The organism is Burkholderia sp. Ac-20365 (genome assembly GCF_017104715.1).
Lineage (GTDB): Bacteria > Pseudomonadota > Gammaproteobacteria > Burkholderiales > Burkholderiaceae > Paraburkholderia.
The window spans coordinates 57,495-112,840 of record NZ_JAAGPI010000029.1 but is presented as its reverse complement, the minus strand read 5'-3'; the positions used below and the strand labels follow the sequence as shown (position 1 = coordinate 112,840).

The 55,346-nt window shown below is 63.3% G+C and carries 60 protein-coding genes (2 of these 60 cut by a window edge); 35 read left to right on the top strand and 25 right to left on the bottom strand.

What is annotated here, in order from left to right:
- Both G3O01_RS33635 and G3O01_RS33630 read left to right on the top strand, forming a co-directional pair.
- Positions 1–1,060, top strand: partial view of a DUF2252 domain-containing protein gene (locus G3O01_RS33635; protein ID WP_205811302.1) — the 3' portion only. Its footprint begins 362 nt before the window's first position; 1,060 of the gene's 1,422 nt are visible here — the last part of the coding sequence; its start codon lies beyond the left edge, outside the window; it ends in the stop codon at positions 1,058–1,060.
- Positions 1,061–1,244: 184 nt separating this feature from the next.
- Positions 1,245–1,496, top strand: a complete 252-nt coding sequence (locus G3O01_RS33630) for a GlsB/YeaQ/YmgE family stress response membrane protein (protein ID WP_205811301.1) — start codon at positions 1,245–1,247, stop codon at positions 1,494–1,496.
- A 35-nt stretch (positions 1,497–1,531) separates the two neighbouring features.
- Here G3O01_RS33630 and G3O01_RS33625 read toward each other — a convergent pair whose 3' ends face one another.
- On the bottom strand, positions 1,532–2,392 hold the full coding sequence (locus G3O01_RS33625) for a polysaccharide deacetylase family protein (protein WP_205811300.1): 861 nt from the start codon (positions 2,390–2,392) through the stop codon (positions 1,532–1,534).
- A gap of 230 nt (positions 2,393–2,622) precedes the next feature.
- On the opposite strand from G3O01_RS33625, the gene G3O01_RS33620 reads away from it, so the two are divergent.
- The 10 genes from G3O01_RS33620 (at position 2,623) to G3O01_RS33575 (ending at position 11,413) form a co-directional block, all read left to right on the top strand.
- The gene (locus G3O01_RS33620) at positions 2,623–3,513 is read left to right on the top strand and encodes a LysR family transcriptional regulator (protein WP_205811299.1); all 891 of its coding nucleotides are present in this window, start codon (positions 2,623–2,625) and stop codon (positions 3,511–3,513) included.
- A 95-nt stretch (positions 3,514–3,608) separates the two neighbouring features.
- Entirely contained in the window at positions 3,609–4,859 is a 1,251-nt protein-coding gene (locus G3O01_RS33615) for a D-amino acid dehydrogenase (protein ID WP_205811298.1), read from the top strand.
- A 46-nt stretch (positions 4,860–4,905) separates the two neighbouring features.
- Complete coding sequence (locus G3O01_RS33610; RefSeq protein ID WP_205811317.1) at positions 4,906–5,802, top strand: glutamate/aspartate ABC transporter substrate-binding protein; 897 nt, start codon at positions 4,906–4,908, stop codon at positions 5,800–5,802.
- A gap of 49 nt (positions 5,803–5,851) precedes the next feature.
- A complete protein-coding gene (locus G3O01_RS33605; protein ID WP_205811297.1) occupies positions 5,852–6,628 on the top strand; it encodes an SDR family oxidoreductase in 777 nt (258 codons plus the stop codon).
- 71 nt (positions 6,629–6,699) lie between these two features.
- A complete protein-coding gene (locus G3O01_RS33600) occupies positions 6,700–6,909 on the top strand; it encodes an oxidoreductase-like domain-containing protein (protein WP_205811296.1) in 210 nt (69 codons plus the stop codon).
- Between the two features lie 47 nt (positions 6,910–6,956).
- A complete protein-coding gene (locus tag G3O01_RS33595; protein ID WP_205811295.1) occupies positions 6,957–7,802 on the top strand; it encodes an NAD-dependent protein deacetylase in 846 nt (281 codons plus the stop codon).
- A 28-nt stretch (positions 7,803–7,830) separates the two neighbouring features.
- A complete protein-coding gene (locus G3O01_RS33590) occupies positions 7,831–8,436 on the top strand; it encodes a pyridoxamine 5'-phosphate oxidase family protein (protein ID WP_205811294.1) in 606 nt (201 codons plus the stop codon).
- A gap of 10 nt (positions 8,437–8,446) precedes the next feature.
- Positions 8,447–9,061: a DUF938 domain-containing protein gene (locus G3O01_RS33585; RefSeq protein WP_205811293.1), complete on the top strand. Its 615-nt coding sequence runs from the start codon at positions 8,447–8,449 to the stop codon at positions 9,059–9,061.
- 309 nt (positions 9,062–9,370) lie between these two features.
- A complete protein-coding gene (gene gndA, locus G3O01_RS33580) occupies positions 9,371–10,780 on the top strand; it encodes an NADP-dependent phosphogluconate dehydrogenase (protein WP_205811292.1) in 1,410 nt (469 codons plus the stop codon).
- 312 nt (positions 10,781–11,092) lie between these two features.
- Positions 11,093–11,413, top strand: a complete 321-nt coding sequence (locus tag G3O01_RS33575; protein WP_205811291.1) for a DUF4148 domain-containing protein — start codon at positions 11,093–11,095, stop codon at positions 11,411–11,413.
- A 142-nt stretch (positions 11,414–11,555) separates the two neighbouring features.
- Here G3O01_RS33575 and G3O01_RS33570 read toward each other — a convergent pair whose 3' ends face one another.
- Together G3O01_RS33570 and G3O01_RS33565 are read right to left on the bottom strand one after the other, a co-directional pair.
- Entirely contained in the window at positions 11,556–12,305 is a 750-nt protein-coding gene (locus tag G3O01_RS33570) for a DUF2968 domain-containing protein (RefSeq protein WP_346779237.1), read from the bottom strand.
- Positions 12,306–12,360: 55 nt separating this feature from the next.
- Positions 12,361–12,681 carry a hypothetical protein gene (locus G3O01_RS33565; RefSeq protein ID WP_205811289.1) on the bottom strand — a complete coding sequence of 107 codons (321 nt, stop codon included), beginning with the start codon at positions 12,679–12,681 and terminating at the stop codon, positions 12,361–12,363.
- Positions 12,682–12,922: 241 nt separating this feature from the next.
- Between G3O01_RS33565 and G3O01_RS33560 the strand changes: the two genes are divergently transcribed.
- The 3 genes from G3O01_RS33560 (at position 12,923) to G3O01_RS33550 (ending at position 14,698) form a co-directional block, all read left to right on the top strand.
- Entirely contained in the window at positions 12,923–13,234 is a 312-nt protein-coding gene (locus G3O01_RS33560) for a cupin (RefSeq protein ID WP_205811288.1), read from the top strand.
- A gap of 251 nt (positions 13,235–13,485) precedes the next feature.
- Complete coding sequence (locus G3O01_RS33555; RefSeq protein WP_205811287.1) at positions 13,486–14,232, top strand: peptidoglycan DD-metalloendopeptidase family protein; 747 nt, start codon at positions 13,486–13,488, stop codon at positions 14,230–14,232.
- A 211-nt stretch (positions 14,233–14,443) separates the two neighbouring features.
- Positions 14,444–14,698 (top strand): hypothetical protein, encoded by a 255-nt coding sequence (locus tag G3O01_RS33550; RefSeq protein ID WP_205811286.1) that lies wholly within the window; start codon positions 14,444–14,446, stop codon positions 14,696–14,698.
- A 242-nt stretch (positions 14,699–14,940) separates the two neighbouring features.
- Here G3O01_RS33550 and G3O01_RS33545 read toward each other — a convergent pair whose 3' ends face one another.
- Positions 14,941–16,596 (bottom strand): NRAMP family divalent metal transporter, encoded by a 1,656-nt coding sequence (locus tag G3O01_RS33545; protein WP_205811285.1) that lies wholly within the window; start codon positions 16,594–16,596, stop codon positions 14,941–14,943.
- Positions 16,597–16,638: 42 nt separating this feature from the next.
- Positions 16,639–16,800, bottom strand: a complete 162-nt coding sequence (locus G3O01_RS33540; protein WP_205811284.1) for a hypothetical protein — start codon at positions 16,798–16,800, stop codon at positions 16,639–16,641.
- A 775-nt stretch (positions 16,801–17,575) separates the two neighbouring features.
- Between G3O01_RS33540 and G3O01_RS33535 the strand changes: the two genes are divergently transcribed.
- The 4 genes from G3O01_RS33535 to G3O01_RS33520 all read left to right on the top strand — a co-directional run bounded on the left by G3O01_RS33535 (position 17,576) and on the right by G3O01_RS33520 (position 21,314).
- Positions 17,576–19,498 (top strand): potassium transporter Kup, encoded by a 1,923-nt coding sequence (locus tag G3O01_RS33535; RefSeq protein WP_205811283.1) that lies wholly within the window; start codon positions 17,576–17,578, stop codon positions 19,496–19,498.
- Positions 19,499–19,591: 93 nt separating this feature from the next.
- On the top strand, positions 19,592–20,272 hold the full coding sequence (gene nthA / locus G3O01_RS33530) for a nitrile hydratase subunit alpha (protein WP_205811282.1): 681 nt from the start codon (positions 19,592–19,594) through the stop codon (positions 20,270–20,272).
- The gene (gene nthB, locus G3O01_RS33525) at positions 20,269–20,934 is read left to right on the top strand and encodes a nitrile hydratase subunit beta (protein WP_205811281.1); all 666 of its coding nucleotides are present in this window, start codon (positions 20,269–20,271) and stop codon (positions 20,932–20,934) included. Before nthA ends, nthB begins: the two co-directional genes overlap by 4 nt.
- Positions 20,931–21,314: a nitrile hydratase accessory protein gene (locus G3O01_RS33520; protein ID WP_205811280.1), complete on the top strand. Its 384-nt coding sequence runs from the start codon at positions 20,931–20,933 to the stop codon at positions 21,312–21,314. Before nthB ends, G3O01_RS33520 begins: the two co-directional genes overlap by 4 nt.
- Positions 21,315–21,337: 23 nt before the next feature.
- On the opposite strand, the gene G3O01_RS33515 is transcribed toward G3O01_RS33520, so the two are convergent.
- From G3O01_RS33515 to G3O01_RS33505, 3 genes are all read right to left on the bottom strand, one after another.
- Complete coding sequence (locus G3O01_RS33515; protein WP_205811279.1) at positions 21,338–21,487, bottom strand: hypothetical protein; 150 nt, start codon at positions 21,485–21,487, stop codon at positions 21,338–21,340.
- 172 nt (positions 21,488–21,659) lie between these two features.
- Positions 21,660–22,370, bottom strand: a complete 711-nt coding sequence (locus G3O01_RS33510) for a PIG-L family deacetylase (RefSeq protein WP_205811278.1) — start codon at positions 22,368–22,370, stop codon at positions 21,660–21,662.
- A gap of 272 nt (positions 22,371–22,642) precedes the next feature.
- Positions 22,643–23,230 carry a nucleotidyltransferase family protein gene (locus G3O01_RS33505; protein WP_205811277.1) on the bottom strand — a complete coding sequence of 196 codons (588 nt, stop codon included), beginning with the start codon at positions 23,228–23,230 and terminating at the stop codon, positions 22,643–22,645.
- On the opposite strand from G3O01_RS33505, the gene G3O01_RS33500 reads away from it, so the two are divergent.
- Complete coding sequence (locus G3O01_RS33500; protein WP_205811276.1) at positions 23,229–23,495, top strand: hypothetical protein; 267 nt, start codon at positions 23,229–23,231, stop codon at positions 23,493–23,495. The two genes, G3O01_RS33505 and G3O01_RS33500, sit on opposite strands and share 2 nt — an antisense overlap.
- A 576-nt stretch (positions 23,496–24,071) precedes the next feature.
- On the opposite strand, the gene G3O01_RS33495 is transcribed toward G3O01_RS33500, so the two are convergent.
- From G3O01_RS33495 to G3O01_RS33460, 8 genes are all read right to left on the bottom strand, one after another.
- Positions 24,072–25,310 (bottom strand): porin, encoded by a 1,239-nt coding sequence (locus G3O01_RS33495; protein WP_205811275.1) that lies wholly within the window; start codon positions 25,308–25,310, stop codon positions 24,072–24,074.
- Positions 25,311–25,414: 104 nt separating this feature from the next.
- Positions 25,415–26,920 carry an aldehyde dehydrogenase family protein gene (locus tag G3O01_RS33490; RefSeq protein ID WP_205811274.1) on the bottom strand — a complete coding sequence of 502 codons (1,506 nt, stop codon included), beginning with the start codon at positions 26,918–26,920 and terminating at the stop codon, positions 25,415–25,417.
- A gap of 23 nt (positions 26,921–26,943) precedes the next feature.
- Positions 26,944–27,507 carry a cytochrome c gene (locus G3O01_RS33485; protein ID WP_205811273.1) on the bottom strand — a complete coding sequence of 188 codons (564 nt, stop codon included), beginning with the start codon at positions 27,505–27,507 and terminating at the stop codon, positions 26,944–26,946.
- Positions 27,504–28,001 carry a cytochrome c gene (locus tag G3O01_RS33480; protein ID WP_205811272.1) on the bottom strand — a complete coding sequence of 166 codons (498 nt, stop codon included), beginning with the start codon at positions 27,999–28,001 and terminating at the stop codon, positions 27,504–27,506. The genes G3O01_RS33485 and G3O01_RS33480 overlap by 4 nt, the downstream gene beginning before the upstream one ends.
- Complete coding sequence (locus G3O01_RS33475) at positions 27,998–28,534, bottom strand: methylamine dehydrogenase light chain (protein ID WP_205811271.1); 537 nt, start codon at positions 28,532–28,534, stop codon at positions 27,998–28,000. Before G3O01_RS33475 ends, G3O01_RS33480 begins: the two co-directional genes overlap by 4 nt.
- Positions 28,535–28,573: 39 nt before the next feature.
- Positions 28,574–29,191 carry a methylamine dehydrogenase accessory protein MauD gene (gene mauD, locus G3O01_RS33470; RefSeq protein ID WP_205811270.1) on the bottom strand — a complete coding sequence of 206 codons (618 nt, stop codon included), beginning with the start codon at positions 29,189–29,191 and terminating at the stop codon, positions 28,574–28,576.
- The gene (locus G3O01_RS33465; RefSeq protein ID WP_205811269.1) at positions 29,188–29,754 is read right to left on the bottom strand and encodes a MauE/DoxX family redox-associated membrane protein; all 567 of its coding nucleotides are present in this window, start codon (positions 29,752–29,754) and stop codon (positions 29,188–29,190) included. The genes mauD and G3O01_RS33465 overlap by 4 nt, the downstream gene beginning before the upstream one ends.
- Before the next feature lie 7 nt (positions 29,755–29,761).
- Positions 29,762–30,919, bottom strand: a complete 1,158-nt coding sequence (locus tag G3O01_RS33460) for an amine dehydrogenase large subunit (protein ID WP_205811268.1) — start codon at positions 30,917–30,919, stop codon at positions 29,762–29,764.
- A 273-nt stretch (positions 30,920–31,192) separates the two neighbouring features.
- Here G3O01_RS33460 and G3O01_RS33455 point away from each other — a divergent pair, with 273 nt between their 5' ends.
- From G3O01_RS33455 to G3O01_RS33410, 10 genes are all read left to right on the top strand, one after another.
- Positions 31,193–32,038: a CPBP family intramembrane glutamic endopeptidase gene (locus G3O01_RS33455; RefSeq protein ID WP_205811267.1), complete on the top strand. Its 846-nt coding sequence runs from the start codon at positions 31,193–31,195 to the stop codon at positions 32,036–32,038.
- 133 nt (positions 32,039–32,171) lie between these two features.
- The gene (locus tag G3O01_RS33450) at positions 32,172–32,870 is read left to right on the top strand and encodes a GntR family transcriptional regulator (RefSeq protein ID WP_241024474.1); all 699 of its coding nucleotides are present in this window, start codon (positions 32,172–32,174) and stop codon (positions 32,868–32,870) included.
- Between the two features lie 28 nt (positions 32,871–32,898).
- Complete coding sequence (mtnK, locus tag G3O01_RS33445; RefSeq protein ID WP_205811265.1) at positions 32,899–34,167, top strand: S-methyl-5-thioribose kinase; 1,269 nt, start codon at positions 32,899–32,901, stop codon at positions 34,165–34,167.
- 37 nt (positions 34,168–34,204) lie between these two features.
- On the top strand, positions 34,205–35,293 hold the full coding sequence (mtnA, locus tag G3O01_RS33440; RefSeq protein WP_205811264.1) for an S-methyl-5-thioribose-1-phosphate isomerase: 1,089 nt from the start codon (positions 34,205–34,207) through the stop codon (positions 35,291–35,293).
- Positions 35,290–35,970, top strand: a complete 681-nt coding sequence (locus G3O01_RS33435) for a class II aldolase/adducin family protein (protein ID WP_346779236.1) — start codon at positions 35,290–35,292, stop codon at positions 35,968–35,970. Before mtnA ends, G3O01_RS33435 begins: the two co-directional genes overlap by 4 nt.
- A 97-nt stretch (positions 35,971–36,067) precedes the next feature.
- Complete coding sequence (locus G3O01_RS33430; protein WP_205811263.1) at positions 36,068–37,177, top strand: sugar ABC transporter substrate-binding protein; 1,110 nt, start codon at positions 36,068–36,070, stop codon at positions 37,175–37,177.
- Positions 37,178–37,232: 55 nt separating this feature from the next.
- Positions 37,233–38,795 (top strand): sugar ABC transporter ATP-binding protein, encoded by a 1,563-nt coding sequence (locus G3O01_RS33425; RefSeq protein WP_205811262.1) that lies wholly within the window; start codon positions 37,233–37,235, stop codon positions 38,793–38,795.
- Positions 38,792–39,793 (top strand): ABC transporter permease, encoded by a 1,002-nt coding sequence (locus tag G3O01_RS33420; RefSeq protein WP_205811261.1) that lies wholly within the window; start codon positions 38,792–38,794, stop codon positions 39,791–39,793. The genes G3O01_RS33425 and G3O01_RS33420 overlap by 4 nt, the downstream gene beginning before the upstream one ends.
- Positions 39,794–39,812: 19 nt before the next feature.
- Positions 39,813–40,823, top strand: coding sequence for a dihydroxyacetone kinase subunit DhaK (locus G3O01_RS33415; RefSeq protein ID WP_205811260.1), 1,011 nt, complete (start codon positions 39,813–39,815; stop codon positions 40,821–40,823).
- A 13-nt stretch (positions 40,824–40,836) separates the two neighbouring features.
- Positions 40,837–41,460 (top strand): DAK2 domain-containing protein, encoded by a 624-nt coding sequence (locus G3O01_RS33410; RefSeq protein ID WP_205811259.1) that lies wholly within the window; start codon positions 40,837–40,839, stop codon positions 41,458–41,460.
- A gap of 78 nt (positions 41,461–41,538) precedes the next feature.
- Here the strand turns inward: G3O01_RS33410 and G3O01_RS33405 are convergent, their stop codons facing one another.
- Positions 41,539–42,321 carry an SDR family oxidoreductase gene (locus tag G3O01_RS33405; RefSeq protein WP_205811258.1) on the bottom strand — a complete coding sequence of 261 codons (783 nt, stop codon included), beginning with the start codon at positions 42,319–42,321 and terminating at the stop codon, positions 41,539–41,541.
- Between the two features lie 91 nt (positions 42,322–42,412).
- Between G3O01_RS33405 and G3O01_RS33400 the strand changes: the two genes are divergently transcribed.
- The gene (locus G3O01_RS33400; protein WP_205811257.1) at positions 42,413–42,757 is read left to right on the top strand and encodes a winged helix-turn-helix transcriptional regulator; all 345 of its coding nucleotides are present in this window, start codon (positions 42,413–42,415) and stop codon (positions 42,755–42,757) included.
- A 15-nt stretch (positions 42,758–42,772) separates the two neighbouring features.
- On the opposite strand, the gene G3O01_RS33395 is transcribed toward G3O01_RS33400, so the two are convergent.
- From G3O01_RS33395 to oxlT, 8 genes are all read right to left on the bottom strand, one after another.
- Positions 42,773–43,096 carry a hypothetical protein gene (locus G3O01_RS33395; RefSeq protein ID WP_205811256.1) on the bottom strand — a complete coding sequence of 108 codons (324 nt, stop codon included), beginning with the start codon at positions 43,094–43,096 and terminating at the stop codon, positions 42,773–42,775.
- Positions 43,097–43,155: 59 nt separating this feature from the next.
- The gene (locus tag G3O01_RS33390; RefSeq protein WP_205811255.1) at positions 43,156–44,115 is read right to left on the bottom strand and encodes a VWA domain-containing protein; all 960 of its coding nucleotides are present in this window, start codon (positions 44,113–44,115) and stop codon (positions 43,156–43,158) included.
- Positions 44,112–44,672, bottom strand: coding sequence for an MxaK protein (locus G3O01_RS33385; protein ID WP_205811254.1), 561 nt, complete (start codon positions 44,670–44,672; stop codon positions 44,112–44,114). Before G3O01_RS33385 ends, G3O01_RS33390 begins: the two co-directional genes overlap by 4 nt.
- The gene (locus tag G3O01_RS33380; protein WP_205811253.1) at positions 44,669–45,667 is read right to left on the bottom strand and encodes a vWA domain-containing protein; all 999 of its coding nucleotides are present in this window, start codon (positions 45,665–45,667) and stop codon (positions 44,669–44,671) included. Before G3O01_RS33380 ends, G3O01_RS33385 begins: the two co-directional genes overlap by 4 nt.
- Positions 45,664–46,542, bottom strand: a complete 879-nt coding sequence (locus tag G3O01_RS33375) for a hypothetical protein (protein ID WP_205811252.1) — start codon at positions 46,540–46,542, stop codon at positions 45,664–45,666. Before G3O01_RS33375 ends, G3O01_RS33380 begins: the two co-directional genes overlap by 4 nt.
- Positions 46,539–47,405: a DUF58 domain-containing protein gene (locus G3O01_RS33370; RefSeq protein ID WP_205811251.1), complete on the bottom strand. Its 867-nt coding sequence runs from the start codon at positions 47,403–47,405 to the stop codon at positions 46,539–46,541. Before G3O01_RS33370 ends, G3O01_RS33375 begins: the two co-directional genes overlap by 4 nt.
- Positions 47,402–48,421, bottom strand: coding sequence for a MoxR family ATPase (locus G3O01_RS33365; RefSeq protein ID WP_205811315.1), 1,020 nt, complete (start codon positions 48,419–48,421; stop codon positions 47,402–47,404). The genes G3O01_RS33370 and G3O01_RS33365 overlap by 4 nt, the downstream gene beginning before the upstream one ends.
- Positions 48,422–48,745: 324 nt before the next feature.
- Positions 48,746–50,098 (bottom strand): oxalate/formate MFS antiporter, encoded by a 1,353-nt coding sequence (gene oxlT / locus G3O01_RS33360; RefSeq protein WP_205811250.1) that lies wholly within the window; start codon positions 50,096–50,098, stop codon positions 48,746–48,748.
- A gap of 888 nt (positions 50,099–50,986) precedes the next feature.
- Here oxlT and G3O01_RS33355 point away from each other — a divergent pair.
- From G3O01_RS33355 to G3O01_RS33340, 4 genes are all read left to right on the top strand, one after another.
- Positions 50,987–52,345 (top strand): MFS transporter, encoded by a 1,359-nt coding sequence (locus tag G3O01_RS33355; RefSeq protein WP_205811249.1) that lies wholly within the window; start codon positions 50,987–50,989, stop codon positions 52,343–52,345.
- 256 nt (positions 52,346–52,601) lie between these two features.
- Positions 52,602–53,051 (top strand): hypothetical protein, encoded by a 450-nt coding sequence (locus G3O01_RS33350; protein WP_205811248.1) that lies wholly within the window; start codon positions 52,602–52,604, stop codon positions 53,049–53,051.
- 534 nt (positions 53,052–53,585) lie between these two features.
- The gene (locus G3O01_RS33345) at positions 53,586–54,392 is read left to right on the top strand and encodes a transporter substrate-binding domain-containing protein (RefSeq protein ID WP_205811247.1); all 807 of its coding nucleotides are present in this window, start codon (positions 53,586–53,588) and stop codon (positions 54,390–54,392) included.
- Positions 54,389–55,346 carry the start of an EAL domain-containing protein gene (locus G3O01_RS33340; protein WP_205811246.1) on the top strand. It continues 1,790 nt past the right edge of the window, so the window shows 958 of its 2,748 coding nt (coding positions 1–958); the start codon lies at positions 54,389–54,391; its stop codon lies beyond the right edge, outside the window. Before G3O01_RS33345 ends, G3O01_RS33340 begins: the two co-directional genes overlap by 4 nt.

Here is a 55,346-nt window from a genome sequence, read left to right as displayed (position 1 = left end):
GCCGTTCGAATGGGACCTGAAGCGGCTGGTGGCGAGCTTCGTCGTGGCCGCGCGGCACATGCGCTTTAGCCGCGGCGCCGCCTACGATCTCGTGATGACGGCCGCCAATCAGTACCGCGACCGCATGGCGCAGTACGCCGAATGCGGCACGCTGGAACTGTGGTACGAGCGGATCACGTTCGACCGGATGGTCGACATGGCCGTGAACGCCGAGAACCGCCGCCTGATCCGGCGCGGGATGGAAAAGGCGGCGACCCGCACGCACGAAAGCATGCTCGACAAGCTGTGCGAGCGCGAGGGCGAGCATTACGTGATGCGCGACATGCCGCCCAGCCTGTTCCACGTGCACGGAGCGGGCACGCTATTCGATCCCGAAGACGACTGGTTCCGGGTTGGCGACTGGCGCAAGCTGATTCAAGGCACCTACGAAGGCTATCTGAAGACGCTCAACGAAGATCGGCGCGATCTGCTGGAACAGTTCGCATTGCACGACCTGGCGTTCAAGGTGGTAGGCGTGGGCAGCGTCGGCACGCGCTGTCTCGTGCTGCTCACGGTCGATCCGCGCGGCAAGCCGCTCTTTCTGCAGATCAAGGAAGCGCGCCGCTCGGTGATCGCGCAGCATTTCAAGGCGGGTCCGCGCAAGCTGGAGCCCAGGCACGAGGGCGAGCGCGTCGTGCAGGGTCAGCGCATGTTGCAGGCGGCCAGCGATATCTTTCTCGGCTGGTCGACGGGGCCCGCCGGCCGGCACTTTTATTTCCGTCAGTTGCGCGACATGAAACTGACACCGAGCGTCGATCTGTTCGACGTCGACCAGCTGAACGGCTATGCGCGTCTGTGCGGCTGGGCGCTGGCGCGCGCGCACGCGAAGGCGGGCGGCAAGGCGATCGAGATCAGCGCGTATATTGGACGCAGCGACCAGTTCGCGGAGGCGCTCGCCGAGTATGCGGCGGCCTACGCCGATCAGGTCGAGCGCGATTATGACGTGTTCATGAAAGCGTGCCGCAGCGGCGAGCTGGAGGCGCGCACCGACGAAGACATGGCAGCTGATTTTCGTATTTGATGTGACACCCGGCGATTGCGCCGGAACCATCAACGATGGCGCGCGTTCAATGCAGCTGTGTCCGATGGCGCACGCCACGAAGCAGTACAGTCGCGTAATGCAGTGGTGCAAGTTGCCGCGCATTGCGCCGTCTGTGGCGAGCAGTAGCAGGGCACCGTGGTGCTAACTCTCATCGGAGGTTCGCATGCTTTCCCTCATTGGCACGATAGTCGTCGGGTTGGTCGTCGGTCTGATTGCGCGCGCGCTCAAACCGGGCGACGACAGCATGGGCCTGATCATGACGATCATTCTCGGCATTGCCGGCTCGCTGATCGCGGGCTACGTCGGGCGCGCGCTGGGCTGGTATCAGCCGGGGCAGGCAGCCGGCTGGATCGCGTCGATCATCGGCGCGATCATACTGCTCGTCATTTATCACCTGATCCGGCGGCGCGTGTAGGTGTGATACGAGGCGGCGGCGCCGGGAGTCAGCCTTCAGGCGCCGTTCGCCTCGCGCAGCGTCACGAAGCGCAGGCCGCGCGCGCGCACGGTCTCGATCAGACGCGGCAGCACGTCGAGCACGACAGGCTTGCCGGATGCGTCCCTGGCCGCGCTCGCGTCGTGCAGCAGCAGGATGTCGCGCGCCGCGAGCCCGTCGACGAGCCGTTCCAGCACGCGTTGCGGGTTGCGCTCGCGGGTGTCGAAGCCGCGCCGCGTCCACGCGGCGAGCCGCAGGTCGAGCTTTTGCAGCACCGGCTCGAGAAACAGGTTGCGCAGGCCGGCCGGCGCGCGGAAAAACATCGGACGCTCGCCCGTCAGCGCTTCGAGCGTGTGCTGCGCGGCGTCGATTTCGCGCGTGAGCCCGCGTGGCAGCGTGACCGAGAACGTGTGCACGTGAACCTGCGAATGATTCTCGACGTCGTGTCCACGCGCGACGATCTCGCGCATCAGCGCCGGATACTGCTGGGCACGCGCGCCGATACAGAAGAACGTCGCGCGCACGCCGTGCGCGTCGAGCAGGTCGAGCACCTGAGGCGTGACGACCGGGTCGGGGCCGTCGTCGATGGTCAGCGCGACGGCGTCGGCGTTGCGCGGCGTATCAGGCAGGCGCGTCCAGTTCGGGCCGAGCAGCGACGAGCGCGGCCACAGTCCGATCGACACGACGATCAGATGGCTCACGACGATGCCCGCGAGCCACCACGGCCAGTGCGTCGGCGCGAACGTCCAGCCCGCGAGCATCGCGGCATGCCACGCGATGGTGGCGTTGAACATCGGCGGATTGCCCGTGCGGGGCCAGCGGCGAACGGGCGCGGCGCTATCGGCGGCGCGCGCCAGCGGCGGATTCGGTTGATTCATGATGCGTTTCGTCTGCCGGTTTTCTTCATATCAAGCCGGCAGGACCTTCGTGATGCACGTCAAACGCGAACGATACCATTGGCGCGCGTCGCGTCTCGAAAATGGCAGAGTTGGAAAGAGTTCGTCGTGCCCCGTTTGAGGCCGCGCTGGGGAAGCCGCTTTTCAGAACGCAGGCGCAAACCCGGTATTCTTGACCCCTTTCCACCCATCCGCCGATCCCAACCCGCGCCATGCGTCTGCGCCATATCGAAGTCTTCCACGCCATCATGCGCACGGGCTCGCTGTCGAAAGCGGCCGAACTGCTGTGCGTGTCGCAGCCCGCCGTCAGCAAGGTGCTCGCGCACGCCGAGCGCAGCGCCGGCCTGACGCTCTTCAACCGCGTGCATGGCCGTCTTCAGCCGACGCGCGAGGCCGAACTGCTGTTCTCCGAAACGCAGAAGCTGCAGGCGAATCTGGACAGTATCCGCGACCTTGCGCGCAATCTCGCGCTGCAACCGGAAGGGCATCTGCGCATCGGCTGCCTGCCGAGTCTGGGTCTGAGCCTGCTTCCGCCCGCCGTCGAAGCGTTTCGCGCCGCCTATCCGCGCGTGTCGCTGCGCATCCAGACACGGCATACGGAAGAACTGCTCAACGCGCTGCTCACACGCGATCTCGATCTCGCCGTCGCGCTGAATCCGCCGGCGCGGCCGGGCATCGCGTCGGTCGAACTGGGGCGCACGCCTGTCGTGTGTGTCGGGCCACGCGATGAAGCCGCGGGCGCTGCGCCGATCTCGCTGCAAACGTTCGTGGAAGGCGACTGGATCGGCATCGGCGATACGGATCCGCTGGGCGAGATGATCGGCAACGCGCTAGAAACATTGGGACTCGACGGTCACGCGCCTGCTGTGGAAGCGCATACCTGGCATGTCGCCCGCGCCCTCGCGGCGCGCGGTATCGGCTATGCGCTGCTCGACGAGCTGACGGCGAAAAGCGGCGCGGAAGCCGTGACCATACGGCCCGTCGAGCCGCCGCTGTCGGTTGGTGTGTTCGCGCTGTGGCGCGACGGCGGGCTGACTTCGCAGGCAGGCAGCGCATTCGTCGATGTGCTGCGCGCGCGTTTCTCGCAAGGCGCACGCCCTTAACCTCAGGTTATGCAGCCGCCCATTTCGTCAATTGATGCAACGTTTTCGACGCGCGACACTCGTCTGCAATGCAATCGAAAGGGTAGTGAGCATTCATGCGAGTGTGTGTCCTCGGAGCGGGCGTCGTCGGGCTGACGACGGCCTGGAGTCTGGCCCGCGATGGCCACGACGTCACCATCGTCGAAGCGCGCGGCGGCGCGGCGCTCGAAGCGAGCTTCGCGAACGGCGGCCAGCTGAGTTACAGCTATGTGGCGCCGCTCGCCGATCCCGCCGTGCTGCCCAAGCTGCCCGCGTGGCTGCTGCAGCGCGACTCGGCGCTGCGCTTCATTCCACGTTTCGATCCGCAGCAGTGGCGCTGGTGCATCGCGTTTCTGCTGGCGTGCCGCAGCCATCGCGCGCGGCAGACGGCGCTGGAATTGCTGAGCCTCGGCGCGCTCAGCAAGACGGCGCTGCATGAGATCGTCGGGCACGAATCGATTGCGTTCGATTACGTGCGCAACGGCAAGCTCGTCGTTTATCGCGATCCGCACGAGTTCGGGCACGCGCGCCGCAAGATGGACTTATTGGTCGCCGCGGGCTCGGATCAGCGCGCGCTCGACGCCAGCGCGTGCGTGGCGCTCGAACCCGCGCTCGCGCATGCGCAGCCGCTGATTGCGGGCGGCATTCACACGCCGTCGGAAGAAGCGGGCGATTGTCATCGTTTCGCTGTTGCGCTTGCGGACGCGCTGCAGCGGCGATACGGCGTGACGATCCGCTATGAAACGCCGGTGGTTGAACTCGTTCGCGAAGGCAGGCGGATCGTCGCGGCGCGCACTGCGTCGGGCGATATCGACGCCGACGCGTTCGTGGTCGCGCTAGGCCTTGGCAGTGTGCCGTTGCTCGACATGCTCGGGGTGCATTTGCCCGTCTATCCGCTGACGGGCTACAGCCTCACGATCGATAACGCCGACCCGCGTCACACGCCGCGCGTGAGCGTGACGGACCCGCATCGCAAGATCGTGTATGCGCCGCTTGGCAAGCGCTTGCGGATTGCGGGCATGGTCGAGATCGCGGGACTGAGTGACGCGCAGCGTGCGCCTCGTGTCGCGTTGCTCAAGCGCCAGGCGCAGGAAATCTTCCCAGCTTCAGGCGACTACGCGAACGCGCAGAGCTGGTGCGGCCATCGACCGGCGACGCCCGATTCGAAGCCGCTGATCGGCAAAACGCCTTACGACAACCTTTGGCTCAACACGGGCCACGGCGCGCTGGGCTTCACGCTCGCGTGCGGCAGTGCGCGCGTGCTCGCCGACGCGATCGCGGGCCGCGCGCCATCCGTCGATATCGCCGCTTATGCTTACGACCGCTGAATCCGTTGCACACACATCCATAACAGGAGAGACCATGAAAACAACGATGAAAAGGCATGCAACGCTCGCGGCGCTGATCGCCGTCACTTTCGCCGGCGGCAACGCACAGGCACAGGACCAGAGCGCAACCTTGAAGAAGATCCGCGAAACGGGCGCGATCTCGCTCGGCGTGCGCGAATCGTCGGTGCCGTTTTCGTACTATGACGAGCAGCAGCACGTGATCGGCTATTCGCAGGCAATCGCGCTGAAGATCGTCGACGAGGTGAAGAAAGAGCTGAACATGCCTGATCTCAAGATCCGCGAAATTCCTATCACGTCGCAGAACCGCATTCCGCTCGTGCAGAACGGCACGATCGATATCGAATGCGGCTCGACCACGCATACAAAGGAGCGCGACAACCAGGTCGCGTTTTCGAACAGCTTCTTCCAGTACGGCGTGCGGATGATCGCGAGAAAGGACTCGGGCGTGAAGGACTTCGGCGATCTCGCCAACAAAACGGTCGTGACGACGGCGGGCACGTCCGAAGAGCGTCTGTTGCGGCAGATGAATGCCGAGAAGTCGATGAACATGCGCCTGATCAGCGCGAAGGATCACGCCGAGTCGTTTCTAAACGTGAAGACGGGGCGCGCGGTTGCGTTCGTGATGGACGATCCGCTGCTGTACGGCGCGAAGGCAAAAGAAGCGAACGCGGACGATTACGTGATCACCGGCACGTCGGCGATGTCCGAGGTATATGGCTGCATGTTCCGCAAGGAAGACCCCGGCTTCAAGAAACTCGCCGATGGCGTGATCGCGCGCTTGCAAACTTCGGGCGAAGCGGCGAACCTTTATCAGAAGTGGTTCACGCAACCCATCCCGCCGAAGGGCATCAATCTGAACTATCCGTTGTCGGCGGAGATGAAACAGCTGTTCGCGAAGCCGAACGATCGCGCGCTCGATTGACGGGCAAGCGTCGCGCCGTATCGCGGGCAGCACGACCTGGAGAGACGGTGTGACGCAGACAGCAGAGACAGCACAGGCAAACAAGGTAGCGCTCGTGACGGGCGCGGGCAGCGGTATCGGCCGCGCGACGGCGCGCAAGCTGCTTTCCAGCGGCTATAGCGTGGTGTTGACGGGCCGCAGGCAGGAACCACTCGATGCGCTCGCAACGGAAGCCCAGGCGCAAGGTCAGGACGCGCTTGCCGTAGCAGCCGATGTGACGGATGCCACGAGCGTCGCCGCGCTGTTCGACACAATCCGGCTGCGTTATGGCCGGCTCGATGTGCTGTTCAACAACGCGGGACGCAATGCGCCGCCCGTCGAGATCGACCAGATCGAACTCGACGACTGGCGCTCCGTCGTCGATACCAACCTCACCGGCGTGTTCCTGTGCACGCGCGCGGCGTTCGGAATGATGAAGGCGCAAACCCCGCGTGGCGGACGCATCATCAATAACGGCTCGATCTCCGCGCATGCGCCGCGGCCGTTCAGCATTGCGTACACGGCCACCAAGCATGCAATCACCGGTCTCACCAAATCCGTTTCGCTCGACGGCCGGCCGTATGACATCGTGTGCGGCCAGATCGACATCGGCAACGCCGCGACCGAAATGGCCGAGCGGATGGCGCGCGGGGTGCCGCAGGCGAACGGCACGATAGCCGTCGAACCGCTGATGGACGTCGAACACGTCGCCGATGCCGTGCTGCATATGGCGAATCTGCCGCTGTCGGCGAACGTGCAGTTCATGACGATCATGGCGAGCAAGATGCCGTTCGTCGGCCGCGGATGACGTAGTTGTGACACGACGCGGCGCGGGCAGTCGACTTATACTGGGCGCTTCCCCAATTATCGGAAGTGAATGTGACTGCTGACGAGGCCACGCGCCCGGCGGCTTCGGCCGCCGTTGACGATCCGCGCCCCACGCCGCCCACCGAGCCCGAACCCGGCGATTGCTGTCAAAGCGGCTGTGATCCGTGTGTGTTCGATCTGTACACGGAAGAACTCACGCGGTATCGCGCGGCGCTCGCTGCGTGGGAAGCGCGGCAGGCTGCGAATGGCGCTGAACAGTAGCCGCATTCGCACGCCTTGTCTTTGTCTCGCCGCATCACAACGACCTCATGTCCACGCTGATCGAACCTGACTCGCTTGCCGCGCTGCATGACTTCGTCGAACGGTATCCACGGCTGTTCGTGCTGACGGGCGCGGGTATCAGCACCGATTCCGGCATTCCAGGCTATCGCGATGAAAACGGCGAATGGAAGCGTTCGCCGCCTATCACGCTGCAGGAGTTTCTCGGCTCCGTCGCGTCGCGCCAGCGTTACTGGGCGCGCAGCACGGTCGGCTGGCCCGTCGTTGCGAAGGCCGAGCCGAATGCCGCGCATCGCGCAATTGCGCGACTCGGCGCGGCGGGGCATGTCGGCGCGCTCGTCACGCAGAATGTCGATGGCTTGCATCAGCGCGCGGGCAGCAGCGACGTGATCGAACTGCACGGCAGCATCGGCGAAGTGACGTGTCTGGATTGCGGCACGCATCACACGCGCCGCTCGATCCAGCAGACCTTGATCAACGAAAACCCCGCGCTGCTTCACGTGATCGCCGAACCGGCCGCCGATGGCGATGCGCATCTTGAATGGCACGATCTCGGCTCGTTTCGTATTCCAGCGTGCCCGAACTGCGGCGGGCTGCTCAAGCCCGCTGTCGTGTTCTTCGGCGAAAACGTGCCGAAGGCGCGCGTCGAAGCGGCCACGCACGCACTCGATGCCGCCGATGCGATGCTCGTGGTCGGTTCGTCGCTGATGGTCTATTCGGGCTATCGCTTCTGCGTCTGGGCGCAGAAGATGGGCAAGCCGCTCGCCGCGATCAACATCGGGCGCACGCGCGCCGATTCGCTGCTGTCGCTGAAAGTGGAAGCGCCCTGCGGCGATGCGCTTGCCGCGCTCGCGGCGCGCCTCGCGGTCGACTGACGAACACGCCAATGAACAGGGAACAGCGATGCTCACATCGATAGAAGAACTGGAAGCGTTGTACGGACAGCCGCACGAACGCTCGGTGCGCAAGGAGATTCCTTACGTCAACGACTGCTATCGCGCGTTCATCGAAAACTCGCCGTTCATCGTGCTGGCGACGGCTGGGCCCGAAGGGCTCGACTGCTCGCCGCGCGGCGACGCGCCCGGCTTCGTGCGTCTGATCGACGAGCGCACGCTGGCGATACCCGACCGCATCGGCAACAACCGCGTCGACAGCCTGCGCAATGTGATCGTCAATCCGCATGTGGGACTGCTGTTCGTCGTGCCGGGTGTCGGTGAGACGCTGCGTGTGAATGGGCGCGGGCGCGTTTCGGCCGATCCGGCGCTGCTGGAAACCTTCGCGGTGGACGGCAAGCTGCCGCGCTCGGTGCTGATCGTCGATGTCGATGCGGTGTACTTTCATTGCTCGAAAGCGCTCGCCCGCTCGAAGCTGTGGGATCCGGCGCGCCACGTCGAGCGCTCGCGGCTGCCGAGCGCGGGCGACATGCACAAGCGGATTTTCGGTGAGACTTTCGACGCGCTCGCGTATGATCGCGACCTCGTTGAACGGATGCGCACCAGCCTGTACTGAACGACACGCCATGACCACGCCCGACCTCAATCTGCGCCAGCACGCGCCCGCCGCCGAGCGCAACCGCGAGCCGATTCTCGCCGTTCTCAAGCGCGTGCTGCCCGCCACGGGCACCGTGCTCGAGATCGCGAGCGGCACGGGCCAGCATGCGATCCACTTCGCTGCGGCGCTGCCGCAACTCGTCTGGCAGCCAAGCGACGCCGACGACGAAGCGCGCGCATCGATCGCCGCATGGACCGCGCATAGCGGCCTGACCAACGTGCGCGCGCCGCTCGCCCTCGACGTGCGCGACGCGTCGTGGGGCATCGAAGCCGCCGACGCGATCGTCTGCATCAACATGATCCATATCTCGCCGTGGGAGTCGGCACAGGCGCTGATCGACGGCGCGGGACGGCTGCTGCCGGCTGGCGGCGTGCTGTTCCTGTATGGGCCGTATCGTCGCGGCGGCGCGCACACGGCGCCGAGCAACGCCGCGTTTGACCAGCAATTGCAAAGCCGCAATCCCGCATGGGGCGTGCGCGACATGGAAGATGTGGTGGCACTCGCGGACGCCGCGGGCTTCGACGCCGACGAACCCGTCGAGATGCCCGCCAACAACTTCAGCCTCGTGTTCAGGAAACGTTAGCGGCTGCGGCGGGTCAGACGTTGAATCCGTGGCCGCATCAAAGGCGTTCGCGACGTGTTTCGCGGACTAAGCTTTAGAGAACCGTCAGCGGTATCACGGCAGCATCGACACATCCCGGCAGGCGGCGCGAAAGCAGGACGAAAGCCAGCATGCATCGTCCGTGCCGGACCCGGTCGTGCGGGACTCCGGGATGACGGGCGGGAGGAGTACGCGAGCGTCATCCCGTCATTTCTTTTATTCTTTCATCCTCGACGCCGCGCCTCGATGGTTGGCGCGGCCTCACGACTTAACGGAATCTGGAGAATTCACATGGGCAAACAGGCAATCGGCGTAGTGGGGCTGGCGGTGATGGGCCGGAATCTGGCGCTGAACATCGAAAGCCGCGGCCACGCGGTCTCCGTGTTCAACCGCACCCGCGAGAAAACCGACGAACTGATCGCGGAGTTTCCCGACCGTAAGCTGGTTCCGACCTACACGCTGGAAGAGTTCGTCGCATCGCTCGAAAAGCCGCGCCGCATCCTGATGATGGTGAAAGCGGGCGCCGGCACCGACGCGACCATCGCGTCGCTGCAGCCGCTGCTGGAAAAGGGCGACATTCTGATCGACGGCGGCAACACGCATTTCACCGACACCATCCGCCGCAATCAGGATCTGGCGAAGTCGGGTCTGCACTTCATCGGCACGGGCGTGTCGGGCGGCGAAGAAGGCGCGCTCAAGGGCCCGTCGATCATGCCGGGCGGCCAGCGCGAAGCCTATGATCTCGTGGCCCCGATCCTCACGGAAATCGCCGCGAAGGCACCGGACGGCGAACCGTGCGTCGCGTACATGGGTCCGGACGGCGCGGGCCATTTCGTGAAGATGGTGCACAACGGCATCGAATACGGCGACATGCAACTGATCGCCGAAAGCTACGCGGTGCTCAAGCAGGTGCTCGGCCTGTCGAACCAGGAACTGGGCGCTGTGTACACCGAGTGGAACAAGGGCGAGCTGGACAGCTACCTGATCGAGATCACCTCGAAGATCTTCGACAAGAAGGACGAGGAAACGGGCAAGGATCTCGTCGACGTCATCATGGACCGCGCCGCGCAGAAGGGCACGGGCAAGTGGACGAGCCAGAACGCGCTCGACCTCGGCGCGCCGCTGCCGCTGATCACGGAAGCCGTGTTCGCGCGCGTGCTGTCGTCGCTGAAAGATCAGCGCGTGGCAGCCAGCAAGGTGCTCGAAGGCCCGGCCGCCAAGCCGTTCGCGGGCGACCGCGCCGCCTTCATCGAAGCCGTGCGCCGCGCGCTCTACTTCAGCAAGGTAATTTCGTACGCACAGGGCTTCGCGCAACTGCGCGCGGCATCGGACGAATACAAGTGGGATCTGGACTACGGCACGATCGCGAAGATTTTCCGCGCCGGCTGTATCATCCGCGCCCGCTTCCTGCAGAAGATCACGGACGCCTATTCGAAGGACAAGCAGATCGCCAACCTGCTGCTCGATCCGTATTTCCGCGACATCGCGGCGAACTATCAGGCGGCGCTGCGCGAAGTCGTGATCGCCGCGACCACGGCGGGCGTGCCGGTGCCGGCGTTCTCGTCGGCGATTGCGTATTTCGACGGCTACCGCTCGGCGCGTCTGCCGGCTAACCTCGTGCAGGCGCAACGCGACTTCTTCGGCGCGCATACGTTCGAGCGCCTCGACAAGCCGGGCAGCTTCCACGCGAACTGGTCCTGACGAGTAGGGCTGGCGTTCCAGGCAGCCCGTCTGTCCGCGCTTCAAACGCCCCGGCGCCTTCATGGCGCCGGGGCGTTTTTCATTGCCCGGCCGCATTGTTTCATCCAGTGCACGTTTTTTGGAACACAGTGTTGCAATTTTTTGATCTCAAAAACGCCTTGTCCGCCTGTGTTTGCGAATTATTTCAATAATCGCAACATAGTTTAGCCAATCTAGGGATTTCCCTAGGACGTCTCCTTACCTAAACTTGCTTCAACGCTGACGGACACGGTGTCCGAAGCGAATCAAAAAACAAGTTCTCGGAGGTTGTCCATGAAAGCCCTGATTTCCGCAGTCGTTCTCGCTGCCGCTATCGCCGCTCCTGTCGCATCGTTTGCACAATCGAGCCAGCAACCGCTGACGCGCGCTGAAGTCCGCGCAGACCTCGCCCGCCTGGAAAAGGCCGGCTACGATCCGCTCGGCGATCGCCAGAATTACCCGAACAACATCCAGGCCGCCGAAGCGCGCGTGCACGCAGAAGACGTCGCGCAAGCCGGCACGAGCGGCTACGGCGTGCAGACGAATGGCACGTCGCAAGCTGGCCGTTCGCTGGCCGACGAAAAGGGCCCGCGCTCGGTGTTCTTCGGCAACTAAGCTGAAAACTTAGCTGAAAGCGTCGGCTGGGTCCGCGAGCCCAGCCAGCGCGAGCAGGTAAAAAAGCGCCGCCCAGGTCAAACCTGGGCGGCGTTTTTTACATCCAGTCCGCGTTATGCTCGACGCATCGCGGGCCGACGCGTTACCGCGGCATATGCGGAATCGCTTCGTTGTTCGCGACGTTCAACTGATGTACCTGCCGGTGCACCTTGTTCAGTTGCGCCTGAGCCGCGGTCCGCTGCGATTCGAGTTGCGCGAGATCCTTGCGCAACTGATGCTGCCGGCTGGTAACCGCCTGATCCTGTTCGGTCGTGCGCTGCAAGCCCTCGCGCAGCCGTTCGGCATGCGCTTCGGATTCGGCGATCAGGCGCTTCAGCTGTTCATTCTGCGCTTCGAGTTGCAGGCGGCGGGTTTCGCCGTCGGACAGCCGTGTCGCCTGTTCCTGCATGTGGTGGAACAGCTGCTTCGCCGTATTCATATCGCTCGTGCATAGCACGCGCCACAGCCGTTCCTCCTGAAACAGTGCGACGTAGTATTTCAGTTCTTTGGGATGAAACAGCAGGCTGACGGAATAATCAAAAGTGCGAAACGTGTGAAAGGTCGTGAGTTCTGCGCTGTTGTTCATGCGTTCTACATCGGCGGCGTCGGCGAGTTGCACGGCGCGACCGTTCGGCGCGGAGGGCGTGACCTGCACCGCATGCAGCGGCGTGACGGCGCGTGGCGACGCACTGACGGGCCGTTCATCGATCGTTGTGCCTGCATCGCTTTCGCTCGTGGACGCCTCGTCGAGCCGGGCAGGGTCGGATTGCGGGGCGCTTTGCGCCGGGAAATGCAGGTGTGCTGCAGCACCATTGCCGACAGCGGCACGACGCATGTTCAATAGATTTTTCACGATCGGTCCTCGGTGGGCGGCCGGGAAGCCATACCTTGTCTGGGTGGCGGGCGTGTCAATGCAACGTGCGTTGCCCGCGCGCGATATCGTCGAATAGCGCATGGCTGGGCTCCAGCGCGAAGAGCCACGACTGGTCGTATTCGCTCAGCGCTTCGAGCGCCTGTCTCAGCTGTTCGAGCGCGACAGCGGGAATCTCGACGCTCGCTTCCACGCCGCTCGACAGGCGGCTTACGCTGGCAAGCTGCACGAGGGCATCGGCGGCCTCGGCGACATCGACGGCGAAGACGAGATGCGCATTGAGCAGTTCGACCAGCGCAGAGGATGAAGTCATCTCGTCGACATTCAACTGCACGGCAAGAAACAACGCCTTGTTCATGAGACCTCCTCGTTAGACGGTAACGCTGAAGTGGAATGAACCGTCTTGCCGCGCATCGCGCCTGCGGGCATGCGCATGATCGTTGACCGCAGCAAGATTCAGTATAGGCGAGCACCTCAGCTATGCAATGGCTCGCAAGCCGCATGCAACGGCCTTCTCCGGGCAGGTGAGCAAGACGCGTGCATGCGCGCGGGCGCCACTATAATGTGCAGTTCGACAACAATCATTGCGCAAGGCCGCCATGAAGATCGTCCGCAGCAGCACGTTTACAGCAGAGCGTCCCTGGGGCGCGCTCGATATCGCCAACATGAACGGCATCACCACGCGTCTGCACTGGACCGACCAGCCGTACAAGTGGCATATCAACGACGGCGAGGAAGTGTTTGCCGTGCTGAACGGACGGGTGGAGATGCGCTATCGCGAAGCAGGCGTCGAGCATTCGACGGTGCTGGAAACGGGCGATGTGTTCCATGCGTCGGTCGGCACCGAGCACGTGGCGCATCCTATCGGCGAGGCACGCATTCTGGTGATCGAGTCGGAAGGCAGTGTGTGACGCTGCTTGTGCTGATCGCATGAAATTGCTTGGGATTGCAGAAGAATTCACGGAGTCCATGAATACAGCGGTATCAGCCGGTTGAGCGTCGGTAACCGACATGGCGAGCCTGCAAGATTCGTGTTTGCCACGCGTCATTTTTCCGACCGCTGGTCGAGGCATAATATTTGCACTGCATAACCCGCTACACGTTCGAACGACGGGCGGCCGACCTTGAGCCGCCGTCCCATACCGCGTCGAGGGCCACAAAAATGACAGTAAAACGGCAATACGTCGTCACGCAGGTTTTGATCTCGCTCGCCGCCGCGAGCATGCTCGGCGCGTGCACCACGTACCCGTGGGACACGACGGCGCCGCCGGCGCCCACTTACCGAACGTCGGGCGGCGCGGCCGCCACCGGCGTGCCAGCCGGCTTCTACCGCGTGAATCCGGGCGATACGCTGCAAAGCATCGCCGGCGCCTACGGCCAGCACGCGCAGGATATCGCGGCCTGGAACGGGCTGACGCAAATGTCGCCCGTCGCGCCCGGCCAGTTGCTGCGCGTCGGGCCGCCAGCCTATGCGCAGACCACGCCGGTACCGACGCCGGCACCGACCATCACGCCGGTCCAGCCCGCGCCTGCTGCGCCGCCTGCGCAGGTCGCGCTCGCGTGGCCGCTGCGCGGTCCGATTCTCAAGCCGTTCGTGCCGGGCAAGTCCAAAGGCATCGTGATCGGCGGCCGTCCGGGCGACCCGGTGCGCGCAGCCGCGACGGGTCGCGTCGTCTACGCGGGTACGGGCATCGAGGCGTACGGGCCGCTCGTCATCATCAAGCACGATGACACGCTGATCACGGCTTACGGCCAGAACAGCAGGCTGCTGGTGCAGGAAGGCGATGCCGTCACGCAAGGCCAGCCGATCGGCGAAGTCGGCACGGACAGCAGCGGCGTGCCGTCCATCCAGTTCGAAGTGCGCAAGGACGGCAAGCCGGCCGATCCGCTCAGCTTCCTGCCGCGCTGAACCGAAGGTCGGTTGCGCATCTGGAAACGCATCCGAAAGGCCAACACCTCGACAGCAGATTGTTGGCCCCGATCAATCAGTCCATCTCTCCAGCAACGGCGCAAGGCCCATCGCAGCAGGGTTTGCCGCATTTGGCATGGTGCGTGCAGCACGCCCATTGAGCACGGCGCGGCCCGCGCTCGCCAACCCTTATCGTTGCTGGAGAATCATCATGACTCATCTGCTAGTGAAAGACCTGTCGCGGGTCGACGAACTCGATTGTCAAATCGCGAAGACTGTGCGTGGCGGCATCCAGACCGTCACCCTTCCAACCGAGCCGAGCCCATGGCCGAGCTTGCCCGGCGTGCCATCGCTGCCCTGGCCGCCGTTGCATCTGCCCACTCCGCCCATTTATGCGGGCGGCGGGCCCGTGATCACGCCGTATCACGGCGCCGTGCCTGTCGATGCCGATCCGCGCCTGCAGTAATCGGCGTGCTTTGGGCAGAAAAAAGGCGAGCCATCTTGCATGGCTCGCCTCGTCGTATGGATGCCGGAAAGGAAGGGGCCGGTCCACGTCCCATCAACCGCAATGCGACGCGTCAGGTATGCGCTGTTGCTTCGCATCGCGTCGGCAGATACCTGCACCGTGGTCCGGCCGCCGATACTGTGTCACACCGTCCGAAGGCGGGCTATCAGGATTCTTCGAAATCGACGTGAGAGAGTTCTGACTCACGTCAACGCGATCTGCACGACCTTGACGATCACCAGCGCAACCGCCACGACCAGATAACCGCGCAGCGCGCTCATCCAGATACGGCGCGAGAGCGTCATCGTGGGCCGGGGCAGCGTGTCGAGCGGCGGGGTGCGCCACGTCGCGCGCTCGGTCTTGCTGACAATCGGCGTGACAATCGGCGCATGATCGACCACTTGTGCACCGCGCAGCTTGCGCAGCGTGGTCGCGGCGACGAAACCCACCACGGCGAGCAGCGTGCCGCCTGCGAGAATCTCGATGATCGCGTGCCCGCTGATGTCGGGATAGACGACGGACGCCGTCAGCACTACCGACAGCAGCACCAGCGCCCACACGACCGCGCCCGTGAACAGATTCAGCCCTTTCGAATTGACCCACGGCCCGAGCACCGCGCGGTCGTTGCACAGCAGCAGCAGGAACACGGTTGCGCTCGGCAGCAGCACACCTGCGAGCGTTTGCACCGCTTCCGTCAGCAGACCAAGCGGGCTGCCGGGGATCAGCACGAGTCCTGCGGCGGCCGCGACGATCGCGAAGTACACGAGATAAAAGCCCTTCGCATCGGCGACGCCGCGATGCAGCGAATGACGGATCTTGAACGTGTCGCCGATCGCATAGGCGGTGGACAGCGACACCGCCGCCGCGCCGATGATGCACGCGTCGATCAGCGCAATCGCGAACAGCACGGCAGGCGTGCGGCCCGCATACTTCTCGAGGCCGGCGATCACGCCGCCTGCATCGGTGAACTGGCCGAATTCCGGCTTGCCGCCGAACAGCGCCGCGCTGAACGAGATCATCGCGATCGCGCCGATCAGCACGAACACGATGCCGATCCACAGGTCGGCCTTCTCGTACTTCATGAAGCGCGGCGTGATGCGCTTGTCGATCACGTAGCTCTGCTGGAAGAACAGCTGCCACGGCGCGACGGTCGTGCCGACGATGCCGATCACCAGCAGCATCACGTCCGACAGCTTCGCGTGAGCGGGCCATGCGGGCATGAAGAGGTGATGCGTCATCTGCGAGACGGGCGGATGGATCGTCACGAGCACGGGCACGAGCAACAGGCTCATCAGACACAGCACGATCGCGAAGCGCTCGAAGCGTTTGAAGTCGCCGGTACTGACGGCCGCCATCGTCAACGCGGCGGCGATACACACGCCCGCGACCTTCGATACACCGAAGAAGTCGAGCACGAACGTAATGCCGATGAATTCGGTGACGATGGTCAACGCATTAAGAATGAACAGATCGATGACGCTGAACGCACCCCAGAACTTGCCGAAGCGTTCGAAGATCAGACGCGCATGACCGACGCCCGTCACGGCGCCCAGACGCAGCACCATCTCCTGATTGACGTAAAGAACTGGCACGAGCAGCAGCAGCGTCCACAGCAACGTGGTGCCGTAGTTTTGCCCGGCTTGCGTATAGGTGCCGAAGGCGCCCGCATCGTTGTCGCCGACCATCACGATAAGGCCGGGTCCGACGATCGCGAGCAAGGTGCGCAGCCGCGCGCCCCAGCTGTTGCGCGGAGCGGTGTCGTGATGCGCGATCGTGCCGAGCGCGCCGCGGATATCGCCGACATGCGCATCGTCGAGAACAGCGGAGCGTGTCGGTAGTGCTTGTGGTGGCGTTGCCATTGTTATTCTCCCTTGAACGGATATAGGTCGAATGATTTCCGTTTATGCGGCCAGGCGTTGGCGCAGGCGCGCGGCGATGCTGTGCAGCGTGTTCGCGAACGTCGCGAAGCGCTCGCGTCGTTCGTACTTCAGCGAAAGGAACGCGTCGTAGTGCGCGCGCGCTTCGCGGGTTTGCGGCAAGGTCGAAAGAAGCAGGCAGTACATATCGGTTCTCCGGCACGAGGCTCGTGCGTGTGAGGCGGCAGGCGCTGGAGAATCGATGGAATCGAAATGCGGTCGCTTGCCTGCCTCAGGTGGTTAAAGGCATATCAGGGCTCAAGGGATGACTGTCACTGTCGGGCATGGCGAGCTCCGGTTCATTGATAAAACGCATCGCGATTTGCGAAACGCACGTCGATCAAAGGCACGACGATGAACAGGTAGAACGTTCGCGGCTCAGGCGCGGACACACGCGCGCAGACGCGGCCACGCGAAGCGATACGAAAGCCGCGCAAAAGCAGAAAGCGGCTACGAATCACGCGCGAACGCGCTACGCCGGGTGCTGGACCCAAAGGCGCTAAACAGGATGCACGAGGGATGAAACTGCGACGCGCACCGTCTGCCTGCTGGCAAGACGGCGGCTAAATGAGACAGGCGCGGACGTCTTGCCGCTCAGGCGGCGAAACTGTTCGAAAACGTACTACTGCAACTGTCCAAGGCAACGCCCCTCAAATTTCGAGATAAGAGAATTTTATGCCTGTGAGCAAAGCCGAGTCAATGCACTTTCTTAAGCAGAACCGAAATATGCGGTGAAGCGCACATGGGCCGTCGTGCGTCGTCCACACAAGTCCCGCACAAGTCGCTGCGTATTTCTCCGGGCCCTTTCTATACTGGGATCAGCCGCAAACACAACGGGCCACGTATTCCAAAGGTCCGACCATTCATCAGGCTTTCAGATCGCTCAATAGCAGCTAACGATGAGGCGATCACTGGAGGAGACATGAGCCTGTCAGCCCTGCATCCCGGCGCTGGCGCGATCGGCGCCCCTGCGCCGCACAAGCCCGCGCTCCGCTCGCTGGCGCTTGCCGCGCTGGGTGTCGTCTACGGCGATATCGGCACGAGTCCGCTTTACTGTCTGCAAACCGTGTTCGATTCGAAAAGCGGTTTGCCGCTGACGCCGCTGAACGTGATCGGCATCGTCTCGCTGATCTTCTGGTCGCTGACCATCGTCGTGTCCCTCAAGTATGTCGCGCTGATCCTGCGCGCGAACAATCATGGCGAAGGCGGCATCATGGCGCTGCTCGCGCTGGCGGCGTCGTCCGTGGCGGACCGGCCGAGGCTGCGACGTTCGCTGCTGATCGTCGGTGTGATGGGCGCGTCGCTCTTTTACGGCGACAGCATCATCACGCCCGCGATCTCCGTGCTGAGCGCCGTCGAAGGGCTGGAGGTGGCCGCGCCGTTTCTGAAGACCTGCGTGATACCTGTGACGCTCGTCGCGATCATCACGCTGTTCGTGATGCAGAAGCATGGCACGTCGGGTATCGGCGCGGTGTTCGGGCCGGTGATGGTGGTCTGGTTCGTCATCCTGGCCATAGTCGGCGTGACGAACGTGGTCGCCGCGCCCGCGATCCTCGCCGCGCTCGATCCGCTCGCCGGCCTCGCGTTCTGCCTGCGTCACGAGTGGCTTGCGTTCGTCGCGCTGGGTGCCGTCGTGCTGTCGCTGACGGGCGCCGAGGCGCTCTATGCCGACATGGGCCACTTCGGCGCGCGGCCGATCCGCCTGACCTGGTTCGGCCTCGTGTTTCCGGCGCTCGCGCTGAACTATCTGGGCCAGGGCGCGCTGCTGATCGCCCAGCCCGCCGCGGTGCAGAACCCGTTCTATCTGCTCTTTCCGCAATGGGCGCTGTATCCGATGATCGTGCTCGCGACGGTCGCCACCGTGATCGCGTCGCAAGCCGTGATCTCCGGCACGTACTCGATGACCAAGCAGGCGATGCAACTGGGCTTCCTGCCGCGCATGAACGTGGTCTACACGTCGGAGCGGGAGATCGGCCAGATCTATGTGCCCGGCATCAACTGGACGCTGCTCGCGGCGGTGGTGGCGGCCGTGCTTGGCTTCGGCTCGTCGACGGCGCTCGGTTCCGCATATGGCATTGCCGTGACAGGAACGATGCTGATCACGACCTTGCTGACCTTCTTCGTCGTGCGTTACGCATGGCATTACAACTGGCTGCTATGCGTGTTCGCGACGGCGTTCTTCTTCGTGATCGACGCGACGTTCTTCTCGGCGAATCTGCTGAAGATCGTCGAAGGCGGCTGGTTCCCGCTGATGATCGGCTTCGTGATGTTCACGATCATGGCGACATGGGGACGCGGCGGCGAAATCATGCGGGCCGAAGCACGCGTGCACGCGGGCACGATGCCGCTCAAGGCGTATCTGGAAAAGCTGCTCGCAGGCCAGCCGGTGCGCGTGCCCGGCACGGCGATCTTTCTCACGCCCAATCCCGACAGCGTGCCGCATGCGCTCGTGAACAACCTGATGCACAACCACGTGCTGCACAGGCGCGTGGTGTTTCTCACGGTGAACAACGAGGAAATACCGTGGGTTGCCGAGCACGAGCGCGTCAGTCTGCGCACCGTCTGCGAAGGCTGCTATCAACTCACGGTCCGCTATGGCTTCAAGGATGAAGTCGATCTGCCGAAAGCGCTCGAAGCCGCCGCGCCGCAAGGTCTCGATTTCGATCCGTGCGAGGCGTCGTATTTCCTGAGCCGCGCGACCGTCGTGCCGACGCCGGGCGCAGGCATGGCGATGTGGCGCGAGCGCCTCTTCGCAGTGATGCTGCATAACGTCGGCAATGTGGCGGCGTATTTCAAGCTGCCGGCCAATCGCGTGATCGAGGTCGGCGCGCGCGTGGAGATCTGACGCTGCCGATGCGTTCGACGCCCGCTCGCGTTTGCATTCGACAATTTGCCCGACCATACTGCGCGAGTGTTGCATTCTTCAGGCGGAACGCAGATGAGCCATGACGCCTCACATGAACATCAGCATGATCACGCGCACGACCATGACCACGCCCACGAAGGCAGTGCGTTGCCCGAAATGGACTTGCGCGTGCGCGCGCTGGAATCGTTGCTGATCGAAAAGGGCTATGTCGAGCCGAAAGCGCTCGACGTACTGATCGAAACCTACGAGCACAAGGTCGGGCCGCGCAACGGCGCGCGTGTCGTGGCGAAAGCGTGGAGCGACCCTGCTTTCCGCCAGTGGCTGCTCGACGACGCGACGGCGGCGATTGCATCGCTCGGCTTCACGGGGCGGCAGGGCGAACACATGGTCGCGCTGGAGAATACGCCGCGCGTGCACAACATGGTCGTGTGCACGCTCTGTTCGTGCTACCCGTGGCCTGTGCTCGGCCTGCCGCCTGTCTGGTACAAGTCGGCGCCGTACCGCTCGCGAGCGGTGATCGATCCGCGCGGCGTGCTGGCGGAGTTCGGTGTCACATTGCCCGCCGACACCGAAATCTGCGTATGGGATTCGACAGCGGAAGTGCGCTACCTGGTGCTGCCGATGCGCCCGCCCGGCACGGACACGCTCAGTGAAGACGAACTCGCCGATCTCGTCACGCGCGATTCGATGATCGGCACCGGGCTCGCGCTCGCGCCGCACGAAGCGAAGCGCGCAAGCGGAGGCCAGTCATGAACGGCGCACAGGATCTCGGCGGCATGCAATCGTTCGGGCCCGTCGTGTCTGAAACGGACGAGCCGTATTTCCACGCGGACTGGGAGCGTCACGCATTGGCCCTGACGATCGCGATGGGATCGACGGGCAGATGGAATATCGACATGTCGCGCGCCGCGCGCGAAAGCCTGCCGCCCGCGCAATATCTGTCGAGCAGCTACTACCAGATCTGGTTCGCGGGTTTGCGCAAGCTGTTGATCGACACGGGACTCGCGACGTCGAGTGAGATCGACAGCGGCGTATTGCAACAGCCCGCTGCAGCCGTGCCACGCGTGCTGGCCGCCGATCAGGTCAATCCGATGCTGTTTCGCGGCAGCCCCGCGTCGCGGCCCGCGCCGTCGCCCGCGCGTTTTGCGGTTGGTGACATGGTGCGCACGCTGACGCTCAATCCCACCACACATACGCGTCTGCCGCGCTATTGCCGCGGCAAGCGCGGCCAGATCGTCGCCGTGCATGGCGCGCATGTCTTTCCCGATTCGAACGCACTTGGACGCGGCGAGGATCCGCGCTGGCTGTACACGGTGCGTTTCGACGCAATTGAGCTGTGGGGCAAGGACACGACGGCAGCGGCGGTGTGCGCCGATTGCTGGGAGCCGTATCTCGAAGCGGACGGTGCGGCATGAGCGCGCTCACCTGTCCTTCCTCGCCGCCCGTGTCGGGCGAATTGCTCGACGCGCTGCCCGGCTTGCCGCGCGACGGCGCCGGTCCCGTTTTCGCCGCGCCGTGGCAGGCGGCGGCGTTCGCGATGACACTCGCGCTCCACGAGCGCGGCGTCTTCACGTGGACCGAATGGGCCGCGGCGCTGTCCGACGCGATCCGCGACGCGCAGGCGCACGGCGATCCCGATCGCGGCGACACCTATTACGCGCACTGGCTGACCGCGCTCGAACGCATCGCGACGGCCAAAGGCTGTGTGACGCACGACGGGTTGATCGAGCGCAAGCACGCGTGGGACGCGGCGGCGCGCCGTACCCCGCACGGCCAGCCGATCGGGCTGGACTGAGGCGTTGGCGCGTCGCGCGAAGGTTATCCGGCGATGGGATCTTTGTCGGGCGGACCTTCGGGCCGCTGCGGCTCGTCGTTGTGATGGCCCGGCGACGGCGGCGTGAGCGGATCAGCGCCTTCGGGATCGCGCGTCGGATCGGCGAGCGGGTCGGGAATCGGGCTGGTGTGCATGGTGTGACCTCGTGGCGATGTGGCCGATCTGGCAACCGGCGGTGGACACCTGCGCGCTGCTCGGGCGGCGAGCTACGCAGCGTCGTGCTCTTTCACTAGCGTAGGCGATGACCGCGAAGACTGCAGGTGCGTGTCGCATGCGGCGGCGGTCAGGAGCGGCTCAGCGCGTCATTCAATGCCGTGTTCTGCGCTGCCGGTCGACGCTCAGGCGCCAGTAGCGCTCGGCGGCATATACGTCGTCGTAGCCGTGGGGCCCGAAGGCGCGCAACTGGCTTTCGTACGCGGACACGGCTTCGCGCTTGAGCAGCGCCTGGCGCTCGCGATCGAGCGCGTGATCGGCTGCGGGGCTGGCGGGCGTCGCAACGATGCCGCGCCCGGCCAGTTCGACGAGCCGCTGCTGGACGAGTCCCGGTATCGGCCGGTAGATCGCCTCTTCGTACGCGAACCATTCGAGGTGCGACATGCGCGGCAGGATTTCGCAGCACGCTTCGAAGACGCGGCCGTGATCGTCGTGAAAGAGGCCTAAAGGCATCAGCAGCGTATTGGCCGTCGAGCCGTAGATGGCTTCTTCGAGCGCGGCAGCGAGCTTGCCGATTGACGGCGAATCGCCGTATTGCGCGTCGCGAAACGGCAGGCGCACGGGGATCGCGTCGAGCACCGCGAGCGCATTGTTGTCTTCGATGGTGCGCGCGTGGATCGATTCGTACGCGCCCGTGAAGCCCGCCTTGTGATCCCACTCGGTGTGCATGTCCTGCGCGGGCGGCGCGGCGAACACCGTGCACACGGCGGCGTCGGGATGCGCTGCGAGCAGGGCGCCGCAACCGAAGACGGCGTCGTCGAAATGCGGGGAGACGATAAAAAGGCGCGGGCTGGTTTCGCTCATGAGATCCTGGCTGAATGCGGATTGAGTCGTCCGGCGGCATGCTGTGTTGTCGGCGTGCACGATTTTGGCGCACGGAGACAGCTTAGACCAACGACGCGATATACGCTCGCCGGTTTTCGCGGTGCAACACGGCGCAAGCGGCATGCCTGAGCGCGGCTTTCCCGTATTGGCTCACCTCGCCGCGCGTTTTGCTCCCGGAGACGCTCACTCCGAACATCGACCCGTTATCGATTCAAGCGTGCGTATATGTCAAAGGCGTGAGCGGCTGGAAGTTAGAGGTTATGCAGGTCTTCAGGCCGGTCGATATCGCTGAGCACGCCGGGATCGTCGACATCGATGCGTTTGACGGGATACGTTGCGAAGAGCGCGCGGGCACCCGTATCGCCGTCGAGCGCGAGCAGTGCGTCGCGGTGTTCGATGCCGAAGCCGACGGGATGGCCGCGTTGACCCTGATACCAGGGCGCGACGATGGACGCGCCGTCGTCCACGGCGCGCGCGACGGTTTCGATGGTGGGTGTGGCGATGCGCGGCATATCGGCGAGCGCGACGATCCAGCCGTCCGCGTCTTCGCTGGCTTCGATACCGGCAGCGAGGCTGGCGCCCATGCCGCGCTCGGCGTCGGCGGAAAAGATCACGTGACAGCCGGCGTCGTTGAGGAGACGGGCGAGCAGTTCCGAGCCGGGACGCACGATGGCGATCACATGCGGGACGACGAGCAGCAGCCGATGCGCGGATTCGTAGGCGACGGGCGTGCCGTCGGGGAGGCGCGCGAGGAGTTTGTTGTGGATGCCTTCCGGGTCGAAGCGCGAGCCGTAGCCGGCAGCGAGCAGTATGCCGGTGGCGAATGAGGCGTAGGCCATGGCGGCACCTGGAAGAGGGGGAAGGGATATTGTGCGGCGCAACGGCCGCGGTTTCAAGTTTGGTTTTGTTGTGGGTTTTTCTGCGAAGCCATTTTGGGTTTTGTTTTGGGTGTTGCTGGGATTTGTGGTTTGGTTTTGTTTTCGCTGGCATCCGCGTGATGTTTTGCCTGGTTCAGGCGTTGCCCCTGTGCGGGGCGGCACTTACTTTCTTTGCCGCCGCAAAGAAAGTAAGCAAAGAAAGCGGGCTAACACCGCCCGCTCTTGACCACCGCCTGAGGGCCCCCAGCAGTTCCTCCGCCTCAATCGGCGTTCTGCCTTTCACTGCCCGTTGCCAGCGCTTCGAACAGGCGCCTCACCCACTTCAAGCACCCGTAGCGCAGCAAACGGCAGCGAATGGTTACGGCCGCCCAGGTGGCAAACTGTGTGTAGGTCGTAGTACTCCACACCTCAGCGCTCTTACGACACCGATCGTGCTTTCCAGTCCGGAGTGATGTGCGTACGTCGCGACAGCCTACACACAGTTTGCCGCCATAGAACGTGGGCGATGCGATCGCGCGTGTGGCCACGCGGGAGTGTGAAGCGGGTGATGCGCTCAATCAGAGCGTTGGCAACGGGCAGTGACAGGCAGAACGCCATGTGAAGTGGAGGACCCGTTGAGGGCCCTCAGGCAGAAACAAGGATTGGCGGTGTTCAGCGGCTTTCTTTTGCCTACTTTTCTTTGCCGCGGCAAAGAAAAGTAGGTGCCGCCCCGCACAGGGGCAACGCTAATAAACCAACAACATCACGCGGATGCCAGCGAAAACACAAGCAAACCGAACCAGCATCGCAAGACACAAAAAACTCAGAAGTTATGCTTCAGACCAACGGTAAAAGAAACCTGCTTATCGGTAGTCGAATTCGGCAGATTAGGAATCTGCGCATAGTTAGCGCTTTGCCCGGTAACGGGATCAACCCCAATCCCACTTCCAGCGGCCTTCTGATAAATCCCGACAGCATACAAAGTGGTCCGCTTGGACAAGCTATAAGTGGTGCCAAGGTTCACCTGATGGAATTTCGGTGAGCCACTCACATCGGTCTTCATCGAGTTATAGATATACGCCGCGCCCAGCGACAAAGCTGGCGTCACAGCATAAGTCGCATTGACTTCGACGATATCAAACCGTGCATCAGCACCTTGCGGCGTGGCGGCACTCGCAAAGTACTGACTATCATCGAGCCGGGTATGCGTATACACGAGACCAACGGTAGCCGGCCCGAACGTATAAGACCCACCCACCCCAAACGCTTTCAATGAACGCGCATTCTGCAACTCGCAATACATCGCAGTGGGATTGGAACAGGCAAAGTCACCGATATAACCTTGCTCTCCGCCCAGCGCCGCATCGAGCGGATTATTCAGATCGAGATAGCCGATACCAAATGAGAACGGCGCGTTGTTATAGCTCGCGGAAACCGCCCATCCACGCTTCTGCGAAAAATCGCCCGCCACACCGCCGAGTGAGTACGTACCGCTTGCGGAGAATCCAGCAATAGTAGGACTCACATACTGCACCGCATTGTTCAGATTCAGCGCAGCATTAAGATTGTCGACGTCGCCGATATGCGACCCATACAGCGTCGCCCACGTAATACTCGACGCATACGGCGCAAGCGCATTCGTGTACGAGTCGAACTGACGGCCGAACGTCAGCGTGCCGTAACGCTCGTTAGTCAGCCCAACCCACGCGTTCTGGTTGAACAGCGTGCCGCCCTGCACGAAGTTGCCGCTGCCCGTAAAAAAGCTGTTCTCGAGCTTGAACGTCACCGACGTGCCGCCGCCAATGTCCTCGCTGCCCGTCAAGCCAAAGCGCGATGGCGCGAGATTGCCCCCCGTGAACTGAAAATTATGCCCGCCGCCGACGCTGCCGTCCGCATGCGTGACCTGCTGGTTGTTCGTGTACGTGATGCCTGCATCCACATCGCCATACAGCGTGATGCTGCTCTCCGCATGCGCGATGCCAGGCGCGGTCATCGCTGCCATTGCGCCGGCGAGCGTGGCCACCGCCGCCACGATGCTGCGCGGCGTCGTCCGATGCTTCATGTCTCTTCCCCTTTGTCTCTTTAGCTTTGCGTTGTGATGATTCGTGTGCTGATGCATGGCTTATGCAGCGACGCACGAGCCATGCAAAGCCATGCAAATCGCGCTTACGCGTAATTGATCATCACCGACTTGCTTTCCATGTACTGCTCGATGACGGCGCGGCCCAATTCGCGGCCAAAGCCCGATTGCTTCATGCCGCCGAAGGGCAGTGCGTTGTCGAGCAGCGAGTGGCAATTGACCCACACCGTGCCCGCCGCAATGCGCGGAATCAGCTTGTGAACCGCCGACATATCGTTCGACCAGATGCTGGCGCCAAGGCCATATTGCGTGTCGTTGGCGAGTTGCACGGCATTGTCGATATCGTCGAATGGCATCGCGACCAGCACGGGCCCGAAGATCTCTTCGCGCACCACGCGCATCGAATGATTCGTATCGACCATCACAGTCGGCTCGACGAAGAAGCCCGGCTTGTCGATCAGCTTGCCGCCCGCAGCCGCGCGTGCGCCTTCCGCGAAACCCGAATCGATATAGCCGCACACGCGCTCGCGTTGCTTCGCCGAGACGAGCGGGCCGATCTGCGTCGTCGGGTCCATGCCCGCGCCGATCTTCAGGCTCTTCGCAATCTGCGCGACGCCGTCGATCACCTGATCGAACACCTTGCTATGGATATAAACGCGCGAGCCCGCCGTGCACACCTGGCCCTGGTTGAAGAAAATCGCGTCGGCGACGCCTTGCGCAGCCTTCGCGATATCGACGTCGGGCAGCACGATTACAGGCGACTTGCCGCCGAGTTCCAGCGACATGCGCGTCATGTTGTCGAGCGCCGCGTGGCCGATCAGCTTGCCCGTCTGCGTCGAACCGGTGAACGCGATCTTGTCGATGCGCGGATCGCGCGACAGCGCGGCGCCCGCCGTATGTCCATAACCGGTGATGATGTTCACCACGCCTTCCGGATAACCCGCTTCGCGGATCAATTCGCCAAGACGCAGTGCGGAAAGCGGCGTGTCTTCAGCAGGCTTCAGCACGACGGTGCAGCCCGTTGCGAGGGCAGGGGCGATCTTCCATGCCGCCATCAGCAGCGGGAAATTCCACGGAATGATTGCGCCGACCACGCCGACGGCTTCCTTGCGCGTGTACGCAAATACTTCGCTGCCCGGCATGTACGGCATGCCCGCATCGATCACGCTGCCTTCAATCTTCGTCGCCCAACCCGCCATGTAGCGGAAGCACTGCGCGGCCATCGACACATCGAGCCCTTGCGCGACCATCACCGACTTGCCGTTATCGAGCGATTCGATTTCGGCGAGTTCGCGCGCGTTGGCTTCGACGAGATCGGCGAGCTTCAGCAGCAGTCGTTCGCGGTCGGTGGTTTTCATCGTGCGCCACGGGCCTGCGTCGAATGCGCGGCGGGCAGCGGCGACCGCCTGCTGCACGTCGTGTTCGTTGGCTTCAGGCACGCGCGCGAGCACGCTGCCGTCGGCGGGATTCACGACGTCGATCGTGCGGCCCGACGTTGCATCCGTCCACTCCGCGCCGATCAGCATTTTCTTCGGCTTCGCGAGGAACGCTTGCGTTGCGTCGAGCAGCGGGAAGGTGTTGTTCGTCTCCATGTTCGATTCCTTTGATTGGGGTTTCAGTAGCGGTCGGCCACGCCCTTGATGCCGCGCTCGTGCAGGTCGCGGATCAGTCCGGCGCGCACGGTGGCGACATCGGAAAAAGCGGGGCGGCGGTGCGCGCTGATTTCGGCGGCTGTGTAGGGCTTGAAGTCTTTCGGCAGCGCGTCGCGGTTCATCGTCGTGAGCAGCCAGTTGAGCGTGTCGGCGAGTTCCTGATCGGAGAGCGCCGAGTTCGATGCGCCCGGCACGCGCATCACATACTCGCGACCCGCAGGCAGATGCTCGAAGTAGCCGAGCGAGTTCGCGAGCGGCGGTACCTTGCCGGGAATGCCGCCGCCCGTCGCCGTATGACAGCCCATGCAGTTGAGCACCCAGTGCTGCTGCGCGAGCGTGGCATCGGCAGCGCCTTCGGCATTGGCCGGCGAGGGCGGCGCGTAAGTCGCGGCGCACGCGACGAGCAGCATCGACATGCGGCGCGCCGCGCCGATCCACAGCGTTGCCGTCGACACCGCGCGCGCGCCGCGCGCGGGCGCTTGCGTCTGCACGCGGTCGCCGGCACGAGACACGCGGGCGGCGTTCATAGGCCGAGTCCTTTCACGACGGCAGCGCGTTGCGAATGAACGGCGGAGCTGTCCATCGTCTGCGCGCGCGCGGCCTTGATGTCAGCGGCCGTGAACGGCTTCGCGTCACCGTGCTTCGCGTTCAGGTCGAACACGACGTAGTTCAACACCTGAGCCAGGTCTTCGTCGCTGGCGCTCGCGAAGCTCGGCATCTTGAAGTTGTAGCTCTTGTCGTTGACCTTGATCTCGCCGAACATGCCGTGCACGACCGTCGATGTCAGTTGCGCGCGGCCCTGTGCCGTCGTCGAGTACTTGCCGGGATACTCGGTGAGCGGCGGCGCGAGTCCGTCCTGGCCCTTGCCGCCCGCCTGATGACACACCGCGCATTGCGCGTCGAACGTGCTCTTGCCGGCGGGATAGTGGATCGTCTGTGCATGCGCGACACCCGCCGTTGCGAACGACGCGGCCGCCGCAATACAGGCGGCCGCGAGTTTTCCAACGTGATTCGTCTTCATTGCTTTGCTGCTCCAAGCAGGACCGAAACCGAACAGTGATAGTTCGAGTTGCCGTTCGCCATACACCAGTTGATGTCGTTGTCGAGCGACAGCTTGTAGAGCGGCTTCTCGCGTTCGTTGCGATTGCAGAAGCACTTGCCGCACGAGGTTTTGCCGCAGCAGTCGTTGTACGAAACGATGTAGTCGGTGCCGTCGTGCGGATTGCGGCAGGTACCGATCCACGTGATCGGCGAAGGCGTCGTGCCCGGCGGGCAACTGCTCGACGTGCCGCCGCAGCAGCTGCAGAGCCAGCCGTCGATCGCGCAGTACTTCCAGTAGTCGCAGCTCATCGGATCGTCGCTTGCACCGGATGCCGCGGCGCCCGATGCAGCCGAAGCCGCATCTGCTGCATACGCCGTGCGATCGACGGGCAGCAGCGGCAGCATCGCCGAGCCGACCAGCACCTTGCCGAGCTTCGCCATCGCGCTGCGCCGCGAACTGCGCTGTGCGACGCCGCGTGCCGACTTCTCGAACCATGAATCAAAAACGCCCATGTGATTGTTCTCCGCTCAGGTTGTATTCGGGTTCGGCGCTCAGGCGTGCTGTTCGTGGCGATGATCGCCGTGCACGAACTCCTGCAGCGACGCGACGCCGCGTTCCTTCGCTTCGAACAGGCTTTCCAGATGCTCACGCGTATTCACGAGACCCTTCGCGCGCACCTTGCCGCTGTCGTCGAGCAGCACGGCATACGGCAGCTTGCCGATCTGATACGCCATGCCCAGTTCCTGCGACAGCACGTACGGGAAGCGGTCGAGGTTCTGCTTCTGCGCGAAGCGCTGATGTTCGGCGAGGTCGCCGTCGCTGGCGAGCACGATGTTGACGGGCGTCGTTTCGCTCGATTGCAGCGACGGCAGCAGCGGCAGCAGCTTCTTGCAGACCGGGCACGTCGGCGACAGGAAGAACAGCAGCGTGGCCTTGCCTTGCGCATCGATACCGCCGACCTTCACGTTCTGGCCGCGAATATCGGCAAGCTCGAAGGTCGGTGCGATTGCGCCGACAGCGGGGCCTTTATCGATCATCAATGCGCCTGCGGGCATGATGCGTTCGTACAGAATGCCGACCTGGCGAACGAGGGCGAGACAGATCGCGCCGAGCGCGAGAACGGCGATCCACAGGAGCGCGGTGGAAACGGTGAGAGCGGTTTGCATCATGAATTCCTCAAGTGAGAGAGGCGCGGCACGTTGGCCAGCAGCACATCGAAAGTGAGCAGTGCGCAGACGATCAGCAGCACGGCGAAGAAGAGCGTCAGGTAGTCGAACCACACGATCGAACGCGTCGCGGGCTCGATGAACGCGGTGGCGGCGAGCGCAGCGAGCAGCAGTGCGCGCCCGACATGGAACCAGCCGATGCCGCGCGGCGCGTTCGCTTGCGTCGCGGCTTGCGTTGCCGCAAAACCCGAGCAGCCGCAATCGATATCGGTGTGGCCGCGCAGGATGTTGAACGCGAGTCCCGCCGCGAACGCGAGCAGCAACGCGACCAGCACGATCGCGCCGATCACGCGTGTGTCGGGGAACAGCAGCGCGGCAGCGCCGACCGTTTCCGCTGCCGTGATGGCGAAGGCGGCGGGCGCCGTCAGCGCATCGGGCAACAGGCGGTAGTCGCCGAGCGCCTGACGGAACGCGGCAGGGCGCCGCCATTTGGCGACAGCGCCGAGCAGTACGACAATCGCCGTGCTGGCTTGCGCGCCCGTCGCGAGTACAGGATCGAGCATCATGTCGGCCTCACGGATTGACGAGCAGCGACGACGTATTGCCGACCTGCTTTTCGACGTGCTGCAGCTTGCCCGTACGCGCATCCATCACGACGAGATCCGACGTGCCCGTGATGCCGTAGAACAGCGGCTTGTCGTCTTCGCTGACCTGAATCGATGCGATCGGATCGATCTTCTGCTGCGACAGATCCCAGCGCGCAATGCGCTTTTTCGTCTGCAGGTCGTACACCCAGACTTCCGTGCCGGGATCCTTGTGCGTGCCTTCGCCGCCCTTGTGCATCGCGACGTAATAGCGATTCAGCTTCGCCTGCACGGCCGTCTGCTGCAAACCGCCCGGACGCCAGCCTTCGGCGCGCTCGGCATCCGTCAGCAGCGACCACGGCTTGCCGAACACGGGCTTGTCGCCGTGGAAATCGGCGGTGCGCACCATGCCGTGGAAAGTCGTGAACAGATAGCCGCCCTGATACGGCGATGCATTGATGTACGCGGGGTCTTTGTCGACGTCGATGAACGCGTCGGACATCACGCGCTTCGCTTCCTTGCCGTGCGCATCGAGGGTGATGGTGAGCGCCTTGCCGCTTTCGCACAGACCCGTGAAGCGGTCGTTGCCCGACGGATAGGCGAGCACGCAGGCGGCCATGTCGATCTCGGAGAGCACCTTCTTCGTCGCGACGTCGATGACCGTGACGGATGCAGCGGGCGTGATGTTGGTCACGTAAAGACGCTTGCCGTCCGCGCTGAACGTCGTGTTGTACGGCGACGGGACGTGCTGGCCGTGCTTCGGCGGGATCACGATTTCGCCGGTGTGATCGAGCGTCGAGTTGTCCGTGAGTTCGACGACGTCGGTGCGCGTGCCGTGCGAGCCGCGCGCGAAGTACGTGGTCGACACATAGCTCGTCTTGTGATCGGGCGAAATCGCAAAGCCCGGCGCGAAGCCGGCGTCGATCTGTCCGAGCAGCTTTTTCGCGTCGGCGTCGTACATATAAATGCGCGCGTCCGTCATCGACGGCATCGAAATATCGACGACGAACACTTCATGCGGATGCCACGCGGGCAGCTTCTGCACGGTCAGTTCTTCGGGCTTTTCGATTGCGTGCGCGCTGCCGATGCATGCAGCCGCAAATGCCAGCGTCGCCGCGGTAGCCGCGGTGCGTCGCCTTATGCTCATGTCGCCTCCAGTAGGGATTCACGTTGTGTGAGGCGACTTTAGATCGACGAAAAATCGGGCCAACGCCGAAACCGGCAAGGCGTGCGTGCCGATATGGGATATTGGTAGTCTTGCTGAAAGGGATGTGGGCGATGTGTCAGGTTGTACGCGGTGCCGCTGTTGGGAATAGGGGTATGTATCTAGGAGCGAAACGGGCGGTCGTTTTAAGTTGGTATCCTTGCGCCCCGGCCGTTTCACCCTTTCACTCAAGCGCAACTCAGACCTGGGAGCCCAATGTTCGCCGTTCCATGGATCGCAATTTTTCTCGCCGCGCCCATCGCGTGGTCATCGGCACTTCGATGGCTCGCGGTTGGCCTGCTCGTCATCGCCTATGGCGTCGCGCTGGCAGGCGGACAGTTCGGCGTGCTCGCCCTGATTCCCGTCGCGCTGTTGCTGATTGCTGCCAGCGCCGTGTTGCCGCAGCGGACGTACCGCATGCAATGCGCCGGTCATCTGATGTTTATCGTGCTCGCGATTGCGCTGAGCATGCACTGGCTGCCGGGGTTTCATAACCCTCAGGTCATCGGGCCGGTGCGATTTTCGGCGGATGCGGTGCCGTTCACGATGTACCTCAATCTCGACAAGCCGCTGATCGGTTTCTGGCTCCTGCTGGTTCTGCCATGGATCCGGCCGCCACACGATCTGCGCGCCGCGCTGAAGGCAGGCGTGACGGGCATGGTGCTGACGTCGGTCGCATGTCTGATGATCGCGTTGATGCTGGGACTCGTCAGATGGGAGCCGAAGTGGCCGTCCGTCAGCTGGCTCTGGCTGCTCAATAACCTGTTGCTCGTCACGTTCGCCGAAGAGGCGCTATTTCGAGGCTATCTGCAAGGCGGGCTGCGCCGTCTTCTGCAGCGACATGCGCATGCCGACCTCATCGCCCTTTGCGTTGCGTCGCTATTGTTCGGCCTCGCGCATGCTGCAGGAGGCTGGCGTTGGGTCATCGCTGGAAGCGTCGCTGGGATTGGCTACGGACTGGCGTTTCGCTTCGGCGGTTTGCGGGCGGCTGTGCTCGCCCACTTCGGCCTTAACGTGACGCACTTCTTTCTGTTCACCTATCCGATGCTTGCCGCGTCGTGATTGCGATCGGATCTCCGTGTTTGCCCGCGCTTTCTCGCGCGGGTAAACACCGATAAAAACATCAGATGTCTGATGTATATTTCAGCTACTTTCAATACCTGGTACCGGCATGCGCCTGAGCGTCGAACGTTCAATGAGCGACAAGATCCAGGAATCATTGATGTCGATGATCCGGGAGCGTGCCCTTAAGCCAGGTGATCAAATCCCCACGGAAATAGAGCTTTGCGAGCTGCTGGGCGTAGGGCGCTCCAGCTTGCGCGAAGCCGTCGCGCAGATGATTTCGCACGGCTTGCTGACTCGCGTGCAGGGACGTGGCACCTTCATCAGACAAATTTCACTGAAGCTCGAAGGTGGGCTCGATGATCTGATGTCTGTGACGGACATGATTCGCAGTGTCGGCGCCACGCCCTCGACGCGCCGTTTGCAGGTCGATCAGATCAAGGCGTCGGAGAATCTTGCCGCGAAACTGCGGCTACGTATTGGCGACGATTGCGTGCGCATCGAAAGAGTGCGATGCGCTGACGATGCAATCGCCGCGTATTGCATCGACATCGTGCCGAAGCACGTATTCGACGCGGCGCATGGCGACCTCGGCGGCGAGTCGCTGTTCGCGATGTTCGAGCGCACGGGCCGCCGGCTGTCGCACACGCACACGTCGATCCAGCCGACCATTCTCACGCCGCGCGATCTGCCGGAACTCGGCGACGGCTTCGGTCTGTTTCTGCTGCTCGACGAAGTCGATTTCGATCAAAGCGGCGAGCCGATCTGTTACAGCAACGACTACTACAACACGAGCATCTTCAAGTTCGATCTGGTGCGCAAGAAGCGCTGAAGCCGGACCGATCGCGGAGGAGACGTTGATGGAATTCGAAGCACTGAGTTCTTCGGAGCTGGCCGCGTATCTGCGAGGCGTGCCATCCGTGTATGCGTTGCTCAATGAACCGGGCGAACTCGACATCGCGGAAGTGGGCGACGGCAACCTCAATTACGTGTATTTCGTCAGCAATTCACGGACGCCGGAGAAGAGTGTCGTCGTCAAACAGGCGCCGCCGTTTTTGCGGCTCGTCGGCAAGTCGTGGCCGTTGACGCGGCATCGGATGGAGCGCGAAGTTGCCGCGCTGCGGCGCTTCGGCGAACTGTGTCCGCAACATGTACCGCGCGTGTATCACGCCGACACCGAACTCTATCTGATGGTGATGCAGCGGCTGTCGTCGCATGCAATCCTGCGACAGAAGCTGATGGACGGTCATGTCTATCCGAAGCTCACCGAGCATCTGTCGACCTATCTTGCACACACGCTGTTCTACGGCTCGGATCTCTTTCTCGCGCCCGAAGTGAAAAAGCACGCGGTGAGCGCCGCAATCAACACGGAGCTTTGCAAGATCACCGAAGAACTCGTTTTCACGTTCCCCTTCGAAGATCATCCGTCCAACGTCTACAGCAATGCGTTCCCGAAGAAACTGATCGAGCGCGTCTGGCGAACGCCTGCGCTGCGCGTGGCCGTGGCCGAGATGAAATGGTCGTTCATGAACGATGCGGAAACCTTGCTGCATGGTGATCTGCATACGGGTTCGATCATGGTGAACAAAGACGAGACCTATGTCATCGATCCCGAGTTTGCGTTCTATGGGCCGATGGGTTTCGATGTCGGCGCCGTGCTGGCGAACCTGTTGCTTGCCTATTTCTCGCGCGACTGGCACGACCGTCGTATCGAGGCAGAGCACGAGAATTATCGCGAGTGGCTGCTCGACCAGATCACGGGCATCTGGTCGGGGTTCGAGAAGAAATTCCGGCAGTTGTGGCGTGAACATGAAAGCCGCCGCAAAAGCCACTTCATCGGCGATGACCCTGGCGGCAACTGCGCGGAGGCGTTTCGTGCGCGCTTCATGCAGCGACTGCTGGCGAGTTCGCTGGGTTTCGCCGGTTGCAAGATGATCCGGCGGATCGTCGGCATGGCGAAGGTCGCGGATATCACCAGCATTTCCGACGATACCGTCCGTGCAGCCGTCGAAGTGAAGTGCATCCAGTTTGCCGAGCGCTTGCTGATCGAACGTCATGCGTTCGGATCGATTGCGGCAGTCGTCGCATTGGCGCGCGATATACAGGGCCGCGAGCAGCGGTTGCAGTGAGCGGAAAACGCACACATCAAAACGTGGTGGAGAACCTATGGTCTTGCCCAAGTTCGACAGTCTGCCTGCTACGCTCGCGTGGGAACACGACAGTCTGCGGATTATCGATCAGACACGTTTGCCGCGCGAAACCGCGATCGAAACGCTGAGCACAGCGTTCGAAGTATGGCGGGCGATTCACGAACTTCGCGTGCGTGGCGCACCGGCGATTGGCGTGGCAGCAGCCTATGGTCTGTGTGTGGCGATGCAGCCCTCGTGCGATTTGCCTGTCGAAGCGTTTCGCGCCGCATTGATCGAGCAGGCCGCGTATCTGGATAGCGCGCGGCCCACGGCCGTCAACCTCAACTGGAGTTTGAAGCGCATGCTGCGCGCGGCCGGGACTTCGGCCGCGACGGACTCTGCATCGCTGTATCGGGCGCTGGTCGAGGAAGCGACGCGCATTCATCGCGAAGATCAGTCGCTGTGCGAACAGATCGGCCTGCACGGCCTGCCGCTCATCACGCAGGGTTGCGGCGTGCTCACGCATTGCAACGCTGGTGCGCTGGCGACGACGGGCCTCGGCACCGCAACCGCGCCGATCTATATGGCGCATCGGGAAGGCATCGCGTTTCGCGTCTATGCCGATGAAACGCGCCCTTTGCTGCAAGGCGCACGATTGACGACGTATGAGTTGCAACAGGCACAGGTCGACGTGACCTTGATCACCGACGGCATGGCGGCGTCGCTGATGGCGCGGCGCATGGTGGATGTCGTGATTGTCGGCGCGGATCGCGTGGCGGCGAATGGCGACTTCGCAAACAAGATCGGCACGTTGAGTCTTGCCATCGCATCGCGTCATTTCGGCGTGCCGTTCTATGTTGCGTGCCCTTCGTCGACGCTCGATCTGCAGACGCCCGATGGCAGCAAGATCGTCATCGAGGAACGTCATGCCGACGAGGTCACGCATGTCGGCGGTCAGCAGATCGCGCCCGCAGGCGTCAAGGTGCTGAATCCCGCGTTCGATGTCACGCCGCACGAACTCGTGACGGGTTTCATCACGGAGCGGGGCATCATCGCCGAACCCTTTGAAACGAAGCTTGCCGAGATGTTTCAGCCGCAGGCGGCCGCTGCGAGTGCGGCATCGTGAGCGTGAATAGCACGTCGCTGACGGAAGACGCGCTGCGTGCCGACATCGTGCACACGATGCGGGAAATGGTGCGCCTTGGCATCAACCACGGCACGTCGGGCAACGTGAGCGCGCGCTGGCGGGATGGCTTTCTGATTACGCCTAGCGGCGTGCCGGCGGCGCAACTCGAAGCCGATACGATCGTCTGGTTGCCACTCGATATCGATGCGGCCGCACCCGTTTTCGACGAAAAGCGGCCGTCGACCGAATGGCGTTTTCATCGCGACATTCTGCGCGCGCGGCCCGAAATCGAAGCGGTCGTGCATACGCATTCGAACGCGGCCACGGCGATGTCGATTCACGGCCGCGATATTCCCGCGCATCACTACATGGTCGCCGCGGCGGGCGGCAATTCGATCCGTTGCGCGCCGTATGCAACGTTTGGTAGCCAGAGCCTCTCGGATCACGCAGTGGCCGCGCTACAGGACCGGACCGCGTGCCTGCTCGCGCATCACGGCGTGATTGCACTCGGAGTCAGTCTGGCGCGGGCGTTGTGGCTCGCGAATGAAGTGGAAGTGCTGGCACAGCAGTATCTGCTTGCGGCGACGCTTGGGGTGCCGCCCGTGCTGTCGGACGAGCAGATGGAAGAAGTGGTTCACAGGTTCAGTCACTACGGCGTGCAACGCAAACGGCCCTAGTGTGCAGTGTGTTTCGTGTCTGACCCGTCGGATCGCGCGTTCGCGTACCCCGACGCCCGGTATCCGATGTCTGACTATTCAAACAATGGAGACGCTCATGGCCTGGTATTCAGCACGTTTTAACGGATGGACGTCACTCGCCGCGCCGGCGAGTATGGGACTGTTGTGTATCGCCGCTGCATTGAGCGGCTGTTCGAAGAGCGAGTCGCCGTCGTCCAGCACGGCGGCGAGCGATGCGAGCGCAAGCGGCGCCGCGGTCGCGAGCGCGGCACCGGCGGCGTCGGCTGCGGGCGGCAAGACCAAGATCGGATTTTCGATCGCGACGCTGAACAACGCGTTCTTCGTCGGCCTGAAGCTGGGTGTCGAGAAGGGCTCGAAGGATCAGGGGTTCGAACTCGTGCAGACCAACGCGAACGGCGACGCGCAACAACAGGTTAACGACGCCAATAACCTGCTGAGTCAAGGCATCACCGCGCTGGTGCTGAACCCGATCGATTCGAAAGCGATCATCCCCGTGGTTCAGAAAGCGAATCAGATGAATATCCCTGTCTTCACGCTCGATCGCGGATCGGACGGCGGCAAGGTCACGTCGTTCGTCGCGTCGGATAACGTTGCGCTCGGCGCAACGGGCGCGAAGTGGATTGCCGATCAGCTGACCAAACGCTACGGCTCCGCGAAGGGCAATGTCGTCGATCTGATCGGCCTGGTCGGCACGACGGCTGCTACCGATCGCGAGAAGGGCTTTAGCGACGAGATCGCGAAGTATCCGGACATCAAGGTCGTGGCGCGGCAGGAAGGCGCGTTCGACCAGGAGAAGTCGCTGAACGCGATGACCAGCATCCTGCAGAAATTCCCGCAGATCGATGCAGTGTTCGGTGCCAACGACGACAACACCGTTGGCGCGGAAAAAGCGATCGACAACGCGGGCCGCTACAAGCCGCTCGGCGACAAGGAGCACATCCTCGTGATCGGCGCGGACGGCACGGCGCAGGCGCTGTCGGCGATTCGCGCCGGCAAGCAGGACGCAACGATCTCGCAGAATCCGATCGAAATGGCCGCGAAGTCGCTCAGTTTCATCGCCGACAATGCGGCGGGCAAGTCGGTGCCCGCCACGTATGCATGGCCGACCTTCCTGATCGACAAGTCGAATATCGATTCGGATGAAACGAAGAAATACGGGCTGTGGTCGCTGCAGGTCAGCCAGTAAGGTACCGACGGGCGTGCGCAATGCGCGCGCCCGTCATCGAATGCAGGATGAGCACATGAACGCAGGGACAGGTTCGCATCCGCAGGACAACGTTCAGCCACGCGCGCGTGCGGGCATCGACAGCGAAGTGCCGCCGCTGCTCCGCATGGAAGGCATCGTCAAGAGCTTTCCTGGCGTGAAGGCGTTGCGCGGTGTGAGCCTGACGCTGGAAGCGGGCCGCGTGCTGGCGATCGTCGGCGAAAACGGTGCGGGCAAATCGTCGCTGATCAAGACCTTATCGGGCGCTTACGAGCCGGACGAAGGCACGATCGAGATCAACGGCGTGCCGCTCGGACGCGGCACGCATGCTGCTATCGATGCAGGCGTCGCCGTGATCTATCAGGAGTTGTCGCTCGTCAACGACATGACGGTGGCGGAGAACCTGTTTCTCGGCCGCATGCCGGCGCGGCACGGCTTCGTCCAGCGTCGCGAAGCCGATCAGGATGCGCGCGAGGCGCTCGCGCAAGTGGGCCTCGACGGTGTGTCGCCATCCATGCGGCTCGGCGATCTGCCGCTGAACAAGCGGCAACTGATCGAAGTGGCGAAAGCCATCGCGCGCGATGCACGCATTCTGGTGATGGACGAACCGACAGCCGCCTTGCAGCACGACGACATCTCGCATCTGTATGCGGTCGTCAGACGTTTGCGCGCAGCGGGCATGGGCATCATTTTTATTTCGCATCATCTGGAAGAAGTGTTCGAGCTGGCCGATTCCGCCGTCGTGATGCGCGATGGCGCGACAGTCAGCGAACGGCCGATGTCGGCGTGGACCGAACAGGATCTGGTGCAGGCGATGGTCGCGCGCAATCTCGATTCGTTCTATCCATGGGAGCCGCGCGATTACGGCCCGGTCGTGCTCGAAGTACGCGATCTCGCGAGTCCGCCCATCGTGCGGCACGCGAGCTTCAAGGTGCGCGCAGGCGAGATTGTCGGAATTGCGGGCATTGCGGGCGCGGGGCGCACGGAGTTGCTGAAGGCGATTTTCGGCGCGCAGAAGGTGACGGAAGGCGAGATCTTCATTCGCGGCAACAGGACGGCAGTCCGTTCACCCGCCGATGGCGTGCGCCAGGGTCTCGTCTATACCGCTGAAGATCGCAAGCTCGAAGGGCTCGTACTCGACGCGAGCATCGAAGAAAACATCGTGCTGTCCAGTCTGAAAGCGATCGCGACAGGTGGGTTCGTGCGCAACGGACGCAAGCGTTCGCTCGCGCAAAAGGCGAGTGCGCGCTTCGGCGTGCGCGCGCCGAGCGTCGCGCATATCACGGGCAATCTGTCGGGTGGCAATCAGCAGAAGGTGATTCTGGGGCGCGCAACGGCCACGCAGCCCGCCGTGATCATGCTCGACGAGCCGACGCGCGGTATCGACGTCGGCGCGAAGACGGAGATCTACGCGCATATGGTCGCGATGGCGCGCGCGGGCGCGGCCGTCGTGATGGTCAGCTCGGAACTGCCGGAACTGCTTGGCATGTCCGACCGCGTGCTGGTGATGTATCGCGGCAGGATCGTGGCCGAACTGCCGCGCGACGAAGCCGATTCGGAGACGGTGATTCAATGGGCGACAACAGGAGCACGAGCATGACGTCGACGGCAGCGAAACAGTCTGATCCGGAAGCCCTTTCGAGTCGCGTGATCCGGCAGTTGCGCAGTGGCGTCGGTCCGCTGCTGGCTGCGCTCATCGTCATCTGTGTGGTGCTGTCGATCGCGTCGCCGGAGTTTCTCACTACCAGCACGTTGACCAACATTCTCGTGCAGACATCGGTAGTCGGCATCGCGGCCGTGGGCGGCACGTTCGTGATCATCACGTCGGGCATCGATCTGTCGGTCGGCTCGCTGGTCGCGTTGAGCGGGATGGTCGCGGCGACCCTGATGGCGGGCTCGACACCCGACGCCGTCGGTATCGGCATCGCGGGTCTCGCGATTGCGCTCGCGGTTGGCGCGGGTGTCGGCGCGCTGAACGGCTTCTCGGTGATATGGCTCAGGCTCGTGCCGTTCATCGTGACGCTCGCGATGATGGCGATGGGCCGCGGCCTCACGCTCGCCATTTCCGATGGCCGCACGAAGTTCGATTTTCCGAACGCGTTCACGCTGTTCGGCGCGAAGACGTTCGCCGGCCTGCCCGCGCCGATGATCGTGATGCTGATCGTGTTCGCAATCGGCCATATCCTGCTGCGCAAGACGACCTTCGGGCATCAGGTGTTCGCAGTCGGCGGCAATCAGGAAGCGGCGCGGCTTGCGGGGATTCCCGTGCGTCGCGTGATTTTTCTGACCTACACGCTCGCAGGCGTGACCTCGGCGATTGCGGGAATCGTGCTTGCGGGGCGGCTCAATTCCGCGTTGCCGTCGGCGGCTAATGGACTCGAGTTGCAGGTGATCGCGGGCGTCGTGATCGGCGGGACATCGCTCGCGGGCGGGCGCGGCTCGATTGTCGGCACGTTCATCGGCGTGGTGCTGATCGGCGTGATCAACGTCGGTCTGTCGCTGCTCGGCGTCAATCCATTCTGGACCCAGTTCATTCAGGGCGGCGTCATTTTCGCCGCCGTCATGCTCGATGCGCTCAGTCAGCGGCGCAAGAACTGATCATCACAAGGAGAATCGCGTGAAGAAGATCATCAACCAGCCGGATGATTTCGTCGATGAAGTGATTGATGCATTGTTCCTGGCGCATCCTGGCTGGATCAAGGCCGCGACGGCAGACCGCCGCGCGCTCGTGCGTGCCGATGCGCCGAAAGCGGGCCATGTCGGCATCGTGACGGGCGGCGGTTCGGGGCATTTGCCGGGCTTTCTCGGCTATGTAGGCGAAGGGCTGTGCAGCGGCGTGGCCGTGGGCAATGTGTTTTCGTCGCCCTCGGCGGAACAGATTTTCGAGGCCACCAAAGCGGTGAACGGTGGCGCGGGCGTGCTGTATGTGTACGGCAATTACGGCGGCGACGTCTTCAACTTCGATCTCGCTGCCGATCTCGCAGAGCCCGAAGGCATCGACATCAAGACGGTGCTGCTGACCGACGATGTCGCATCGGCGCCCGCCGAACGCGCGAGCGACCGGCGCGGTGTGGCGGGTATGGCGTTCGTCTTTAAATGCACGGGCGCAGCGGCGGAACGCGGCGATTCACTCGATGAAGTCGCGCGCATCTGCGCGAAGGCGAACAGACAGTGCCGCACGATGGGCGTTGGTCTCTCGCCGACCATTCTGCCCGCCGCGGGCAAACCCACCTTCACGCTGCCCGATGGCGAGATGGAGATCGGTATCGGCATTCACGGCGAACCGGGCACGCATCGCGGCAAGCTGGAATCCGCGGATGCGATTGCAGACCGGCTGATGGGCGAGATTCTCGGCGACCTGAAAGCGCCGAAGGGTTCGCGTCTCGCGGTGCTCATCAATGGACTGGGCGCGACGCCGCTGGAAGAACTGTATCTGCTGTTCAGGCGCGCCGCGAATGTGATCGGCGACCACGGCCTGTCGATTGCGCGCTCGTATGTCGGCGAATATGTGACGAGCCTCGAAATGGCTGGCGCGTCCATCACGGTGATGCTGCTCGACGACGAACTCGAAACGCTGCTTGCCGCGCCCGCGCGTTCGCCGCTGTATCGCGACTGGCTGCTGGTTTGACGGAGCGAACATCATGAGCATGTCCTGCAACGACATACGCGCGCTGCTCGTCCGCGCGCTGGAGGCGCTGCCGGCGCACACGGAAGAATTGCGCGAACTCGATGCGGCGCTCGGCGACGGCGATCTCGGCATCACGGTGCAGAAGGGTTCGGCGGCAGTCGTGAAAGCGCTGACCGCATTGCCGGACGACGCGCCGATGAGTGACCTCTTGCGAGCTTCCGGGCAGGCCTTTTCAACGGCCAATCCGTCGACATTCGCTGCGTTGATCGGCGGCGGGCTGCTGGCAGCGGCGAAGACGATGCTGGATAAACATGAAGTCGGCAAGGACGACGTACTTACGATTGGACGCGCGGTAGGGGCACGCATCATTGAACGGGGCAAGAGCAAGGTCGGCGACAAGACGGTGCTCGACGCGCTGGTGCCGAGTCTCGATGTGCTCGAGTCATCGAACGGCAGTGCACACGAGATACTGACCGAAATGATTGCGACCGCGCGGCAGCAGATCGACACCACGGCCGCGCTGCAATCGCAGAAGGGACGGGCGGCGTGGGTCCAGGAGCGCAGTATCGGTCACGCCGATCCTGGCGCGACCGCGTATTTGCGGTTTCTCGAAGCGCTTCAGGCTGCCGTGGGTTGAAGAGGGGCAGTCAGGTCAAAGCGCGGCGGACGACGGCGATCACACCGCGCTTTGATCCAGACGTTTTGCAGGTCCGGCCTAAACCGTCGGCACCGTTCCGCCATCGATCACATACTCGGTTCCGCTGATCGCCGACGCGAGCGGCGACACCAGAAACGCGATCAGATCCGCGACTTCATGCGGCTTCGCGGGCCGCCCAAGCGGAATGCCGCCGAGCGCCTTTATGATGATCGCCTTGCCGCCTTCGTAGTCGGTGCCCGCGTCACTCGCGAGCCGTTCCGCCAGCGCAACAGCGGCTTCCGTTTCGACCCAGCCGGGCGACACGCGTACGACGCGAATGCCTTTGGGCGTCACTTCTTTCGACAGCGATTTGCTGTACGCCGCCAACGCGGCCTTCGCGGCAGCATAGGCGGTTGTCGATTCGGGCAAAGGAAGCTGGCGTTGAATCGACGTGACATGAATGACGACGCCTTTGCCTTGCGCGAGCATGCCCGGCAATAGCGCGCGATCCAGCCGCACGGCGGGGAAGAGATTGAGGTCGAGTTCCTTTTGCCATTCGTTGTCGTTCAATGCGGCGAAGCCGCCTGCTGGCGCCGATGAACCGCCAAGCACGTGCACGATCGCATCCAGACCGCCAAGCCTTTGCTGAACCGCACGCGCGACGTGCGCGCAACCTTCTTCGGTAGTGAGGTCCGCCGGAATGAAGTGCCGTTCGTCGATATCCGAAGGGTGCGTGCGCGCTGTCGTCACTACGTTCGCGCCCAGTTCAACAAAGCGCTCGACCACCGCTTTGCCAATGCCCTTCGTTCCCGCTGTAACGAGCGTTCGCATCCCTGCGAGATTCAATGCGTTGAGTGCCATATCCGATTTGAAGTCTTGAATTGCGATACATTGATTGTCGCGATCAACAACGCGTTCTTCAAGAACGCACGAAAAAGTAAGTGACTTACTTATGAGGAAGGTCTATACGCCCGCAACGGCTGCCGCCGATGTCGAAGCCGTGTTCCGTCTGCTCGAAGGACGCTGGAAACTCGTGATCCTTTTCCATCTGTTCGACGGCAAGGTGCAGCGCTATTCGGACTTCGAGAAACTGATTCCGGGCATTTCGCAAAAGATGCTCGCGCAACAATTGCGGCAACTGGAAGCGGACGGTATCGTCGAACGAAAGCAGTATCCGCAGGTGCCGCCCAAGGTCGAGTACCGGATGACGGAGTGGGGACAGGCGCTGTGTCCCGCACTCGATGCGCTGCTCAAGTGGTCCGAGCAAAAGGACGCCAATCCGTTCGACGAAACGTGAAGACGGCCCCGCGTTTCATTTGACGCTGCCAGTCCCCGTGCCTTCGAGACCGTTGTCGAACCCGCCAGCGCCTTCCGGTTTTTGACCTGACGCTGCCTTCGCTTTGCCGCGTTGGCCAGGCTTTGCGTCCACTGCTTGTGGCGTGTGCGATTCGTGCATGTGCGCGGGCGGTGGATCGGCCTTCGTGCCCATCGGCGCGGTGCGGTTTTCCTGCGGCGTGGCGCCAGCCGGTGCGGTGATCTGCGCATCGGCGAATACGGATAGCGACATCGCCGCGCAAAATACGCCTGTCGATAAAAGCAGGCGGCGCGAGAGGGAAGAAATCAGGGTCGAGTGCATGGCCGGATATCCTTACGAAATGATGACGAAGGAGCAGCCAGCGTGCCTGAGTCCTTTCTTTAAGCGCGTGCCGTAACAACTGCGGCGCTAGCGGACTTGTCCACCGGCACGGCGCGCCGCACGGGCAGAAAGCGCCACACGAGCAGCACTAGCGCGAGCAATGCGGGCACCCAGCGGATATCGGTAGCGACGGGAACGGGATGCGCGTAACGCGCATCCATCAGCGACGCGCGCAGCGAAGTCGGCGCGATGAGCCTTCGGTAGCCGAAGCCAAGATGCCCGGCCACGGCTTCCAGATACGGTTCGCGAAGCTGCGAAAGCTCTTCGTGACTCTCGGCGACGGCGGGCGCGCCCGGTTCAGGCCGCACCTGCCGCACTTCGTCCGCCTGCCAGTAGCCGGTGCGCACGCCGTCAGCATTGGTCTTGGGAATCGGCGCGGGCTGGTCGCCGCCGACGCCGATCAGCCAGCCATGCACGAGCCCTTGCGGTATGTCGCGCACCGTCGTTTCGTTCGGCGCAACGGGCGGCGCTTCCTGGCCGTCGGTGATGAACACGACATCGGTGCCGTGGCCCAGATCGACGGCGGCGCGGATCGCCGAATAGATGCCGCCCTGTGCGATCACGCTGCTATTCACCCAGCGCATGTTCCCGCTGATCTGATCGAGCGACGACAGCAACGCGTCGTAGTTGCTGCACACCTCGACGGGCGCGACCAGCAGCAGCGAGCGTTGATTCGTGAACACACTCCAGCCGATTTCCGATCCACACGGCAGATGCGCCAACGTGTCGCTCATCGCCGCCTTTGCGAAGTCGATCCGGCTCGCAGGCTTGCCGTTCATCGCCACGTCTTCGACGTCCATGCTCTGCGTGATATCGAATGTCACGACATAGCGGTACACGGGGCGCTTGAACTCGATGGGCGGCATCAGCACGGCTGCCGCGAGCAGCAGCGACGCGAGCGGAATCTGCCACCAGCGTCCGCGCAGATAGCGCGTCCAGGGCCGTGCATCGCGCGTCACGGCAGTTCCTCCGGCGCCGCGCCGCGCACGTTGATGTTGTGCTGCTCCTTGACGTCGTTGACATCGTCGGCGGTGTCTTGTGCTTCGGGCGCGAGGCGCAGCGCGCGTTCGAGGTTATAGCGCGCATCCCAGTTGCCCGGTTCGAGACGCAGCAGATCGCGGTAGCGCGCTTTCGCGGTCTCGAGCATCGGCGGCGAACGTACCGGGCCTTGTGCGCTGTCGCCCGCGGCTTCGCGCAGATACATGTTGGCAAGATCGTAGAGCGCGAGACGGCCTGTTTCGCTCGACGGTGCAACGCGTGAAAGTTCGTAGTAGAGCTTGCCGGCCTCCGCGTGCTGGCCTGCACGCGCGAGCGCGACGGCTTGTGCGAGCCGCACGGCGGGGTTGTTGCTGTCAACTGCGGACTGGCTCCATTGCTCGCGTTTTAGCGTACTGATCGCGGTCATATCGCGATCAGCTTGCGCGATGTGCTGAAGACGCACCGCGTAATAGCCCGCAACAGCGACGCAACACAAGGTCGCCGCGCCGAACAGCAGATGAATGGGCAAGCGCTTCATCGCAGGCTCCGCCTTTGCATGAACCACACGCCGACCAGCAGCGCGCAGCAGACCAGCGCCGCCGCGTAAAACCACGTGCTGCGATCCTGTCTCGGCAGCCGCTCGACGAACGACACGGGCGCATTCTCGTTGCGCGCGATGTCGCTCATGGCGCGCGCGACCTGCTGCGGACTGTCCGCCTGATAGAGGCGATAGGGCGTCGGCAGCGACAGGAAGAAGCGGTGCAGCTCGGCTTCGGGCGACTGGTCGGTGTCGGCGGGGCGCACATGCAGGTCGGGGCTATAGATGCCGCTGCGCAGATAGATGAAGTACAACGCGACACCGTTGCGCGCGAGGCCCGCGCGCACATGCTGGCGCGCCACGTCGTCGAGTCGCGCGCCGCCATCCGATACCAGCACGATCGCGCGGCTGCTCTGGCGCGCATGGCCGTCGAACAGTTCGACGGCAGATTGCAGTCCGTGATCGAGCAGCGTATCGGGCGTGCCGCGTCCGACGCCCGTGGCGGCGATCGCGGCGTCGATCACCGTGCGATTGCGTGTGAACGGAACGGCCAGCATCGGATGCGTGCCGAACAGCATGAACGCAAGGCGGTCGTTCGCGCGTTGCGCGACGAACGCGGTGATCGCATCGCGCGCCATCTGGTTCTTCGTCTCGCCTGCCGTGGGCGCGTCGGCGACGTTCAACGAGCCGCTGCTGATCGGTTGATTCATGCTGCCGCTGCCGTCCATCAGGATCAGGATCTCCGCGCCCGTCCCCGTGATGCGCTTGTGTTCGCCCGAACAACCCGGCCCCGCCAGTCCGACGATCACGGCCGCGAGCGCGATCATCGCAGCGGCGCGCCAGATGATCGCAACGACACGGCCCGCGCGATCGCGCGGCAGCCACGCGACCCACGAATACGGAAGCGTATCGATGCTTCGGCGCAGCAGCGGCAACGCGGCGAGCGGCAACAGAACCAGCGCCCACGGATAGAGGAAATCAGGCGGCGTGCTCATCGGTGATGGCGCTTTTCTGCGCGATACAGGGCGCGAAAGAGTTCACGCAACCTGAACGGCGTCGCCACCGGCAACCCGCTGAAAAAGCGGTCGGACGAACGCTGGAAGAACTGTTCGAGTTGCGGTTGAAACTCGCGCAGATGCGGGGCTTGCCGCGTCAGTTCCGGCACGGCGCCCGCCAGCACGACATGGCCCGCTGCTTCATCGAGCGCGCGATGCAGGCCGCGCCATGCATCGGGATCCGCTTCGAGCGCGGCATCGTCATGCTTGCCGAAACGCGCCCATGCCTTCGCGAACGGCAGTTGCCGCGCATCGCGTTGATTGCGCCATAGCCACCAGCCAAGCCACGCGATCATCACCGCGACGGCGAGCGCACTCCACATGATCAACGCGCGCCGCAGCGGCGCGGTCGGTTCAGGCGCGACGAGCCGGTCGGGCTGCAGTCCGGCGAGGCGTCCCGCGTCGGCGAGACCCAGCGGTGCGAGCGGACCGATTGACAAGGGACTGGCCGCGACATCGAGCGTCTTGCCCGAAGCGAGCCGCAATTGCAGCGGCGGCGTCGATGTGACAGTCGGCGCGCGCGGCGAATTCATCACCTGATAGTCGAGTACGAGCCAGCGACGGCCGTCGGCGTCCGTCGTGATCGAAGGCGTGCGGCGTTCTAGCCAAGCGTTCACGCGCCCTGTCGACGGCATCGCCGAGAGTTCGCCAGCGCTATCGTTCGAACCGAGCAGCACCTGTTGCGTTACGACGTCGCCAAGCACATGACCGAATGCGCGCGGTTGCTGCACGGTCGCAGGTTCCGCATCGACGCTCGCGCTTGCGATCATCAGCGCACACGCAAGGCTCGTCGCACAGATATCGATGCGCGTCATGCCGTTATCTCGAGAAAATAGCGGCTTAGCGCTTCCGGTTCGAACGCGCCCTGATTGAAGAACGGACGGATGCCGTGCCGCGCGAACAGCGCATTGATCTGCGCGCGGCGTTCGGTCACTGCAATGCGCCAGCGTGTGCGAACGGAATCGCGCATCCACATCGAACGCATCTCGCCCGACTCCATATCGACGAGCGACATCCAGCCATCGTGCGACGGCGGTTCGACTTCCGCGCGATCCCACAGCACGACGGGCACGACCCACGCGTGCGTCAGCGTGTCGAGCAGTCCTGGCAGCGCAGTGAGCGGCCAATGGAAATCGGAGACGAGAAACACCAGACACGAGCGTCCGGCAAGACGCGTGGCGGCGTCACGCAAGCCGCTTTCACGTGACTGCGTGCGGGTTTGGCGTGACGCGCAGTCGCGCAGCAGTTCCGCCATCAGCGGGCCCATGCCGCGCGCGTGGCGCGCGGGCACGAACAGGTCTTCGCGCGCTTCATCGTCGAATGCGAGCATGCCGACCGGGTCGCCGATGCGAAACGCGCTATAGCCAAGCGCTTCGACGAAAGACGCCGCGACATCGAGCTTCGTCGCAGCAGCGCCGAAGCGCATCGATGCCGATACATCGACGACGGCATGCACAGGCACGGCCACACGCTGCCGGTGCACGCGCACGAGCCATTCGCGCTGTACCGTGCGAATGCTTGCGCGCACATCGATCCGGCGCGGATCGGGATGATCGAACAAGCGCGTATGCGCAGCGAACTCCTGCCCGATGCCGACGCTCGAGCCGCGATGTCCGCCTGGCCGCGCGCCCGACACGCGCACGGGCAGCCGGTACTGAAACTCCGCGAGCGTGTTCACGGCGCAGCGATCCGCGAGACGATCTGCGCCATCAGCGCATCGGCGAGTTCCTGGCGGCGCAGTTCGTAGATCGGCGTGAAGTACACACGATGGCCGAGCGTCGGCAGCAGCACCTGGTGGATGTCCTCCGGTGTCAGATACGTGCGCCCGTCGAGCCACGCGACCACGCGCGCCGCGCGCAACAGCGCGCTCATGCCGCGCGGGCTCGCGCCGGCAAGAATGAGGCGCTGCATGTCGACGTCGTCGAGCGTGATGTCGAACTGCAATGGGTTTTCCGTCGCGCGCCAGATGTCGAGCGCGTAACGTTCGATCGCTTCGCTTGCGTGGATCGTGCGTTGAATGCTCGCGCCGATCGTATTCAGACGTTGCCACGGCAGCACGTCGGTGCTCACGCGCGCGAGCAGTGCTTCCGTGTCGTGAAAGTCGGGGTCGAACACGAGCGAGCGGCGGGCGGGCGCGTCGTCGGGCGTCGACATATTCAGTTCGAACATGAATCGGTCGCGCGCCGCCGACGCGAGTTCGAACGTTTCTTCCTTCTCGACCTTGTTGCGATCGGCGAATACGGTCATATGAGGAAAGCGGTATTCGCGGTCGAAGGCGAAAACGGAGCGCTCGGCCATCGCGCGCAGCAGCAGCGATTGCACCTGCGGGCGCGCGCGGTTGATTTCGTTGAAGAAGAACGTGGCGAGGCGCTCGCCGTGTTTGATCAGCGGGCCGGGCTCGATGCGCGGCCGGCCTTCGGCATCGACATACGTGTGATAGACGAGATCGCCCGGCATCAGATCGATCGTGCCTTCGACGCGCTCGAAGTCGCCGCCGATCGCCCGCGCGAACGCGCGCAGTATCGTCGTCTTGCCTACGCCGACGCCGCCTTCGAGCAGCACGTGCCCGCGCGCGAACAGCGCGACGTTGATCAGCCGGATGGTGCCGGGTTGCCCGATGACGGCGTTTTCCACCTGATGCTCGATATCGAGCGCGAGCGTGCGCCAGTCTTCGAGTAGCTCTTCGCGGTCCATCGGATTCGCCTCTGCGGTCGGCCAGCGTCGGAAGGGCGACACGTACGCCTGCGGATTCGACGGATTGCGGCGGCGAAGCGTTGTGGAGGCGGCGTGCGTATCGGCGACAGCGTGGCGCGCATGGTTCGTGCCAGACTGGTGCATCGGCGTGAACGCATGGCGACGGATGGGCAGGCGGATGCGCGGGGAGCGCAGTGTGTCACGCCGGCTGCTACAGAGTGCGCCAGGAATGGGGTGCTGTGGGTGGGTGGCAAAACGGCGGATGCCCGTCGCGTGGTCGCGAACGGGCATCCTGACCTGACAGCTTCAAACGTCAGACGCGGATCAGCCGCCTTCGGCCGAAATGCGAGCCGAGTCGCTGATGCGTGTCGACGAGCCGTACGGCACGTCCAGCGAAGGCTCCGTATGCTGTTGCACGTAGGCGCGGCGCATCGGCTTCAGCACGAACAAGGCCAGCAGCGCGGCAATCGCAGCCATACCCGAGGCCAGCAGGAACACTGCGTGCCAGCTGCCCGTTGCTGCCGTGACGATGCTCGTGAACGGCACCAGCAGTGCCGCGGTGCCTTTCGCGGTGTACAGCAAACCGGCATTGGTGGCCGCGAACTTCGGCCCGAACGTGTCGCCGCAGGTGGCGGGGAAGAGGCTATAGATTTCGCCCCATGCGAAGAACACGATGCCCGTCAGCACGACGAAGGCAACCGGGCTCTGCCCGAACTTCGACAACGCGAGAATGCCGACGGCCTCGATGGCGAACGCAATGAACATCGTATTTTCCCGGCCGATACGATCCGAGATCCAGCCGAAGAACGGACGCGTCAGACCGTTGAGCACGCGGTCGATCGTCAGCGCGAAGGTCAGCGCGGGCAAGGTCAGGCCGAGCAGCGAGACGGGCGAATCATGCAGGCCGAAGTCCTTTGCGATCGGACCGAGCTGCGCGGTCGCCATCAGGCCGCCTGCCGCCATCATCACGAACATCAGGTACATGACCCAGAACACGGGCGCGGACACCACCTCGCGCGGCGTCGCGTTATGGACGAGGCGCTTCGCAGCACTGGAAACTGCGCTCTTCGCCGACGCCAGCAGACTCGCGGACGGCGCCAGCAGGAACAGGCCCAGCAGGAACACGACGATGCCCTGGCCGAGACCGAACCACAGGAAGGTCGCTTCGTAGCCGCTGTGCTTGATCATGTTGGCAATCGGCACGACGGTCGCGGCAGAGCCCGCGCCGAACCCGGCTGCCGTGATCCCCGCGGCAAGCCCGCGGCGGGTCGGAAACCACTTGAGCGCATTGCCGACGCACGTGCCGTACACCGCACCCGCACCGATCCCGCCGATAGCGGCCGCGATGTACAGCAGCGGCAGCGACGACGCCATCGAGTTGATCACCCAGGCCACCGCACACAGCAGCCCGCCGCCGACCACCACGGGCTTAGGCCCGTACTTGTCGACGAGATAGCCCTCGATCGGCACGAGCCAGGTCTCTGTCACGACGAAGATTGTGAACGCAACCTGAATGGCCGCGCGGCCCCAGTGATACTTCTCGTCGATCGGGTTGACGAACAGCGTCCAGCCGTACTGCATGTTGGCGATCATCGCCATGCAGACCACACCGAACACGAGCTGCACCCACGGTGATGCATACCACGACGACGGCCCTTCCTGATGCTCTGTCTTCATCGCTGTCTCCTTTGTCGACGAGGGTGGGCGCCTGGGCGCCTGCTCCCGTCGCGTGCACGATAGTTGCGAACTTCGCCTGTTGAATATTTGCGGGAGCCTGAGTAGCTCTTCCGATCACCGACGCTCAAAAATGCGGCGCTGATAGATTCCATACGATATGTGATATATCAAGTAAGTCAAGTGAAAGCGTGAGGGGGTTTTCACCGATGCTTAATGACTGATGAAAGGAATTTGTATGTGACTTGCGATTAAGCGTACACACCAAAAAAAAGCCCACCGGCTAGCACGGGTGGGCTGAGGACATGTGCGAGACAGGCGTGTTCGCGACATGCCCTGTCGTTATATATGAAAGTAAAAAGTAAGGAAAGTTTTTTGTTTGTAATTATGTGGGCGTGGTCGGGATGCGTTGTCCGGGGTGAAAAGACGCCGGGTTAGTCTCAGATCAAGGGCGAAATGAAATCGCGCGACAACTGGCAGGCATCTGGACCGATACGCTTGTCACGGTGATGAAAAATCGAAGTTGATAAGGCATCCAGAACGATCGGTTTCGCAGTTTTGCCCTTGTTTTTGAGGTGTAAACGGTAAGGGGCAGCGTGAAGCGACTTCGCAGTCACGCGATGCGCACCCTTAGCCGGATGTACTGCGTGACCTGTCCGATACGCCGAATCTGCCGTCTGGACACCCATCCATCAGTAATAACCCTTCGTTGACGCTCGCCGATGCAAAACGCTAAAGTGTTCGCAATTTGAAAGATTGTGCGATATGCGAACAAAGGCGCGCGACACACCAGCTTCACGCCGCGCCCCGGATTCGTCACGAGCATGAATACAGTGCCTCGCCTCTGAGGCAATATAGGCGACAGGCTCAAGCAGAAGCAGGAGACAGGCGATGAACCGTACTTCCGTCGTGAACGTCCAGACGTTCATCAACGAGCAGCCGTTTGGCGGCTTTCAATGGCTCGTGTTTTTTATGTGTTTCGTGATCGTCCTGCTGGACGGTTTCGACACGGCGGCGATTGGGTTTATCGCGCCGTCGCTGCTGACGGAGTGGGGACTCTCGAGGCCCGATCTCGCGCCCGTGCTGAGCGCGGCGCTGTTCGGTCTCGCGTGCGGCGCACTCGGTTCGGGTCCGCTATCCGATCGGCTCGGACGCCGCTCGCTGTTGTTGACCTCGGTGTTCCTGTTCGGCATTGCGTGCCTCGCGTCGGCATTCTCGTCGAGCATCGGGCAATTGACGGTGCTGCGCTTCATCACGGGCGTCGGACTTGGCGCGGCAATGCCGAACGCGGTGACGATGATGGGCGAGTTCTGCCCGGACCGCCGCCGCGCGACGGTGATCAACCTGATGTTCTGCGGCTTTCCGCTGGGCGCGGCATTCGGCGGCTTTCTCGCCGCGTGGATGATTCCGCATTTCGGCTGGCGCAGCGTGCTGATGCTCGGCGGTGTGACGCCGCTGGTGCTGGGCGTCGTGCTGCTTCTGAAGATGCCTGAGTCGGTGCGCTTCATGGTGGCGAGCAGTCAGCCCGTCGAACGGATTCGCGCGACGCTTGCGCGCATCTCGCAGCAGGCGATGAACGCCGGCTCGTTCGTGATGACGGAGACCGCGCCGCAAACGGGCAGCAAAGGTCTGGGCGTGGTGCTGTCGCGTTCGTACATCGTCGGCTCGGTGATGCTGTGGGTCACGTACTTCATGGGCCTCGTGATCTTCTACGCGTCGATCAACTGGATGCCGATCCTGCTGAAGGACGCAGGTCTCACGCCGAAAAGCGCGACGATGATCTCGGCGCTGTTCCCGCTCGGCGGTGTCGGCGCGGTGCTGGCCGGCGTGCTGATGGACCGCTTCAACGCGAACCGCGTGATCGCCGTGTGCTATGCGCTGACGGCCGTCAGCGTGTACTGCATCGGGCAGGCGGCCGGCAATGTCGGCGCGCTGGTACTGATCGTCTTCATTGCCGGCGTGCTGATGAATACCGCGCAATCGTCGATGCCCGCGCTCGCCGCGGCGTTCTATCCGACGGAAGGGCGCGGCACGGGCGTCGCATGGATGCTCGGTGTCGGGCGCTTCGGCGGCATTGCCGGCTCGTTCCTCGTCGCGGAACTGACGCGCCGTCACTTCACGTTTTCAGGTGTATTTGCAACGATCGCGATTGCCGGTCTGGTCGCTTGCGTCGCGCTGCTCATCAAGCAGATGGCGCGGCCGCAGGTCAGCGAAGTGGCGGGTGCGAAGCTGGAGTCGCTCGGTCACTGAACTGCGCAGTCCGCTTTCGCGCGCAGAGGGTTTTCAAAACGCGCTCACGATCGTCGAGATCGTGGGCGCGTTGCTTTTAGTTCTTCGCATTCGAATTGTCAGGTCGCCCAGCAGCCGACAGCCGCGTTCGAGCGCTTGCGACGTGCATATCTAAAGTTTCGTGACGCGTTGCCGTAAGCATGTTCGAGCGACGTGCCGACGAGGTGCGCGCTACGAGCCACGCATGCCGCAGACGGGGTTCTGCGAGAAAAATGTCATGTACAACTATTTGAGAGAGGCCGGGACGCCACGCTCCTGGCTTATAACGTTTCTGTTTGCGGCCACATGTGGCGGCGCCTCGGCGTTCGCCAATCTGTCGAATGCTGTATCGCCCGGTATGTCCGGTCAGCCGGGCTGGATCCCAGGTCTGCACATCGGCGCTGCCGTGCTCGGCGCACTGCTGATTGCACGCTTCGTCGCGAGCGGGTATTCAGCGCTGTTTCGCTTGCCACGCAATACCGTCTACGCGACGGGAAGCCTGGCGGACGGCTCGGCAATCCGTTATCGCGTCGATACCAACGCAAGCTTCTTCTCTCTCGCCCGCTTCGTGCAGGTGCTCGGCTTCGTGCTCTGTCTGATGGTGCAAGGCGTGACGGTGTCGTCGGGTGCACCCGCGAAGCTCACGCCTCGCCCCGCGCACACGCATTCAGGCGTGCTGTCGACCTAGCCGCCCCGTTCACCGCGTCGCCAGATCATGATGTCAATGAACAGGCACTTGCCGACGTTGTGCGCCGTTCTGTTCCAGGGCTCGCGATGTCCACACTGCTACGTGCAGTGCCGAAATGACTTACTGACGAAACACACTGACATGAAACTGAAACGCTTTGCCTGTTGCGGTGCGAGGCATTGCCCGGCGGCTAGCCGCGCGATAGAACCGAAGCGCAGCGGCATAACGCTCGACACAGACAAAGCAAGCCGCGTTTGCGCATTTAACGCTGCAGCAGCAGAGCTTTTGGGAGTCGACGCGTGCTTCAGGTGAGAGTCAGACGGCCCACCCGTTAGCGAATTGAAATGAGCGCGCGATCGGCCTCGCAGGTTCCAGCCGCTTGCTGATCCTCGCAAACACCAGGTCAAGTTCGCGGTCTTTTTTGCCGTTAACCCGAAAGGACAGTTTTCGCGTAGGCTCGCCATCTTGCGCAATCATCTGCGCACGGCGAAAGCAAGCACCTCATCACCGAACAAAACAACGGGGAGCATTACCGTGATTCACCGCGGACTCATCGGCTTGCTGGTCGCGCTTGCGACACTGGGTGCCGCCAGCACCCCTGCATTCGCGGGCGGCCCTGACTGCACGCGTCCCTTCACGCTCGCGCTGCACGATCACGGCCTGCTCTATTCGCAGGACACCAACGCGGGCATCGACAAGGATTTCGCCGACGAACTGGCCCGCCGCAGCGGCTGCGATATCCGCGTCAGCCTGATGTCGCGGGCGCGTATCTGGAAGGTGATCGAATCGGGCGCGCTCGACTTCAGCCTGTCCGGTATCACGAACGAGGAGCGCGACCGCTACGCCGCGTTCGCCTGGTACTTCAGCGACAAGTTCTATCTGCTCGTGCGCAAGGACGCAGGCATCCGGCAGTTGTCCGATTTTGAACACAACGACAACTTTCAGCTTGGCGTCATAAGAAGCTTCCGGTATGGTCAGTCGGCTAACGAACTGGTCGATACGCTCGCCGCAGCCAATCGCGTCAGTCAGGCGGGCGGGCTGGAGCCGCTCTACCAGGCGCTGATGCGCGGCAGCATTCAGGGGATGATCATCGAGCCGTTCGACTATCCGGCGCTGGATGAGAAGCGCATCCGCGACATCACCACCATCATCGAATTCAACGACGCCGCTACGCCGCACGGCCTCATCATGTCGAAGAGGTCGTTGTCGCCGGAAGAGCGGGAGAAATGGCGCGCCCTCGTCGAGGACATGCGCGCCGACGGCACGGTGCGCCGCATCTTCAGGAAGTACTTCAAACCTGAACTCGCGGACTCGATGGTCGACTTCACACTACCGCGATGAACCGCGCGCGCCTCGTCCTGCTGCCGCTGCTGATTCTCCTGACCGGGTTGAGCATCACCTGGTCAGTGTGGGATCACGAGCGCCAGGCCGCGCGGCGCGAGCTGCTGTCGGAATTCAACTTCGCGCTGGGCGATGCCGTGAGCCGCATCGAACAGCGCATGGCGACTTACGAGCAGATGCTGCGCGGCGTGCAGGGCATGTTCGCCGCACGCGGCACGCTCGATCTCGACGCATTTCACGGCTACCTGGGCGCGATCAATGCCGACGCGAACTTCGCGGGCGTGCAGGCAATCGGCATCGTGCAATGGGTACCGGCGCAAAAGCGCGACGCGCACGAGGCCGACATGCGTGTGCGCACAGGCCGCCACTATGGGATCACGCCGCCCGGCGAGCGCAACGGCTACGCGCCCGTGATCGCGCGCGAACTGGTGTCGGGCGCGGGCAATTCGCTGCTCGGCTATGACTCGTGGTCGAGCCCGGTCAGGCGCCTGGCGATGGAAAAGTCGCGCGATTCCGGCCTCGCCGTCGTGTCGGGCAAGGTGCAGCTGGCCTCGGATGCGAACACGCCGCCCGTCGCCGGCTTCGTGATGTATCTGCCCATCTACGCGCGCGGCGAACCGCAAGACAACGTTGAGGACCGCCGTGCACATCTGCTCGGCTGGGTGTACGCGGCGTTCCGCATGCGCGACGTGCTGGCGAGCCTCTACGGCGAGGCGCCGCCAGGCCTTTATCTGTCGATTTTCGATGGCACGCAGCCGTCGCAGGAATCGCTGCTGTACCGCTCGGCGGAGCCGAAGAACCCCGACGTGATCTCCGCGAACGAATACCTGGTGGTGGGCGGCCACGACTGGACGCTGTCGATGACCGCGCAGCCCGACTTCAAGGCGCGCTTCGGCCGCAACGCGAAGCTGCTGATCGCCTGCACGGGCGCCGGCCTGAGCATCCTGCTCGCGC

Bases quoted from the DNA above. Each gene is read 5' to 3' on its own strand.
- G3O01_RS33560 (WP_205811288.1), top strand. From the start codon at position 12,923: ATGAAGATCGTCCGCAGCAGCACGTTTACAGCAGAGCGTCCCTGGGGC.
- G3O01_RS33590 (WP_205811294.1), top strand. From the start codon at position 7,831: ATGCTCACATCGATAGAAGAACTGGAAGCGTTGTACGGACAGCCGCAC.
- mtnA (WP_205811264.1), top strand. From the start codon at position 34,205: ATGGTCTTGCCCAAGTTCGACAGTCTGCCTGCTACGCTCGCGTGGGAA.
- G3O01_RS33400 (WP_205811257.1), top strand. From the start codon at position 42,413: ATGAGGAAGGTCTATACGCCCGCAACGGCTGCCGCCGATGTCGAAGCC.
- G3O01_RS33355 (WP_205811249.1), top strand. From the start codon at position 50,987: ATGAACCGTACTTCCGTCGTGAACGTCCAGACGTTCATCAACGAGCAG.
- G3O01_RS33500 (WP_205811276.1), top strand. From the start codon at position 23,229: ATGGCGGCACCTGGAAGAGGGGGAAGGGATATTGTGCGGCGCAACGGC.
- G3O01_RS33425 (WP_205811262.1), top strand. From the start codon at position 37,233: ATGAACGCAGGGACAGGTTCGCATCCGCAGGACAACGTTCAGCCACGC.
- G3O01_RS33495 (WP_205811275.1), bottom strand. From the start codon at position 25,310: ATGAAGCATCGGACGACGCCGCGCAGCATCGTGGCGGCGGTGGCCACG.
- G3O01_RS33625 (WP_205811300.1), bottom strand. From the start codon at position 2,392: ATGAATCAACCGAATCCGCCGCTGGCGCGCGCCGCCGATAGCGCCGCG.
- G3O01_RS33350 (WP_205811248.1), top strand. From the start codon at position 52,602: ATGTACAACTATTTGAGAGAGGCCGGGACGCCACGCTCCTGGCTTATA.
- G3O01_RS33520 (WP_205811280.1), top strand. From the start codon at position 20,931: ATGAGCGCGCTCACCTGTCCTTCCTCGCCGCCCGTGTCGGGCGAATTG.
- G3O01_RS33535 (WP_205811283.1), top strand. From the start codon at position 17,576: ATGAGCCTGTCAGCCCTGCATCCCGGCGCTGGCGCGATCGGCGCCCCT.
- G3O01_RS33630 (WP_205811301.1), top strand. From the start codon at position 1,245: ATGCTTTCCCTCATTGGCACGATAGTCGTCGGGTTGGTCGTCGGTCTG.
- G3O01_RS33375 (WP_205811252.1), bottom strand. From the start codon at position 46,542: ATGACGCGCATCGATATCTGTGCGACGAGCCTTGCGTGTGCGCTGATG.
- nthB (WP_205811281.1), top strand. From the start codon at position 20,269: ATGAACGGCGCACAGGATCTCGGCGGCATGCAATCGTTCGGGCCCGTC.
- G3O01_RS33465 (WP_205811269.1), bottom strand. From the start codon at position 29,754: ATGATGCTCGATCCTGTACTCGCGACGGGCGCGCAAGCCAGCACGGCG.
- G3O01_RS33585 (WP_205811293.1), top strand. From the start codon at position 8,447: ATGACCACGCCCGACCTCAATCTGCGCCAGCACGCGCCCGCCGCCGAG.
- G3O01_RS33380 (WP_205811253.1), bottom strand. From the start codon at position 45,667: ATGAGCACGCCGCCTGATTTCCTCTATCCGTGGGCGCTGGTTCTGTTG.
- oxlT (WP_205811250.1), bottom strand. From the start codon at position 50,098: ATGAAGACAGAGCATCAGGAAGGGCCGTCGTCGTGGTATGCATCACCG.
- G3O01_RS33620 (WP_205811299.1), top strand. From the start codon at position 2,623: ATGCGTCTGCGCCATATCGAAGTCTTCCACGCCATCATGCGCACGGGC.
- G3O01_RS33510 (WP_205811278.1), bottom strand. From the start codon at position 22,370: ATGAGCGAAACCAGCCCGCGCCTTTTTATCGTCTCCCCGCATTTCGAC.
- G3O01_RS33550 (WP_205811286.1), top strand. From the start codon at position 14,444: ATGACTCATCTGCTAGTGAAAGACCTGTCGCGGGTCGACGAACTCGAT.
- G3O01_RS33555 (WP_205811287.1), top strand. From the start codon at position 13,486: ATGACAGTAAAACGGCAATACGTCGTCACGCAGGTTTTGATCTCGCTC.
- G3O01_RS33395 (WP_205811256.1), bottom strand. From the start codon at position 43,096: ATGCACTCGACCCTGATTTCTTCCCTCTCGCGCCGCCTGCTTTTATCG.
- G3O01_RS33430 (WP_205811263.1), top strand. From the start codon at position 36,068: ATGGCCTGGTATTCAGCACGTTTTAACGGATGGACGTCACTCGCCGCG.
- G3O01_RS33405 (WP_205811258.1), bottom strand. From the start codon at position 42,321: ATGGCACTCAACGCATTGAATCTCGCAGGGATGCGAACGCTCGTTACA.
- gndA (WP_205811292.1), top strand. From the start codon at position 9,371: ATGGGCAAACAGGCAATCGGCGTAGTGGGGCTGGCGGTGATGGGCCGG.
- G3O01_RS33610 (WP_205811317.1), top strand. From the start codon at position 4,906: ATGAAAAGGCATGCAACGCTCGCGGCGCTGATCGCCGTCACTTTCGCC.
- G3O01_RS33595 (WP_205811295.1), top strand. From the start codon at position 6,957: ATGTCCACGCTGATCGAACCTGACTCGCTTGCCGCGCTGCATGACTTC.
- G3O01_RS33420 (WP_205811261.1), top strand. From the start codon at position 38,792: ATGACGTCGACGGCAGCGAAACAGTCTGATCCGGAAGCCCTTTCGAGT.
- mtnK (WP_205811265.1), top strand. From the start codon at position 32,899: ATGGAATTCGAAGCACTGAGTTCTTCGGAGCTGGCCGCGTATCTGCGA.
- G3O01_RS33480 (WP_205811272.1), bottom strand. From the start codon at position 28,001: ATGAAGACGAATCACGTTGGAAAACTCGCGGCCGCCTGTATTGCGGCG.
- G3O01_RS33475 (WP_205811271.1), bottom strand. From the start codon at position 28,534: ATGGGCGTTTTTGATTCATGGTTCGAGAAGTCGGCACGCGGCGTCGCA.
- G3O01_RS33410 (WP_205811259.1), top strand. From the start codon at position 40,837: ATGAGCATGTCCTGCAACGACATACGCGCGCTGCTCGTCCGCGCGCTG.
- G3O01_RS33455 (WP_205811267.1), top strand. From the start codon at position 31,193: ATGTTCGCCGTTCCATGGATCGCAATTTTTCTCGCCGCGCCCATCGCG.
- mauD (WP_205811270.1), bottom strand. From the start codon at position 29,191: ATGATGCAAACCGCTCTCACCGTTTCCACCGCGCTCCTGTGGATCGCC.
- G3O01_RS33485 (WP_205811273.1), bottom strand. From the start codon at position 27,507: ATGAACGCCGCCCGCGTGTCTCGTGCCGGCGACCGCGTGCAGACGCAA.
- G3O01_RS33575 (WP_205811291.1), top strand. From the start codon at position 11,093: ATGAAAGCCCTGATTTCCGCAGTCGTTCTCGCTGCCGCTATCGCCGCT.
- nthA (WP_205811282.1), top strand. From the start codon at position 19,592: ATGAGCCATGACGCCTCACATGAACATCAGCATGATCACGCGCACGAC.
- G3O01_RS33385 (WP_205811254.1), bottom strand. From the start codon at position 44,672: ATGAAGCGCTTGCCCATTCATCTGCTGTTCGGCGCGGCGACCTTGTGT.
- G3O01_RS33460 (WP_205811268.1), bottom strand. From the start codon at position 30,919: ATGAGCATAAGGCGACGCACCGCGGCTACCGCGGCGACGCTGGCATTT.
- G3O01_RS33540 (WP_205811284.1), bottom strand. From the start codon at position 16,800: ATGTACTGCCTGCTTCTTTCGACCTTGCCGCAAACCCGCGAAGCGCGC.
- G3O01_RS33490 (WP_205811274.1), bottom strand. From the start codon at position 26,920: ATGGAGACGAACAACACCTTCCCGCTGCTCGACGCAACGCAAGCGTTC.
- G3O01_RS33505 (WP_205811277.1), bottom strand. From the start codon at position 23,230: ATGGCCTACGCCTCATTCGCCACCGGCATACTGCTCGCTGCCGGCTAC.
- G3O01_RS33615 (WP_205811298.1), top strand. From the start codon at position 3,609: ATGCGAGTGTGTGTCCTCGGAGCGGGCGTCGTCGGGCTGACGACGGCC.
- G3O01_RS33515 (WP_205811279.1), bottom strand. From the start codon at position 21,487: ATGCACACCAGCCCGATTCCCGACCCGCTCGCCGATCCGACGCGCGAT.
- G3O01_RS33450 (WP_241024474.1), top strand. From the start codon at position 32,172: ATGAGCGACAAGATCCAGGAATCATTGATGTCGATGATCCGGGAGCGT.
- G3O01_RS33545 (WP_205811285.1), bottom strand. From the start codon at position 16,596: ATGGCAACGCCACCACAAGCACTACCGACACGCTCCGCTGTTCTCGAC.
- G3O01_RS33365 (WP_205811315.1), bottom strand. From the start codon at position 48,421: ATGGACCGCGAAGAGCTACTCGAAGACTGGCGCACGCTCGCGCTCGAT.
- G3O01_RS33565 (WP_205811289.1), bottom strand. From the start codon at position 12,681: ATGAACAAGGCGTTGTTTCTTGCCGTGCAGTTGAATGTCGACGAGATG.